The following is a 57671-nucleotide window of genomic DNA, read 5'->3' as shown; positions in this document are numbered from 1 at the left end:
GCGCACCCCAGGTATCCGGGATTGCTTCTTACGAAAGTCCAATGACAAATAAATATTCGTCCGCAATACCCAACGGGACGTATACATATATCCTGCGCCTAACGTCTGACCCGTGGTGTACATCATCCCTACACTATATTTTAAACGCGGACTATGAATATAGCCTATGGAAGGATTAACCCGAAAGTCTTCCAACGGGCTATCAATAACCGGCTTTCCGCTCTGCATAATAATCTCCACATCTGGGGTAAACATAAATGTGCCGGGGATAAGCTTGCGATTATTTAAAGGAATATTCATATAAAACTTATAACGCCAACGATTCCGAAAAATCCAATCTGCTCCAACATCATTGGAACGACTCCACCGATGCTCAATACGGATACGGTGATATGCCATTCCAATATTAAAAGGCATCGCAAACAAATATTCATGCCATACCCGGGGTTCCAGGACCATATCCTCAAAAGCCGGGTTCCCAGGGTCTGGTGTAAAATTCAACCGCAAAACACCACCCAGTGCCACCGCTAATCGATCATTTACCTGATAATTCAGCGCATGCCGATTGTATATCTGCCCCATTCTACCTACAAGTGGCGTGTCATCAGAGCTCACTCTGCGATAATGGAACTGCGCGTCCCAATAAAGGCGATTCCCGAGACGAAACTTCCCATAAAGTCCATTCCAGGTAGCCGTTGTTGTCGGTTGAGTGAGGGATTGGTCAGGTCTTTCAGATTGCCCAATAGCGGGATGAAAAAAGCCGGCGGTCGATACCAAACAAAGAAATAAATAGCTGAAATGTAATTTTTTGATCACTGCAATGCACATACGTTTGACATTCAATTTAATGAGCGTTCTTACCATTTAATCTGCTGACGCAAACCGAGAATTTCCAGACTAGTGGGTATATCCTTACGCGCTCGTCTAAGCTTCCGTTCCATATCCTTGGTGTCTTTCCACCTCAAATCTGTCATCCGGACTAAAAGCGCGTCTAATTGCTGCAGTTTACCAGGGAGCGTGTCGCAAGAAATATTTTCTCGAATGTCTTTCCAAACGAAGGGCAACAGGAGGTTTTCAAATACATCGTACAGTCTACTTTTCACACGTTCCTCCATGTGCGTAAATGTATAAGGGTTCCATACGCTTCGAGTATACTCCTGATCTAACTTATCTAGTTTCTCGTGGTAGTTGGCTATAGTTTCATAGATCGTAAGCAAATATGTATAGCAATCCTGCACAGCATCGATATTTGCTACGCGCTCACTGCTTGAATGTTTAGCATATTCGGCGAAAGAATATTCCATAAAATACTGCAGGCTATCCCGCAAATACCGATGAAATTCATTGTAGTCATCGCTCGAGTCAACATCCATAAAAAGGCGGATAACCGAATCGCGCACCTCAATCAGATTACGTTCTTTACGGGCTAACTCACCTTGTATCTCATAATTCTGCACGGCTTTCTCTAAAATTTTTAAAATTCTATTAACGTCCGTATAAACGATATTGAGATGCTTATGAAGCACTCTCGTGTCCGTTGCCTTCAACTCTGGAGGAAAAGCATAATGCCTAGCTTGAGGTTCATCCTGATATTGGTATTCAACAGCTTCAGGATACCTAATTTGATGTACATTATGGAAAAGGATCGCATCATGGTCTATATATTCAGCTGCTGTGTCAGCCAAAAAACGTACTACAGGGCTTATTTTTTCCAGATTTTGTTGATATATCCCCAACACCCCGTAATAAAAACCCACTTCCGGATTCATAAAGCGGCTTACCTCCATCGCTGGATTATCAATAACCGTATGGATTAAACTTCGGGTTTCTATCAATAATTTCTCGTTTTTCTGATTTAAGGAAAATTCATCCGGCGAAAACGCAAATTCTCTGACTTTCAACTTCACCGGCAACAGTGATTCGCTCCCCCCTATCCCTTTCCATACGTCTTTTCCTAGATGCATCGCGGGCTCAACAAAAACGCGCTCTAAAAAAAGATTTCCTTGTACGACACGTGTCTGAACGGTATCCAGGGGGATCGCCTTTTCGTCCGCGTCATCAAAAGCATGTTCTATCACAAGGGGGGTATAATCCAGGGCTCGAAAATAGGTAGGAGTAGCCCTAAGATGGGTGAGTAACCCTAATCCACTTGTCACAACCGTATCGAAACCAGCATGTTTGATTTCGACTAGTTCCTCATCTGATATGTAGAAATGCTTGCTAAAAAAGCCATGGTCATATCGTCTCATTTCATGCATTTGCTCTTCGCTACCCGAGCCGTGGACAAGCAACCAATCACCGTGGGGAAAACCGTCCTCATCAAATTGCCCATTCACTTTTAAATTAGGCGTAAACCCAAGAAAGGTACCTGTTGACGTTCCGTCAGCATATTGTAATCTGGCATAAAATAGCGTATCTGCCGGATTTGATTGCCTAACCTTCCGTCTCACCAATTCGTATGTCCCATGTATTTTCCCGTCGCGAAAAGACGCTTTGATCAGAAATTCTGTACCATTAGCGTCGTAGTTCACCCCTAAACCTTTGAGCTTAGCAATACCGGTAAGTTTTAGTTTTTGATGGGTATAAGTCCACGCACCGTCTTTCCGATTGTTGCTGTAATTACCAGCGATCGAGATCCCCTCCACAATGTGACTCTCTTCAAAATGTTCTTCAGTGGATTCAAATTTAAATTCGCCATGTTTTACAGTGTCGCCCGCCTCCATCAGGTATTGATAAGTAGCGCTGCCCAAGATAGAGTCAGCATATACGTATTTTCCCTCAAAATGTAATGCGGGAGTCTGCGCTATTGTGAATACGGGGGGGGAAAGTATCGTAAAGGATAAAAGAAAGTAGAATAGATATCTTCTGGCACGGATGTCATAAGAATGCATGAAAAAAAATAGTTTGACGTTAAAAAGGGATACAAACACCCTGTATATATAATCGCTAAGATAGTAATTTTATTGTGACAATTATACGTTTAAGGAAATATTTCGTGCTAATATTTTAACTATCGGACATCCTTATTCAGTTTAGAGTGTTTATACCCATAAATAAAATAAAGTACCAATCCGATCGCCAGCCAGATTAAAAAAATAATCCAGTTACTTGCACCAAGCTGGCTCATTAGATAAAGATTAATCAAAATTCCGGTAACAGGCAATAGTGAAAATCTATATTTAAATCCCATTACTGCCAATATCAACCAGACTAGCCAGAAGACGACGATCAGTGATTTGTGTTCAATTATTTCCAGCCACGGCAATTCTATCCATTCTTTAAGCGTATCCTGGCCATATCGATATAAGATAACCCATGCGGCAATCAAGCCCAATCCAATTAGATATTTTCCGTTGATATACGGTACCCTGAACTTCGATTTTGCAGATAGGCCAGCATAATCCATATACAGCACGCCGGCACATACAAGGATAAACGCAAAGAATGTTCCCACACTAGTCAAATCGACAAAAAAGTCCATTTTAAAGAACAACGAAGGCACCGCCACGACCACACCCGTTACGATGGTAGCAAAAGAAGGAGTCTTATATTTTGGGTGCACACGAGCAAACTTTTTCCAAAGCAAACCATCCCGGCTCATTGTCATCCATATTCTTGGCTGTGCAAGCTGATACACCACCAATGCACTTGTAATGGCGACCACCGACGTAATCGACACAATGCCTGCCATTTGGTCGAAACCGACGTATTTAAATACAAATGCCAACGGGTCTTTCACGTTCAGGTTGGTATAATTCACCATTCCTGTTAGCACCAAGGTGATGGCCACGTACAATATCGTGCATATGACCAAACATAAAATCATTGCCCGCGGCAAGTCACGTTGTGGATTTTTACATTCCTCCGCTGTTGTGGAAATAGAATCGAACCCAATAAAAGCGAAGAACACAGCAGCTACAGAGCCCATGACACCAGAGACACCATTAGGCATAAATGGTGTCCAGTTCTCCGGTTTCACAAAGAACATCCCGCCCGCAATCACTAGTAAAATAATTCCGATTTTAACTGCCACCATAATATTACTTGCCCGCTGCGATTCCTTAATACCTACATATACCAGCCAAGTAACAAGCACCGTAATTAAGCCAGCGGGCAAATCAAAAATAATCGGCACATCACCAACTCTAGGAGCCGAGAGATAAGCATGCAGCCCGACCTTATCTGCAGCGCTAAGGGCATCCATTCCCGTCGAAAGGAACTTTTCATGAGCATCAATGGCATATCCTGGAGCCATAGCCAACCATTTCGGAATATTTATACCAAATCCCTCCAGCATTGAAACAAAATACTGAGACCAGGAAATCGCAACGACCGTATTGGATACGGCGTACTCCAAAACTAACGCCCACCCGATAATCCAGGCAAAGAGTTCCCCAAAAGCAACATAGGCATAGGTATAGGCACTTCCCGACACAGGAACCGTGCTGGCAAATTGTGCATATGCCAGTGCTGTAAACACACAAGCAAACGCCACAAAAACAAAAAGTAAGGAAATCGCCGGTCCTCCCTCGTAACTGGCTAGTCCGATGGTACTAAATATTCCGGCCCCGACGATCGCTGCAATCCCCAGTGAGACCAAATCGCGGACGCCCAACACTTTGGCAAGTCCTGTTCCTTCCTGAGCATCTGCAATTATCTGGTCGACACTCTTCTTGCGGAAAAGTTTATTCATCATATTATTAATCAGGCTATAGGCAACAGGCTTTAAGCAAACGCTACCTTGAAAAATTATCGTTGCAAAAATGACAAAAATAACCCAAACTAAGGTAGTTTACTTTGTATCTCATGGAAAATATACATGTAGTTCACCAGATGTTCTTCTTTATATACTCGTAAACATGCAGTCAGTTTATCCCGATCGTCGCCGGTACTTTCGAATGTCCAAACACGTTTACAAATATTAAAAAGTGCATAAGAAAGATTGCTGATATCGGCATAATCCAAAATATACCGGGAAGTCACAAAGCGTTCAAAAAAAACAGAAAAACGTTCCGTATCAACCTCTCCTATGGCCTGTAAATACTTTTCTATGGTTACTTTCTGAACATGCCCTAAATGCTCGTATAACCTATTAGGGTTGACTAACGTATGATCTATTAACAAATGGTCCAGTAACAGCTCTAGTGCGATATGCGCTAAAAAGGATGCCCGTACAGGAAGATGTGCTACAACAGGATCAAGTCTGCGTCGCAATGCATGCGTGTGGTCGAGGAAGAAATCGGACGTATGAAAGAGCCTATCGACCTCTACATGTCTATACCAGCCTTCCGATATCCACATCGTTTTTGGATGGGCAAAAAGCACCTCTTCAAACCGCTGAGGATGAAAATTATATCGCTTATCCACATTCTTGAGCAAATCCGGAAGCAGCGCACCTAATATCCTTTCAGAATGTAGGCTATAGCGTTCAAAATAATAATGCGACAGAAAATTCACAAGCCCAAACTTCTTATTAATTATCGTAAGATACAGCTTAATCTCGTATCTTTGCAATCTTAATTAAAAAAATTTAACCACAAAAAAATGAGCTTTGTAGAAGAACTACGTTGGAGAGGGATGTTACAAGATATCATGCCCGGAACAGAAGAATTACTTAATAAAGAAAAAGTTTCCGGCTATATTGGCTTCGACCCAACAGGAGATTCACTGCATGTGGGACACCTAACACAGATTATGACCCTCATCCACTTTCAAAATGCAGGACACAAACCCGTTGCATTAGTAGGCGGAGCTACAGGGATGATCGGCGACCCCTCCTTTAAGTCTGCCGAACGAAATCTGTTGGATGAAGCCACATTACAACACAATGTTAGCAGTTTAAAAACACAGCTCGCCAAATTCCTACAATTCGGAGATGGTGACAACGACGCGAAAATGGTTAATAACTATGATTGGTTTAAGGATTTTAAATTTTTGGACTTTATCCGCGACGTTGGCAAGCTGATTACTGTAAATTACATGATGGCGAAAGATTCTGTAAAAAAACGTCTTGAAGGAGACAATGGCCTTTCCTTTACCGAATTCACCTATCAACTGATACAAGGGTACGATTTTTACTATCTATGGAAGCATCACGACTGTAAAGTACAAATGGGAGGTTCAGACCAATGGGGAAATATTGTCACAGGAAGCGAGATGATACGTCGTCAAGACCAAGGAACAGCTTATGCGATTACCACCCAATTGATAAAAAAAGCAGACGGACAAAAGTTTGGTAAAACGGAATCGGGAGCTGTTTGGTTAGATCCAAAGAAAACATCGCCGTACAAATTCTATCAATTTTGGTTAAACACAACAGATGATGACGCCAAAAGTTGGATTAAGATCTTTACACTCAAGACCAAAGAAGAGATTGACGCTATCATTGCGGAACATGATGCTGCACCGCATACCAGAACGGTGCAAAAAGCGTTGGCAAAGGATATCACGATACGTACCCATTCGGAGAAAGATTATGAAACGGCAGTGAAAACTTCGGAATTTCTATTCGGCAATGGTTCCTTGGAATTTTTGGCTGAGTTAGAGCACGATGGTGTATTAGAGGTTTTCGATGGAGTCCCACAGTTTGAAGTTACGGCCGACCAGCTGAGAGAAGGCATCAATGTATTGGATTTTCTCGCGGTTCATACCCAGGTTTTCCCGTCAAAGGGTGAAGCACGAAAAATGCTCCAGGGAGGCGGTGTCGCTATCAACAAAGAGAAAATTAATGACGCTGAATTAACGATTAACACCACGCATCTGATCAGCGGCAGGTACGTCGTGGCGCAGCGTGGCAAAAAAAACTACTTTCTAGTTATTGCAAAATAACTTCATCAGCAATATAATAATGAGAGCGTTCCAATAGAAATGGAACGCTTTTTTATGTCTTTCGTCAACCGTCGTATATCGACGACATGAAAGGAAAATACATTTGAGCGACAACAGCTTTTTACGACTCAACATTTCTTTTATTTTTCCTAAGTTTGTAATTAGGAAAGTTATCTAATTTTCATGTCAAATAAAGGAAATACATTTAAAAATCCCGGCAATGCAGGCAGTACTAAACGTGCTCCGCGTACCGCAGGGAATGTCACATATAGTAAGAAAAGACGATTTGGTTCATTTGAAAATATCAATTTTTCAGAAGGACAGCGTAAAGCCCTCAAGATATTTGGCATTTTCCTGCTGTTTGTTTCTTTCATTATGGCCGTTTCATTTGTTTCGTATCTTTTTACATGGAAACAAGACCAAAGTTATATAACGGAAACAAACGGCGGTTGGTCTAGCTTATTTCGGAGCGCCGATGAAATGGCAGATGACGCTATAGATCTTCCTGTTGTAGAAAATAAGCTAGGAAAGCTGGGAGCCTTACTTGCCAATCAGTTTATTTACGAATGGTTTGGCGTAGCTTCCTTCATTTTTACATTTATACTTTTTATTGTTGGATATAAATTTCTGTATCGAAAATCTCTTCTGCCGGTATGGAAAACGATCATTTATTCAGCTACAACTATCATCTACTTATCAGTAACATTAGGGTTCTTACAGGATTTTATAACAGATTCTCCTCATATACTTGAAGGAAAGTTTGGTTACTGGACAAATCAACTACTCAAAATTCAGATAGGTAGTACCGGCATAGCCGCGCTCCTAGCTTTTGCTTATTTGGCCGTACTCATCCTGGTTTACAATCTAGATTTGAGGTGGACCTGGTCATCAAAAAAGATTGACGAGGACCTAGAAGACGAGGAAGAAGATAACTTTGAACCGTTTGCCGATAAAATAAATGCTTCGGCAAATATATCACAAAACACCCTTCACACCCCTATACCGGAGGAAGAAGTAGTAGATACGGCCGAAGACGACTTTATTGCCTCTACGCAAGCAGCCCTTAATGTGCAAACGGAGAATAAAGAACAAGACAAACATGAAATTACCTTTACGGTGGATGTTCCTGAGATCATTGAAAAGCCTGTACATCATGAACAGAAACCAATGACTGATGGACCCGCGCTTAGTGTAGAGAAAGTGGTAGAAGAAAAAGCCATTACAGCTAACGATCTTGTTGCCGAGTTTGGAGAATACGACCCTAAATTAGACCTTTCGGGCTACCAATACCCCACGCTCGATTTGCTAAAAGAATACGGCAGCGGCAAAATCACCATTAACCAGCAAGAGTTAGAGGCCAATAAAAACCGTATTGTAGAGACATTACGTAACTACAGCATTGAGATTGAACATATCAAGGCGACAATCGGCCCAACGGTAACATTATATGAAATCATTCCAAAGCCAGGCGTGCGCATATCCAAAATAAAGAACTTGGAGGATGACATTGCTTTGAGTCTTGCGGCCTTAGGTATACGTATCATTGCGCCTATGCCTGGCAAAGGAACTATTGGCATTGAGGTGCCCAACAGCGCTCCAGAGATGGTATCGATGCGCTCCGTGCTGGCAACGGAAAAGTTTCAGAAAACGGACATGGATTTACCGATAGCGCTGGGTAAAACGATATCTAATGAGGTATATATAGCGGATTTAGCAAAAATGCCACACTTGTTAGTTGCAGGGGCCACAGGACAAGGAAAATCTGTTGGTATCAACGCGATCCTGACTTCCTTATTATATAAGAAACACCCTGCCGAACTAAAATTTGTCATGGTTGACCCTAAGAAGGTCGAGCTCTCTCTTTTCAAAACGATAGAGCGTCATTTCTTGGCGAAATTACCGAACGAAGACGAAGCTATTATCACAGATACAAAAAAAGTAATCAACACGCTCAACTCCTTATGTATCGAAATGGATCAACGTTACGACTTATTGAAGAATGCGGCGGTACGTAACTTGAAGGAGTATAATGCGAAATTTGTTAACCGGCGATTAAACCCTGAAGAGGGTCATCGATTCTTACCCTATATCGTTCTGGTAGTTGACGAGTTTGCAGATTTGATGATGACAGCGGGAAAAGAAGTAGAAACACCTATCGCACGATTGGCTCAGTTGGCTCGTGCTGTTGGAATACATTTGGTAATTGCTACACAAAGACCATCGGTAAATATCATCACAGGTACTATTAAAGCCAACTTTCCGGCACGCTTGGCGTTTAGGGTTCTGTCTAAAGTAGACTCTCGGACAATCTTGGATGCTGGCGGTGCTGACCAGCTGATTGGTCGCGGGGACATGCTTTTAGCGACTGGAAGTGATTTAACCCGTATCCAGTGTGCCTTTGTAGACACACCAGAAGTAGAGCAGATATCAGATTTTATCGGGAATCAGCGTGGATACCCATCTGCTTTTATGTTGCCGGAATATGTAGACGAGAACGGAGAAGGGAGCGGTGGCATGGAGTTTGATTCGCGTGATCGTGACCAACTTTTTGAAGAAGCTGCCCGGTTGATTGTCATGCACCAACAAGGCTCGACGTCATTGATTCAACGCAAGCTGAAACTTGGATATAACAGAGCAGGGCGAATAATCGATCAACTGGAGGCTGCAGGTATTGTTGGCCCTTTTGAGGGGAGTAAAGCCCGTGAAGTACTTTACCCCGACGAGTATTCCCTGGAACAGTATTTGGAAACGTTAAGAAATAACGAATAAGATGAAGAAAAAAATAGCATTTTTCGTTGCTTTCATTTGTACGTCCGTGGTAGCATACGGACAGGTGGATGCCAAAGTAAAAAATTTGTTAGACGAGGTTTCTGCAAAATACGACGCCTATCATACTATACAGTCTGACTTTAGTTTTTCAGTACAGCAAGCACAGGGAGGGAGCCATGTAGATAAGGGAACTCTCTTCTTGAACAAACCGAAGAACCAGTTCCGTATCGAGTTGAGTGAGCAAGATATTATCAGTGATGGAAGAAGTACTTGGTCCGTTCTCAAAGAAGATCAGGAGGTACAAGTGAGTGAGTCAGATAACAACACCGAAAGCATTGGCCCCAATAATCTTTTTACTTTCTACAAAAAGGGATTTGAATATAAAAGCACGAAGGACGAAGCGCAAAACAAAGGCGTATTGCGCGTCGTAGAATTGACGCCTACAGATACGAGAACAAACTATGCTAAAATCAAACTGCGTATAAATCCAAACAAACATATTCACGATGTTATTGTGTTCGATAAATCGGGAGCTCGATATACCTACACCATTAACACGCTCTATGTGAACCATCAAATTCCGGCAGCAAAGTTTATATTCAAGGCGGCAGATTATCCTAGTTATGAGATAGTTGACCTTAGATAAGATTGTAATGGCGAAGACGACACTTAAAAGTTTAGCCCAGGCATTAAATATGTCTGTTTCGACAGTATCAAAAGCATTAAATGATAGTCACGAAATTAGCGAGGTGACCAAACGAACAGTACAGGCGTTCGCAAAGAAACATAACTATCAACCAAATGTTCTTGCCAAGTTCCTAAAAACGGGGAAGACAAATACTATTGGTGTTGTTCTTCCCAAAATGACCGGACCTTTCGAGGCGCAAATTATCGCGGGAATGCAAAATGCTGCCGCTACGCATCATTACCGGATTATTATTATGAACACCATGGAAAATGAAGAGCTTGAAGAATTAGCCCTTCAATCCATGATAGATAAATCGGTCGATGGAATTCTTTTTTGTCCCATTCATGAAGAATCAAATATATCATTGGCCAAGCAGATTCTCAGAACGACTCCTCTCGTTATATTTGACAGAACGTATTATCCCATCGAAACACACAAGGTAGGGGTGCTAAACTCGGAAGGAACGTATAACGCGTGTAAACATCTCCTGGACATCGGTCGGAAGAAAATAGCCATATTCTGCGGGGCGCATCAAGGTATCACAACTAAACGACTATCTGGGTACATCGAAGCACACGAAGATTTTCATATCCCCGTTACGCAGGAATATATTGTACACTGTAAGGTGAAAAGCTTGGCAGACTTGCAAGATGACATGGAAAAACATGTGAGATATTTACTGCAGTTACCAACTCCACCAAATGCTATTATCGGCGTTGCCGACACCATCACTACCCATCTATTGGGTATTTTAGCTAAACTAGAAATAAAAGTGCCAGAAACCCTAGCGGTTATCGGTTTTGCTAATACCGAGCTAGCTCTCTCTTTGAACCCTTCGTTAAGTACCATTCGCCAACCGACGACGGAAATCGGAGAAATTTCGGTAAACAAGCTTGTCGAAGTTATGCACAAAAAGAATCGAAGCCAAATCGAGTGGGAAAACATTAAGCTTCCTACCTCCATTCAGCTTCGACGTTCTACGATAGGATAATAATTTATCTACTACCAATAATACCCAATTCCAGCCCCCGCAGCTCTGCCAATCCTCGTAACCGACCGATTGCCGAATATCCCGGATTGGTAACTTTATTTAAATCGTCCAACATTTGATGTCCATGGTCCGGTCGAAAAGGAATAGTTTTTTCGCGTTGCTGGTTTTCAGCGACCAGCTCTTTCATAACGGCATACATATCAACGTCGCCGTCTAAATGATCTGCTTCATAGAAACTCCCTATAGCATCTTTCTTCACATTACGTAGATGCACAAAATTAACGCGATGCTGTACCTGCTTAAATATTTGCACCAGATCGTTATCAGGTCCGGCGCCTAATGAGCCCGTACAAAAGCAAACACCATTAAACGACTTATCTACCGTTTGGATGATATACTTAAAATCCGCTAAATTACTTGCAATTCGCGGTAGTCCTAGGATGGCGTATGGGGGATCGTCGGGATGGATTGTCATTTTTATGCCATGCTCCTCACAAACATCGGCAATAGAAGAAAGAAAATAAGTAAGATTCTCCCGCAAACCATCGAAGCCAATCGCGGCATAGATATCAATACTGCGCTGCAAGTCCTCCAGTGACGGATCTTTCTCCCCAGGAATACCCATTAATACATTGGAAAGCAAAAATTTCTTCGCCTCGTCATCGAAAGTAGCGTAACGGCTTTCTGCCTGTTCCACAATTTCCGCTGAATAAGACGCACTAGCATCAGGCCGCTCCAAAATAAATATATCAAAGATGGCCAAATCAATCCAGTCGAAATAAAGTGCTTTTGATCCATCATCCATCACTTTATCCAGTTGCGTTCGTGTCCAGTCCAGCACCGGCATAAAATTATAGCACACCGTTTTGATTCCACATTCCGCTAAATTCCTCAATGTTTGACGATAATTATCTAAATAAAAATCGACCTGCTCCGACCGCGTCTTTATTGCTTCGTGCACCGTGACACTCTCCACTACTGACCATACGAGTCCTGCCTCCTCTATTATTCTCTTCCGCTCCAAAATATCCGCTTTTGGCCATACATCTCCGTGCGGAATATGATGCAATGCCGACACAATTCCCGTTGCTCCGGCCTGCTTTACATCTTGTAGGGATACTGGGTCATTTGGTCCATACCAACGCCACGTCTGTTCTAAAAATTTCTTACTCATATTATAAAACCTAAACTCCACACCAACTATTAAAACCACCGTCAACAAAGATGGTTTCACCTGAAACAAATGCCGAGGCATCGCTTAACAAATACACCAGCGTACCCTCCAATTCTGATGGATCTCCTAAACGGGAGAAGGGCGTTCCTTGTACAAACCTACCCGCTCGTTCCGTATAGCTACCATCCGGATTGGTCAACAACGTACGGTTCTGTTCCGTTAGGAACACACCTGGCGCGATGGCATTCACACGTACCTTATCACCATATCGCAATGCCAGTTCTGTCGCCATCCACTTCGTAAATCCGTCTACGCCGTGCTTAGCCACCGTATAGCCTAAAACGCGCGTAATCGGCAGGCTCGCGGCCAAAGACGATATATTGATAATCGAACCTTTTCCTTGCTTTGCGATAACCTCTCCAAAGACAAGTGTTGGAATGATGGTACCATATAGATTCAGTTCAATAGCCTTAATCGTATCGCCAATTTTGTTATCGAATAAATCGTCATTCGGTCCGATAGTCGCGCCTGGAATATTCCCTCCCGCTGCGTTTACCAGTCCATCTATGGTATTCCATTTGCTCAAAATCTGCTCTTTAGCTTTGCGGACAGAATGCTCATCCATTACGTCAGCGACAACAGCGAGCGCCTCTCCGCCCAATGCTTGCACCATTTCCACCCGCTCATCTGCCTTCTCTTGGCTTCTACCGATAATACAAACTTTTGCTCCTGCTTCCGCCAAGGCTTTGACAAAAGCTTTTCCCAAAATACCCGTACCGCCAGTTACTACGATAACTTTGCTTTTCAACGAGAATTTCTCTAAGATATTCATATGTAAGTAATTATTTTATAAGTGTTAACGGCCATATGGAATAGCACATGTATCTGTGTTCCGAAACATGCATATTTCATGTTAATATAGTCGTAAGTTTATAGCAGTCAATGTTAGCTTTTTTTTTAGTCATTCTCAACGGTTTACGCCATAATATTCACGATAACGATTTCGTATCCGCTAATTCGTATGGCGTCTTAGCTATTTTTTTACCGAGTATTATTCTTAAATTCGTTGACAGAAAGATATCAACTTAACAGTTTTGACGAAAAAGTTTAGTCGTCGAAATAAGAACAGAACATTCAAGAAAACACTACATGATAAGAAGTGAAAATTTTCAATTCGAGAAACAAGAGCAGTGGGAAGATCTTGGGAATGGAATAAAACGTCAGGTGTACGGTTATGACGACACCATTATGCTTGTAAAAGTACAATTTAAAGCTGGCGCGGTAGGCGAATTGCATAGCCACATTCATGCACAGGTGACCTATGTAGAGAGCGGTTCTTTTAAAATGACAATAGATGATGAGGAGAAAATAATAAGTAAAGGAGATGGATATTATGTGCCGCCGCATTCGGTACATGGATGTGTTTGCATTGAACCAGGTATGCTAATCGATGTATTTTCTCCCTTACGGGAGGACTTTTTACCAAAGACATAACGAGACGGAAGAACATACAATAACAAGAGGCTGCCCGGAAATGGGCAGCCTCTTGTTATTGTACTCTTTGATTAACCGGGTATTTGGTGAAAAAACTTTTATTGGGGCATAGTAGCTCCCATAGCTGCACTACTACGCGGCTTGCCGTTTTGATCATAGGTAATAACTTCAGCCGATAGGGCAGGATTATACGTATTACCCAAATTTTCAAGCTGGTCTGCGGACATTCCGGATGTCGCGGCGGACGAACCAGCGGATAATATTACTGTCTCGGCATACCCTCCGTTCTTGGCAAAATTGCCCAACATTGTTCCAAAATCAAATGTCTGTGCATCGATGACAGCACCATTGTTATCCAACAGCTGGTTACCGCGAACACTCGAAGAAAATGATGGATTAGCACCAGAACCTACAAATATATCACCTCCATTGCTAGCAGTATTACCCGAAACGATGGAATTAAATATGTTAAGTGTCGTATTGGCCGTCAACTCTACACCTCCTCCATTATTAAAGGCTTGGTTGCCTGTAACCGTACTACTGATTATATCCATTCGCGATGGCGCTGCGGCTGTTCCGTATAAGCTGATGCCCGCTCCATGACCACCGGTATTCCCGTAAAAGGTAGAGTTGACGATTATCGTCACCGAACGTTCTCGACCATAAATCCCCCCTCCTCTTCGGGTTTGACTAACATTGCCAACATCATTATTATTATGGGCAACGGTGGTATTGTAGATGTAAGTGTATGTAGGTTCTGACGACGAAAATGCATAAATTCCCGCACCTACGCCACTAATAGTATTGCTCGATATCTCACAATCGTAAAAATAAACCGTTGCCGCGTCATTAAATACCCCACCGCCATTCCCACCGTTATGGATGCCATTATTCTCTTTAATGGTGCTGCGTTCAAACCGGACTGTGGCACCTGAAAAGACAAACACACCAGCCGCATGAAATCCCGTTGTATTTTCCGAAATTTCGCAATCAATAATATCTACGACCGATCGAGCTACGATTACCCCCCCGCCATAGAAACGGTAGTACTGGGCACCATTAAGGGTAATATGTCCAGTACCGCTATTGGCTGCCTGTCCAAACTTAATGGAAAGACCTTGCAGGACGACTTTTTGTCCCGCTTGAACCGGAGCTGTTATGGCTACGGTGTGATACACCTTCCCGGAAGAAGTATTGCCACTCAAAACGGTCTCGTGCAAGGTCGGATCAGGCACAGCTCCTTCCGTCGCATCGGCCGGATATCCACCAATCAAGCCGATATTACTGTGGATCTCAAATGTTCTATCTTCCTCGTTACTCGAGTTGCCTCCCGTAATCGTCTTTGTAGGCGTATAGGTACCTGCTGCGATGTGGATAACATCGCCCGGAATCACTTCGTCTAGTGCTTTTTCCAACGTGGTTGCCTCATCCCAAGATAATCCTGAATTTTCGTCCGTCCCCGAAACCTTTACATAGTAATGCGTAATCAGGTCGCTAAGCTCCGCAGGTGCCTGAATAACACGAATTTTCTTTTCATGATCCTTAGTAATCCACACAGTTATCTCTGCGGTCCTTTGATCTGTGCTCCTATTCCGTCCAGCGTTGAATGTGATTTCACCGGTAGCTAACGCATTCTCCGACGATAAACTGATCCAGTCCGCACTACTTTTCGCACGCCAAGGTAAATTCGATTCTACATTGATTATAAATTCTCCACCCTCTTTACTCACTTCGATAGCATCGGTCTCCAATGAAAACGCTGGCTCTTGCGGCGTAAAACTACCTAAATCATCAATTTTCGAACAGGAAAAGCAAACACCAAGTAGTAACACGAAGAATATGCCAGTCCACTGATTCAAATATCTGTTCATATTATTTTCTTTAAAATGTTCTTATTCAGAAGTGATTAATAAACCGTTGGCCACAGAACGCTCCTGACCGCCATTATCTGTCGGCCAGTTGCGTATTTCAAAACGATCCGCAGAAAAATCGGGCGTATTTCGGATGAAGAATGTGGTAGAACCTCCCCCATCGAGATTAATCCCATTTTCCGCTCCCAACGCCTTCAAACAATGTCCCAACTCTTCGAACAACATGCCATTAGAATACCAGAAATTTCTGCCGTCAACGGCCAATATGAGTACCTTCTGACCGTCGGCAGAAACGCCGATACAGGTACGAGGCTCCACCGTAGTATCCATATGTGTGAGCACAGCTCCATCGCGCACCAGCGTTACGCTACCGCCGACAGCTTCTTTGATCACACCGGTCGCAGCGATACTAGGATACTCATCTCGGGTAGCCACGAACGCGTTTCCGTCGTGACCAATAGCAAAAAAGCTTCTTTCCCCACTATCGAACGTTGTCCGTAGAGCAACGCCCTGCTTATAAAACACACCCCGGGGAGTACCGTTATCCATATTATAAAAATCCCCATTTATACCAGCCCACACCCGTGCAACTTCATTATCTGCATGGATAGCTTGTTCTGTCATACGTTGCATGGCAAAGGCATTTGCATTGTTCGGAGACGAAGCGACGATATCCACGTTTGGATGGCTAAGGTCTACATCAACGACGAAAATCTTCATCGCCAAGCCCTTTTGTGATAGGTACTCTATTTCGCTGGCGACGACACCATCCGTTACCGTATACATCGTATCGGTGAATATTTGCGCAAAGAGATCCGTTCCGTCCACGAGCTTTTTGCCGGTTTCAGTTTTAGGTTCTGCCTTATATTCGAAATGATACTCTTTCTTGTCACAACTGTATTGAAGGAAGACGAGCGATATCACTAACGTCATCCACCATATATTTTTTGTCTTGTTCATCTGTTTATATTTTAATTCGCTCTCCAGTTAAACTTGTACACGATTAATACCCTGGGTTAGGTACCAGATTAGGATTCAACTGCAGTTCTCTGCCCGGAATAGGCAATACGTGCTGATGGTCGAGCAAAAGTAATTCCTCCTGTGCTCGTCCTGTCCTTACCAAGTCGTGGTACATAAAGTTTTCTCCTAATAGTTCGCGCTTCCTCTCCGTTAATATCGCCGTCAAGTAGTCCTCATCGCTAGCCGGAAAGATATCCGCTAAGCCTCTGAACCTTCGCAGCTCATTCAGTCGCTCCACACCTAATGATCTTCCCTTTGCTTCGGCACTAATGAGGTACATCTCGGCAATTCTGGAAATGATGAAAGGGTCGCGGCCGGTCTGTCCGCTTGGATATTTGTTGATACATTCCGTACCCGCGATATTAATTAACGAAATCGCCTTTCTATTATCCTCGTCGGCAAACAGTGCGATGGTTTCAGGAGTAGGTTTATATGCCCCCTGTCCTCTGTTGGGATGACCATAGGTATAAAACAAATCACTGATATTGATCCTCGATTCCTCCGTACGGTTCTCAAATGCGAAAATAATCTCCGTATTCGCCCCACCTCGGAATATACGCTCGAAAGCATCTAGCCGATACGCCCCACTAGTAATTAACCTTTCGGCCAGGTCAGCCGCTTGCTGATTTTTTCCCTGACTAAGCAATACCCTCGCTTTGAGGGCAATCGCTGCGTCGCTGGACACATAGTAATAGCTTGAAGCCGTTCCCAGTAATGTAGCAGCAGCATCAAGTTCCTCTTCAATAAATGCCCAGACCGCATCTATCGGATCCCGAGACACGCGCTCCAGCGTATTATTGCGTAATATGGGAACATCGCCCCATCGAGTTGCTAAGCAAAAATAAATGTACGCCCGAAAATAATGAGCCTCTCCTTTAGATAAGGATGCCAATTCCGCTTCCGGGAAACGCTCCGCCACCGCAAGCATATTATTCACTTGATACAGCGCGCTAAAGTAACCGTTCCAGCTTGCCCCGACAGTAGCGTTCAACGGACTCAATGTAGCGTTAATCAAATCTCTAGAGGTGCCCGAATTAGTCTGTATCGTTCCACCGAGCATATCAAACAGGATAAATGAGCGAACAGTCGGGTCATTTTGCACGCTATTGTACATACCATTTCGTACCGCAGGGACATCGCGTATATCTACCGCATCCGGCGAAATGGCCGCGAACGAAAACTGATCTAACTGGTCAGCACAAGATCCAAATAGTGCTATTGCCATCATGGCTATTATATATTTCTTCATCACTTTCATCTTTAAAAGTTTGCATTAAGTCCTACCGTAAAGGTTCGAGGTTGGGGTACGTTAAACGTATCCACACTAAAGAAACGTGGGTCCATATTGTTACTAACCTGTGGATCCCATCCCGGATAATTGGTAATCAGGAACAGATTGTCTGCTTGAAGGAAAGCCCGCAAGCCTTTGATGTGGTATTTATGCAATGTAGGCGTTGGGAAATTATAGCCTAACATGAGTGTTCTCAGCCGTATAAAAGATCCGTCTTCCAACCAACGGTCGGAATTACGTGTATTATTAATGTCGCCATTCAACGCACGTGGATATTTGTTCGTGGAACCCGGGCCAGTCCATCGGTTTTCCGCGTGTTCCGCCATGATTGCGCTATTATGGCCTAATCGAGCTACCTCACCCTGCCATTGTGCGAAGACATCATTCCCATAGACATACGACAAGAAGACATCTAAGGAAAATCCTTTATACCGGAAGGTATTATTCCATCCCCCGGAGAAATCCGGGTTAGATGATCCCATAACCACGCGATCGTTGTCATTGATAATGCCATTGCCATCCAAATCCCGCCACTTGACATCGCCGGCCCGTATGCCAATATCGTATTGCGATTTTGGAACCTCTCCATCATATTGATAGATTCCTTCCATTTTGAACAGGTAGTACGCACCAATCTCTTTGCCGACCTGCAATGCCCTATTACCCCCGATACTAATCGGCTCGTCATCCCCAATAAGCGAGGTGATCTTATTTTTGTTCGTTGCAATATTAAATTGGGACAGCCATTGGAACTGACCGAAGTTAAAATGCGTGTTGAGCGTGAATTCAGCACCGCGATTTCGCATTGAACCAATATTGGAGGTAATGGAAGTGACACCTGTCGTCGCATGTACCGGCATAGAATAGATCAGATCGGTTGTATTCTTCTGATACCAATCGACCATGACGTTTACTTTACCGTTCAACAGTCCGAGATCAAACCCGACATCATACTGTCCAGCCTTCTCCCATGTCAATGTTTCGTTTCCAAAAGTATTGACGGCTATACCGCTGTTACCAAGATAATTATATCCTCCCTCCATTAAGGCTTGGTAAACGTAGCTGCCTAAGCCGTCTTGATTACCGGTACGACCGTAGCTCATTCTGAACTTGAGATCTGTACCACTTCCTTGCATAAATTCCTCTTCCGAAATATTCCATCCCGCAGATATCGACGGAAACCAGCCCCAGCGATTGTCCCGATGAAAACGAGAAGACCCGTCGGTTCGCAGCGTACCTGTCAATATATAACGATCCAAGTACGAAAGCGTCGCGCGACCAAAATATGATTCCAGGGTATAAATACCACGTCCGGAAGAAGATATCGTCTCTGCAGCGGCACTCGCTACGACGAAAGACGGAGAAGGAAATCCTCTAGCATCAATATAGGTGGTACGGGTATCAATCTTTTGGAAAGAATGCCCGGCAATAGCATTCAGCGAAAAATCGCCAAACTTATCATTGTAAGTCAAAACATTCTCAAACAAATAGTTTCGAATCAGCCTATTACGATCCAACAATCTTCCCACCCCCATCCCATAAGGATGGTTTTCGTTGTAATAGGTATGGTCGTAGGTCTGTGTCACATCCGCATTAAACGACGATTTCCAAGATAGCTTATCTTTCCATTTCAATGTGGTATAGAAGTTCCCCAAATAGCGTAAATCTTCGATATATACTGTTTGCTCGTTAAGGATCTGCATCGGATTGTGATATACCAGCTCGTTAGTACCGCCAACGTAATAATCGCCATTTGGTTTGTAAGGTCTGTCAAACGGGCGCTGTTGTATAGATCGACCTATAATAGTCGTTCCAAGAGAAGCTCCGGGAATTTGATTATTCCGCACATAATTCGCTGAATTATTCGTTCCAATTTCCAACCAAGGTGCTACTTCATAACTCATCTTCCCTCGCAAGTTGATTTTGTCCATGGAGTTGGTCTTGATGACGCCCTCCTGTGTGGTATACGCTGCGGCGAAGTAGTTTTTCATCTTCTGTGTTCCGCCCGAAACAGCTGCATCTACTGTAAAAAAAGAACCTGTTTGCGTAATAACATCCATCCAATCCGTGTCAGGCAGGTTGCCAAATGGATTAGAAATAGGTAATTTGTATCCGGAGTTACCGATCTGTAGCCCGTACTGTTCATTGTAATTGGCGATCCCTTCATTCATACTTTTCACATACAGTTCGGAATCCGCCATTTTAATTTTATTCAAATAAGGGAATTGTGTCATACCGCCATTCACATTGAGACGTATATCCGCACGCCCCTCCTTTCCCGAACGGGTCGTAATCACCACAACCCCATTGGTTCCCCTGGAGCCGTAGATGGCGGCCGAAGCAGCATCCTTCAATATCTCGATCGACTCGATATCGGCTATGTTCAACGTAGCCAAAGAACTCATAGATTCACCAAAATCATACAGGTTACTATTCGTATTGGTAATCGGCACGCCATCAATGACATACAGCGGCTCATTACTTGCACTCAGCGAGGATATCCCGCGTATACTGACCCGCTCTCCGCTTCCTAAATTTCCTGATCCTGTTGCCGTAGAAACCCCAGCGATTCGACCGTCCAACAATTGAGCAGGGCTATTTACAGGACGCATAGTAGATTCATCTACATTCATTTTACTAATAGCACTCGTAACCAATGCTCTTCGCTGTGTACCATACCCAACGACCACGACCTCCTCTACTTTTTCACTAACTTCTGACATCCGGACAAGCAAAGAATTATTATCGCCAGCCCGCACCAAAAAGTTGCGCTCGAGGTATCGTTCATATCCTATTCTATTGAACGCTATATGGTAAGAATTTCCAGCCGTTAACCCCGCCAGAGAAAAGATACCTTTGTCGTTTGTAGAGGCTTGAAAACGCCGGCTTTGTAAACTATCCACGACTTCCACCGTAACGCCCGTCAACGGCTGTCCACTGTTATCCATAACGGTTCCCCGGATGATAGTAGACTGTTGTGCGAAAGACATCAGGGGTACCATTAACCATAGCATCACCGCATATTTCCCCATCATAAACAATACTTTGTTCTTCTGCTTCATAACATCTAGTTCATTTTTAAACATTAAAAATTGGACAAAACGGTTCTTTCCGACCTACCCCGGTCGACTCATACTTTTTATTCATATCATCATTTTTTAATTGTTTTTCTCTATTCGGATTGTACGTTCTTCTTTATGATAAATCAAATCGTTCATATTACATATAATGTTCAGTACCACTTCCAAAGAATCCGTAGGCTGAAATTCGCCTGTAAACGACAATTGGTGTACCTCCTGCGCTAAGACATCGATGTTTACATCAAATTCTCTTGCAATGCAACTAAATACTTCATCTAGCGGGGTTTTATCAAAACGCAGTAAATCACTTCTCACCTCTTCGGATATCTTTTCTATCTTCTTGCTTCGTACCTTCTTTTTAGGAACAGAAATAGATTGGTCTAGTCGATTCGAAACTGCCCAGAGACCGCTGAGTGAATTGACACGAAGTTCTTCGCCCGGTTCCAAATAAACATCAGACAATGCTACCGAGCTTTGAGGCGAAGAGCGTACAACGACTTTGCCCGAAATCAGATTCACCTTAAACACTTTTGTATGATAAGCACTAATAGAAAAGGTGGTTCCCAAAGCCGTCGTTGAGTACCCGTCTGCCCAAACTGTAAATGGCCTCAACGTATCTTTCGCCACGTCAAATGTAGCCTTCCCATCTAAAAAGACTTCACGTTTGTTTACGTCAAAATGAGACAGATAAGTAATCGAACTTCCTGATGTCAAGGACACCTTAGAGCCGTCTTCCAACCGCAGGATAAGATCTTCTTGGTTCAGGTTTCTATGTACGATGGTATCTAACTTTGAAATAGACGTCGATACCATCGCCTCCTTCGATCTGCTATCCATTAAATATAGGGACATTCCCCATCCGAATAGCATCAATACGGCTACAGCGACCGCAATCCGTATATAGGGACGAATACGGTGTATACGCGTGATTGGCGTCTTCTCTTTAATGTCAGTGATCGATTCTATTTGTGCAAAGATGTGTTCGGCACGTTCAACTCCCAAATCATCCTCAGATGGTTCATCTGCAAAAAACGCTTGCTCCATACGGCTTCTCCATTCAGGCTTATGCTGTTCAAGATAGCGGAGTATCTCTTTCTTCTCTTTTTCGGTCGCTTCTCCCCGCCAAAATTTCTCAACCAAATAGGTTATTCTATCCATGGACATCTACGCTTAGACACAACATTTTGTCAGGGTTATACATTTATAATGACGTATTGCAGGAGCTAGGTTTATCCAAGCCTCTATAATTAAATACTCCTATTGGTAAAAAAGGGGATAGTTTTTCGATAAAAAAATTAAAAATTATCCGAAAAAGCCTTTGTAATTACAATAACCGTGTAAAGATGGGGGTACTTGAGTGTGATATAGTCTCTGATGGCTCGATTGGATTGCTTGAGGTAATCCCCTACAGAGACCGTAGATATTCCCATTATGGACGCTACTTCCTCTTTTGCCTTTCCTTCAAAACGACAAAGTTTGAACACCTCCTTTTTACGGGCTGGAAGTGCATTGACCGCTTCTTCAACAATCGTCCATTGGGAGAGGTATTCCTCTTCGTTGACAGTCTCGTCGGGAAGCATATGTTCATAATCGGTGTATTCTTCTACATAATCAAGGGATTCTTTCAGTCTCTTTTTCAAGAAAGTCGTAGCTTTGTTAAAACTTACGACAAACAGCCATCCCCCTACCGATCGGTCGGACTTGATCCTAGACCGATGTTCCCACAAAGCAACAAATACCTCTTGGAGAATATCCTCAGCATGCTCCGGCTGTTTTACTATTTTCAGAATGTTGGCGTAGACCGGTCTGCGGTATCGGTCATATAGCGAACGAAACGCCTTTACGGATCCTTCGGTAAGGGCACTGGCCAGCTCTTCATCAAACAGATTTGAACGCATCATAAAGTTAATAGGTGTACTAAACAAATGTACAAAATCCAACATTAGCCACAAAAGTATTTAAAAGCCTTTGGGTCTCAGACAAAAATGATGTTACGAAATTATGAATTTTGACAGGCATCCGGTGATTGGATATGAGATAGAATGGCAACGATTTCGTAGACAACACTATAAAGTTTAAAAAAATAGCGCTATTTTCACTTCCAAAATAAATTTTATTCATGAATCTTATATTATCTTTTGGCGAGATATTAGTCAGACAACAGAGTCTTGGAAACACATTCTTTGACAAAACGGATAACCGTTTAGAGATTTTTCCTGGCGGATCGGAGGCGAATGTAGCAGCCTCCCTAGCACAAATGGGGGATAACGTAGCTTATTGTAGTGCGTTACCACAAAATGCTTTATCCGATGAAATCTTAACTATACTTGGTAGTCTCGGCGTACATACTAGCAAAGCACTGCGTATCGGCGATCGGCTAGGCACCTATATTTTGATGTCTGCGAATGGTTTATCCAAAGGCGAGGTCATTTATGACCGTAAATATTCCAGCTTTAGCCAGTTAACTAAACAGGATATCGACATAGATAAGTTCTTCGAAGGCGTTTCCTGGTTCCATTGGACGGCACTTACACCGGCCCTTAACCAGAATATGGCAGATCTCATGGCTGTCTTGCTTCAAGAGGCATCTAACCGTAACATTACGATCTCTGTCGACTTAAATTACCGGAACCGTTTATGGCAGTATGGCAAAGAGCCTATCGATATCATGCCGCAACTCGTTGCTCATTGCGATGTCATTATGGGAAATATTTGGGCGGCAAACAAAATGCTTGGGACAGCTGTTGACGAGTCGTTTAACAGACAGACGCCTCGTGAAATATATCTCCATGCAGCTGAAGAGTCTGCTAAAGAAATTTTTCAAAAATATTCAAAATGTAAACATGTTGCATACACGTTTCGCTTTATGGATACCCCAAATCATAATCTATTTTATGGAACGTACCATACGCCCGCAGAGCATGTCAGCTCTGACGTTATGGAAACTTTCGAAGTTATTGACCGGATAGGCAGTGGGGACGCGTTTATGGCGGGATATATCCACGCCCTGATCAACAAAATGGCACCGCAGGAAGTTATCGATACTGCAACAGGAGCGGGTTATCATAAGTTGTTTGTGAAGGGTGATTTTGGTGACGGGAAGATAAAGCAATAAAAAAAGGCAGCGATTTTGCTGCCTTTTTTATTAAATTATGAACTCTCGCTAATCTTCTTCTTTCGAAGCCAATAACTGATCGTACTCTTCACGCGAACCAACGATGATATTGCTATACTCACGTAAACCAGTTCCTGATGGAATCAAGTGACCTACGATTACGTTTTCTTTCAATCCTAACAAATCGTCACGTTTACCTGCGATAGCAGCTTCGTTTAAGACTTTCGTTGTCTCTTGGAAAGACGCAGCCGAAATAAACGACTTCGTACCCAATGACGCACGCGTGATACCCTGTAATAATGGGCTTGAAGTCGCTGAAATAGCATCACGAACCTCTACGGTTTTCAAGTCCTGACGACGTAAGCTGGAGTTTTCCTCACGAAGTTTACGCATGGTTACAATTTGACCAGCTTTCAACTCTTTCGAGTCTCCCGCGTCAACGACAACTTTTTTATCAAACAACGCGTCGTTTTCTTCCATGAAGTCCCATTTGTTCACGGCTTCCTTCTCTAAGAAACGTGTATCTCCCGGATCCTCAATATTCACTTTTTGCATCATCTGGTGAACGATAGTTTCAAAGTGCTTATCGTTGATTTTTACCCCTTGTAAGCGATAAACTTCTTGGATACCATTTACGATATATTCTTGAACTGCCGCTGGACCTTTAATGGAGAGAATATCGACTGGCGAAATAGAACCATCTGACAATGGCATACCTGCTTTTACAAAATCATTATCCTGTACCAAAATATGCTTAGAAAGTGGCACCAAGTATTTCTTGATCTGTCCATCTCTGGATTCTATCGAAATCTCACGATTCCCACGTTTAACACCACCTAGTGTAACGACACCATCAATTTCTGTAACAACTGCAGGATTAGACGGATTCCGTGCTTCAAACAACTCGGTTACACGAGGAAGACCCCCGGTGATATCACGTGTTTTACCGGTAGCTCGAGGAATCTTCGCTAAGATAGTTCCTTCTTTGATTTTTTTCCCATCCTGAACCGAGACGTGGGCTCCCACTGGAATGTTGTATGAGCGTAAGGTATCACCTGCCAAATCTACAATCTTAATCGTAGGGTTCTTGGTTTTGTCACGTGTCTCAATGATAACTTTCTCTTTGTGTCCAGTTTGTTCATCAGATTCGTCACGGAAGGTTACACCTTCAATAATTGCTTCAAATTCAATCTTACCCGGGAACTCAGAGATGATTACCGCATTATACGGATCCCAATCTGCTAATACTTTACCCTTTTCTACCTTATCGCCCTCGTTCACATATATGCTTGCGCCGTAAGGGATAATCTGGTTGTATAGTACTTTTTTGTCGTCGCTTACGATACGAAGTTCTCCAGAACGTCCTATTGCAATTTGGAAAGGTCCTTCTTCGCCTTCTTTGGCAACAGAACGTACATTTTCGAATTCAACCTTACCATCGTATTTCGCCACAATAGTGGAGTCTGCCGCGATATTCGACGCCGTACCTCCCACGTGGAATGTACGTAACGTCAACTGTGTACCTGGTTCACCTACCGACTGTGCAGCGATAACACCGACCGCTTCACCCATTTGTACCCGCTTACCAGAGGCAAGATTTCGTCCATAGCACGCGGCACAAACGCCCCGCTTAGCCTCACAAGTCAATACAGAACGGATTTCGACGCCTTCAATACCCGCTTCATCAATCGCCGTCGCTATTTCTTCGGTGATATCTTCGTTTGCGGCAACAATCAGATCGCCCGTTGTTGGATGGTAGACATCATTTAATGGTGTGCGCCCTAAGATACGATCGTACAAAGGTTCGACAATGTCATCATTTTCTTTAAGCGCCGTTTTATATAAACCACGTAATGTATTACAATCTTCTTCCACAACGATCATGTCTTGCGCAACGTCGTGTAAACGACGAGTCAAATAACCCGCATCAGCCGTTTTCAACGCCGTATCGGCAAGACCTTTACGCGCACCGTGGGTAGAAATAAAGTACTCCAATACCGACAAACCTTCCTTGAAGTTTGACAAGATCGGGTTCTCGATAATCTCACCACCTGAAGTGCCCGACTTCTGCGGTTTTGCCATCAAACCACGCATACCACACAACTGACGAATCTGTTCTTTAGAACCACGAGCGCCTGAATCCAACATCATATAAACAGAGTTAAATCCTTGGTTATCGTTGGAAAGAATATCCATCACGTATGCCGTCAATCGGTTGTTGATACGTGTCCAAATATCGATAATCTGATTATAACGTTCGTTGTTCGTAATGAAACCCATGTTATAGTTGTTCATTACCTCTTCAACTTCGCCAGTCGCTTGCTCAATCAAATCTGCTTTTGCAGCAGGGATATTCAGATCTTGTAAGTTGAATGACAAACCACCTTTAAAGGCTGTTTGGAATCCTAGCTCTTTCATATCATCCAAGAACTGTGCTGCACGAGCCATACCCGTATTCTTCACAATATCTCCGATGATATTACGCAATGATTTTTTAGTTAAGAGTTCGTTGACATAACCGGTCTCATCAGGTACGATCTGGTTAAAGATAACCCGACCAACCGTAGTTTCGATAATACTTTCAACGATTTCACCGTCTTTATTTCTAGTTTTCGTTTTTACTTTGATAAAAGCGTGCAGATCAATTTTATTCTCGTTCAAGGCAATGATCACCTCTTCCGGAGAATAAAACGTCATTCCTTCACCCCTTACTTTCTGGTCTTCGGTAGATTTACGGCCTTTCGTAATATAGTAAAGACCCAATACCATGTCCTGCGAAGGAACCGTTACCGGAGAACCGTTTGCTGGATTAAGAATATTATGCGAAGCCAACATCAATATCTGAGCCTCCAAAATCGCGGCATTACCCAACGGTAAGTGAACCGCCATCTGGTCACCGTCAAAGTCGGCATTGAACGCAGTACACACCAACGGGTGTAACTGAATTGCTTTACCCTCTACTAACGTAGGTTGGAAAGCTTGGATACCCAAACGGTGAAGCGTCGGCGCACGGTTAAGCAATACAGGGTGTCCTTTCAATACATTTTCTAGGATATCCCATACCACCGGATCCTTGCGGTCAACGATTTTCTTTGCAGACTTGACGGTCTTTACGATACCTCTTTCAATCATCTTGCGGATGATGAACGGTTTGTAAAGCTCCGCAGCCATGTCTTTAGGAAGACCACACTCGTGCAATTTCAAATGTGGACCAACTACAATAACCGAACGAGCCGAGTAATCCACACGCTTACCCAATAAGTTTTGACGGAAACGTCCTTGCTTACCCTTCAAGATATCGGACAACGATTTCAACGCGCGGTTACCTTCTGTTTTCACAGCGTTCACTTTACGCGAGTTGTCGAACAAAGAGTCAACTGCTTCCTGAAGCATACGTTTTTCATTCCGTAAGATTACTTCGGGCGCTTTGATTTCGATCAAACGTTTTAGACGGTTGTTACGAATAATCACACGACGATAAAGGTCATTCAAATCCGACGTCGCAAAACGACCACCGTCCAACGGCACTAATGGACGCAATTCGGGTGGAATAATTGGAACGATTTTTACAATCATCCATTCCGGACGGTTTTCAATACGCGTGTTGGCTCCGCGGAAAGCTTCTACAACGTGAAGACGTTTCAATGCCTCATTTTTACGCTGTTGCGAAGTCTCATTCGCGGCTTGATGGCGTAAATCGTACGACAATTGATCTAAATCAATACGTTTCAAAAGTTCCTCCATTGCCTCAGCTCCCATCTTGGCGATGAATTTCTGAGGATCGGTATCATCCAAATACTGGTTTTCTTTGGGTAGCGTATCTAAAATATCTAGATACTCTTCCTCCGTCAAGAAATCCATGTAAGAAATGCCATCATCTTCTTTGATACCCGGTTGAATAACCACATATCTTTCGTAGTAGATAATCATATCCAACTTCTTGGTCGGAAGTCCTAGTAAATAACCAATTTTATTAGGAAGGGAGCGAAAATACCAGATATGTGCGACAGGAACCACCAAATTAATGTGTCCCATGCGCTCACGACGTACTTTTTTCTCAGTTACCTCGACACCACAACGGTCACATACGATACCTTTATAACGAATACGTTTGTATTTACCACAGTGACATTCATAGTCCTTTACCGGACCAAAGATACGCTCACAGAATAAACCATCACGCTCAGGTTTGTAGGTACGATAGTTGATCGTCTCTGGCTTTGTAACCTCACCGCTAGAGCGTTCCAAAATTGTTTCCGGAGAAGCCAAGCTGATGGTAATCGACGTGAAGTTACTTTTAATTTTATTATCTTTTTTGTAAGACATACTTTATAAAAAGTTAAAGCTGTATGCTTGATTAATCTAATGTGATATCTAATCCTAAACCGCGTAACTCATGTACCAATACGTTGAACGACTCTGGTACGGATGGTGTCGGAAGATTGTTACCCTTAACGATAGCCTCATAAGTTTTCGCACGTCCAACCACATCATCTGATTTCACTGTTAAGATTTCTTGCAGGATATTTGATGCACCAAATGCTTCCAATGCCCATACCTCCATCTCACCGAAACGCTGACCACCGAACTGTGCTTTACCACCTAACGGTTGTTGTGTAATCAACGAGTACGGTCCTATAGAACGTGCGTGCATCTTATCATCAACCATGTGTCCTAATTTCAACATATAGATCACACCTACCGTAGTGGGTTGGTCAAAACGCTCGCCTGTTAAGCCATTGTATAAGTAAGTTCTACCTGACATTGGCAATTTAGCTTTAGCGATCCACTCTTCCACCTCGTCCATTTCAGCACCGTCAAAGATTGGTGTAGCGAATTTCATTCCCAATTTCTGACCTGCCCATCCCAAAACAGTTTCGTAAATCTGTCCTAAGTTCATCCGAGAAGGCACCCCTAATGGATTCAATACAATGTCTACAGGCGTTCCATCTTCCAAAAACGGCATATCCTCATCGCGAACGATACGAGCAACGATACCTTTGTTACCGTGACGTCCAGCCATCTTATCACCAACTTTCAACTTACGTTTTTTAGCCACATAAACTTTCGCCATCTGAACGATACCCGATGGAAGCTCATCACCGACTGAGATTGCAAATTTTTCTCTTTTAAACGCACCGAGCTCTTCGTTGATTTTAATATTATAAAAGTGAAGTGCTAACTTGATCAGCTCGTTTTTATCTTCATCGGTAGTCCATCCCGTTGGGTTGATATGTGCATAATCCAAATCCATCAAGATCTTCTGCGTGAATTTAGCTCCTTTTGGTACGAGTAATTCTTTATACACATTATACACCCCTTGGCTGGTTTTGCCATTCACAACAGTGAACAATTTCTCGACCAAACGGTCTTTCAGTATTTTTACGGCTTTATCGTGTGCGACCTCTAATTTGTCTAATGCTTTTCTTTCCGCTTCTTTAGACATTTTTTTCGCACGAGAGAATAACTTCGTATCAATAACAACACCTTTCAACGATGGTGATGCTTTCAACGACGCATCTTTCACATCGCCAGCTTTGTCACCAAATATAGCCCGTAGTAACTTTTCTTCCGGTGAAGGATCGGATTCCCCTTTCGGCGTAATCTTACCAATTAAAATATCACCACCATTTACTTCGGCACCGACTCGGATAATGCCATTCTCATCCAAATCTTTCGTTGCTTCTTCTGAAACGTTAGGGATATCGGATGTTAATTCCTCCTCACCACGTTTCGTATCACGAACCTCCAATTCAAACTCCTCAATATGCAAGGAAGTGAACAAGTCTTGTGATACAACACGTTCAGAAATCACGATCGCATCCTCAAAGTTATATCCTTGCCAAGGCATGAACGCCACTTTCAAGTTACGACCAAGTGCTAACTCACCGTCTTCAGTTGCATAGCCTTCACACAATACCTGACCTTTCGTTACTTTTTGACCTTTCGTCACGATTGGCTTCAAGTTGATACAGGTATTCTGGTTGGTTTTCTTAAACTTCGTAAGTGTATATGTTTTTACGTCGTTGTCAAATGACACCAAACGATCGTTATCTGTCCGTTCGTAGCGGATTTTAATCTCATTAGCGTCCACATATTCAACTACACCTTCCCCTTCGGCATTGATTAACGTACGGGAATCGGATGCTACACGAGCTTCCAAACCAGTACCAACAATAGGTGCCTGCGGCTTCAATAGAGGGACAGCCTGACGCTGCATGTTCGATCCCATCAACGCCCGGTTGGCATCATCGTGTTCCAGGAAAGGAATCAAGGACGCCGCAATGGACGTAATCTGATTCGGCGCAACGTCCATATAATCCAAACGTTCCGGCTCAATAATTGGGAAGTCACCCTCATATCTCGCTTTAACTTTTGGATCGATAAAGTTACCCTTATCGTCATATTCTGCATTCGCCTGTGCAATCGTCTTGTTATCCTCGTCTTCGGCTGATAAATATACGACAGGTTCATCAACGACAACTTTACCATCTCTTACTTGGCGGTAAGGAGTTTCGATAAAACCTAAATTGTTGATTTTCGCGTGTACAGCCAAAGAAGAAATCAAACCGATGTTCGGACCTTCCGGTGTTTCAATAGTACACAAACGACCATAGTGCGTATAGTGGACGTCACGTACCTCGAAACCTGCCCGCTCCCGAGAAAGACCCCCAGGACCTAAGGCTGACAGACGGCGCTTGTGCGTAATCTCAGCCAACGGGTTGGTTTGATCCATAAACTGAGAAAGCTGGTTCGTTCCAAAAAACGAATTGATAACGGACGACAGTGTACGGGCGTTAATCAAATCCGTTGGCGTAAAAACTTCGTTGTCACGAATATTCATCCGTTCACGGATAGTACGCGCCATACGAGATAGGCCAACTCCAAACTGCGCATACAACTGTTCGCCTACCGTACGTACACGTCGGTTAGACAAGTGGTCAATATCATCCACTTCCGCTTTAGAGTTAATCAAATTGATTAGATACTTCACGATGGCAATAATGTCCTCGCGCGTCAACACTTTCGTATCGTCTGCTGTATCCAATTTCAACTTGCGGTTGATACGGTAACGGCCCACATCCCCCAAATCATAACGTTTATCCGAAAAGAACAAACGGTCGATGATACCACGTGCTGTTTCCTCATCTGGCGGTTCCGCATTGCGCAACTGACGATAGATGTGTTCTACAGCCTCTTTTTCAGAGTTTGAAGTATCTTTCTGTAAAGTATTATATATAATCGAGTAATCCGCATTGTTAGCGCCATCTTCTTTCGCTAGGATAATAGATTTTACCCCTGCATCGATGATCATTTCAATGTGGTCTTCCTCTAAAACAGTTTCACGTTCTAAGATGATCTCATTACGATCGATGGACACTACCTCACCTGTATCCTCGTCTACGAAGTCCTCGATCCATTTTTTCAATACCCTAGCTGCCAAACGACGACCAACGTATTTCTTAAGACCAGATTTACTTACTTTAACCTCATCTGCAAGATCGAACAGCTCAAGGATGTCCTTATCGGAATCATAGCCGATCGCCCGCAACAAAGTAGTAACTGGGAATTTCTTTTTACGGTCGATATAAGCATACATCACGTTGTTAACGTCCGTCGCAAATTCGATCCAAGATCCTTTAAAAGGAATTACCCTTGCAGAATAAAGTTTTGTACCATTTGTGTGTCTACTCTGACCAAAGAACACGCCAGGGGAACGGTGCAACTGGGAAACAATAACACGTTCAGCACCGTTGATCACAAAGGTACCTTTTGGCGTCATGTAAGGAATTGTTCCCAAATATACGTCTTGCACAATCGTTTCGAAATCCTCGTGTTCTTCATCATTACAAGATAACTTCAATTTTGCCTTGAGTGGGACACTATACGTCAATCCACGCTCAATACATTCTTGTATATCGTAGCGAGGCGGATCGATGAAATAATCCAAAAACTCGAGCACAAAGATGTTTCTTGAATCAGAAATAGGGAAGTTTTCCGAGAAAACCTTGAACAGCCCTTCCTGATGGCGGTTGTCAGAAGTAGTTTCTAGTTGAAAAAACTCCTTGAAAGATTGCAATTGCACATCCAAGAAATCCGGATAATCGATAACCTTCTTACTTGTAGCAAAATTTACTCTTTCGTTTTGAATATTATTGTTTGCCAAGGGAATAAGTATTTTAGTTTAAAAAAACTGAGCCAACTATGCTGTAATCATGTTCTTATCAGATGTCAGCATCCATCTGATACATGTAATAATATTATAAACAGGAATAGACTCTGACAACGTATTGACAGAGTCTAAACCCTTAAGGTGCTTTTTTATGCTGAGATTATTTGATCTCAACAACAGCTCCAGCTTCTTCTAATTGTTTTTTCAAAGCTTCAGCTTCGTCTTTTGAAACACCTGTTTTCAATTCCTTAGGAGCACCGTCCACTAAATCTTTAGCTTCTTTCAATCCTAAACCAGCTAAGTCTTTAACCAATTTAACTACTGCTAATTTCTGACCACCAGCTTCTTTCAAGATAACGTCAAATGAAGTTTTCTCTTCAGCAGCAGCAGCTTCGCCACCAGCAGCAGGACCAGCAACTGCAACAGCTGCAGCAGCAGGCTCGATACCATACTCGTCTTTTAGGATATCAGCTAATTCTTTAACTTCTTTTACTGTTAAGTTAACCAACTGTTCAGCAAGTTGTTTTAAATCTGCCATTTTATTTTGAATTTTTGAATGTACTTAATAAAAATTGTTAATTAAAAATACACGAACATTTTATACGAGGTGCCCGTTAGCCTCTTTCTTCTAAAGCTTTTACCAAACCTGAAATTGTATTTCCACCTGATTGAAGTGCGGAAATAACATTCTTCGCAGGAGATTGAAGCAAAGCAATAACGTCTGCGATAAGTTCGTCCTTGGATTTAAGGTTAACTAGTGCTTCTAGTTGGTTATCTCCTACGAACGCAGTTTCTTGGATGTAAGCCGCTTTTAGAACGGGCTTGTCACCTTCCTTACGTAATTGTTTGATCAATTTCGCCGGGCCGTTTCCGGTTTCAGAGAACATCATTGTAGAAGCACCTTTAAGCACGCTACGCAATTCTTCTGAATCGATTCCTGCTTCGATAAGGGCTTTTTCAATCAAGGAGTTCTTTGCTACTTGAATCGTAATACCCTGCTCAAAACATTTACGGCGGATGTTATTTACTTTTTCAACAGTTAAATCAGCAGTATCAGTAATGTAGAAATTACCGTAAGATTTAATCTGTTCGGCCAAAGCTTGAACAATTGCTTGTTTTTCTTCTTTTCTCATGATTAAATTCCTGCTACTGATTTAGTCTCCACATGAATACCAGGACTCATGGTTGAAGAGATGTGAATACTTTTGAAGTATGTTCCCTTAGCAGCGGAAGGTTTAAGACGTGCGAGTGTTTGTAACACCTCTAACGCATTGTCATAAATCTTATCTGCTTCGAACGACACTTTACCCACTGAAGTATGGATGATACCTGTCTTGTCGACTTTGAAATCAATTTTACCACCTTTCACTTCCGTTACAGCTTTACCTACGTCCGTAGTCACTGTTCCAGTTTTAGGGTTAGGCATCAAGTTTCTTGGACCCAAAATACGTCCCAATTTACCCACTTTAGCCATAACACTAGGCATAGTAATAATGATATCAACGTCAGTCCAACCACCTTCAATTTTGCTGATGTACTCATCGAGACCTACGTAATCCGCGCCTGCAGCCTTAGCTTCTTCCTCCTTGTCAGGAGTACACAATACTAAAACACGCACAGTCTTACCTGTCCCGTGAGGTAACGTAGCGATACCACGAACCATTTGGTTTGCTTTACGAGGATCCACGCCTAAACGAACGTCGATATCCACAGAAGCATCAAATTTCGTCGCTGTAATCTCTTTAACCAAAGCGGCTGCTTCTTTTAAAGAGTACGCCTTACCAGCTTCAATTTTGGATAGTGCCGCTTTTTGATTTTTTGTTAATCTAGCCACTTTCTTAAACTGATTTCGTTAAATTAATTGTTCCAAGGAGCGCTACCAGAAACGGTAATGCCCATACTACGTGCTGTCCCAGCCACCATTTTCATAGCAGACTCTACAGTAAATGCATTCAAATCAGGCATTTTATCTTTAGCGATAACCTCAACCTGCTCCCAAGTAATAGAAGCAACTTTTTTACGGTTAGGCTCGCCCGACCCACTTTTCAGTTTAGCTGCATCTTTTAACTGAACAGCTACCGGTGGTGTCTTGATGATAAAATCAAATGATTTGTCGCTGTAAACTGTAATGACAACAGGAAGTACTTGCCCTGGTTTGTCTTGCGTACGAGCGTTAAATTGCTTACAGAAGTCCATGATGTTCACCCCTTTAGCACCCAATGCAGGTCCTACAGGAGGAGATGGATTTGCAGCACCGCCCTTTACTTGTAATTTTACTAACGCACTGACCTCTTTTGCCATTTTGTTTTGAATTTAATTGTTAAATGTTTGTTAGTAAGGTGGAAGCATTATAACGTAACATTTATTATCTTTCGTAGACTATATAATAAAAGCAGTATATAATCAAACGAGGTGCAAAGATAATAAACATTTTGGAAATAAAAAACATAGAAGAAAATTTAATAAACAAAACCGATATACCATCGAGATTATCGATACGAACTAATCTCTATGTTAACGTATCTTTGGTTACGAAGACCCCTTATTAAAATAGCAATGACAAATAAACTAAATCAATAAATACAAAATGGAAAACAACAGCAATGACATTAGTAAATGTCCTTTCCATAATGGAGGGCAACATCACGAAAAAAAAGCAGTCCCTACAGGAGGCGATGGCACCAAAAACAGTGACTGGTGGCCAAGCAGGCTAAAAACCAATCTTTTACGTCAGCACTCGCGCTTAACAAACCCGATGGACAGCGATTTTAATTACGCCGAGGCATTCAAAAGTTTGGACTACGAGGGATTAAAAAAAGATCTCCATACCCTTATGACAGACTCTCAGGAGTGGTGGCCGGCGGACTTTGGACATTATGGTCCGCTTTTCGTCCGTATGGCCTGGCACAGCGCCGGCACGTACCGTATCCAGGACGGCCGTGGTGGTGGCGGTAGAGGACAGCAGCGTTTTGCACCGTTAAACAGCTGGCCTGACAATGTAAGCTTGGATAAAGCACGCAGGCTACTTTGGCCAATTAAACAAAAATACGGCAATAAGATTTCGTGGGCAGATCTGCTAATTCTCACAGGAAACGTTGCTTTAGAGTCAATGGGCTTCAAAACATTTGGATTTGCAGGTGGACGTGAGGATGTATGGGAAGCGGACGAGGACGTTTATTGGGGCAAGGAGACGACCTGGTTAGGTGGCGACGATCGTTATGCACGTGGCTCTGAAGGTGTAGAGAAAGACCACGGCGTACTCGTATCTGACGATGACGCGGACGGGAAAATCCACAGTCGCAATCTCGAAAATCCACTTGCAGCCGTACAGATGGGACTCATTTACGTAAATCCTGAAGGGCCCGATGGCAATCCAGACCCGGTCGCTGCTGCTTACGACATTCGCGACACCTTCAAACGGATGGCGATGAATGATGAAGAAACCGTCGCACTGATTGCCGGTGGACATACCTTCGGAAAAACCCATGGGGCTGCATCGGCGGATCACGTCGGTACGGAACCCGAAGCAGCCGATTTGGAATCCCAAGGACTAGGCTGGAACAACAGTTACGGCACAGGTAAAGGCAGAGATACAATTACCAGCGGACTCGAAGTAACTTGGACGTCGTCGCCAACAAAATGGACAAATAACTTTTTATGGAACCTATTTGGTTATGAATGGGAGTTGACGAAAAGTCCCGCAGGAGCACACCAATGGACACCGAAGCACGGCATGGGGTCAAATACAGTACCGGATGCGCATGACCCAAATAAGAAGCATGCCCCTGCTATGCTAACAACAGACCTTGCCTTACGTTTTGACCCCGAATACGAAAAGATAGCTCGACGATTTTTAGAAAATCCAGACCATTTCGCGGACGCATTTGCACGTGCGTGGTTTAAGCTGACGCACCGAGACATGGGACCACGATCCCGTTATCTAGGCCCCGAAGTACCAGCGGAAATCCTGATCTGGCAAGACCCCGTTCCCGAAGTTGATCATGAGCTCATTAATGAAGAAGATGCATCGGCATTGAAATCCCAAATCCTAGACTCTGGTCTTAGTACTTCTGAATTGGTCTCAACCGCATGGGCTTCTGCCTCTACCTTTCGGGGTGGTGATAAACGAGGCGGAGCCAATGGCGCCCGCATTCGGCTGGCTCCACAAAAAAACTGGGAAGTAAATAATCCGACACAATTAGCTAAAGTGCTGGAGGTATTGGAACGCATCCAGGTGGCGTTTAATAACAGACAAAACGGCAGCAAAAAGGTATCAATTGCGGACTTAATCGTACTAGCGGGAAACGCCGCCATCGAAAAATCCGCACAAGAAGCAGGAGTTCCTATTACCGTCCCCTTTTCGCCGGGCCGAACAGATGCAACACAGGAACAAACAGATGTAGAGTCGTTCGAGTATCTTGAGCCCAAGGCTGACGGATTCCGCAACTATCTAAAAACGAAATATGCTACACCTACAGAAGCTTTCTTGATTGACAAGGCGCAATTGCTAACATTAACCGCCCCTGAACTGACCGTCCTAATTGGTGGGTTACGTGTGCTAGGAACGAATTACGAAAACACCAAACATGGTGTATTCACAACCCGGCCAGGCGTACTAACCAACGACTTCTTTATTAATCTCTTAGACATGAGCATCCAATGGAAAGCACAGTCCGAGGAAAAAGAAGTTTATGAGGGCTACGATCGTAAAAGCAAAGATCTCAAGTGGACGGCTACACGGGCGGATCTGGTATTTGGATCGAATTCAGAACTAAGAGCAATCGCTGAGGTATATGCAGCTGCTGACGCACAAACCAAGTTTATTCATGATTTTGTTGCTGCATGGAATAAAGTAATGAATTTAGACCGGTTTGATCTCAAATAAATAAAAACGAGGGGCTCGATTAGCGGCCCCTCGTTTTTACTTATTATAGTAGTTTCCTCTATTCTTTCTCTACCTGCATATAATTTAACTCCAGTGGAGTCTTCCGTCCGAAAACCTTCACCATCACAGTCAATTTCTTCTTATCTTCGTGCACCTCTTCTATTTCTCCGGTAAAGCCATTAAACGGTCCGTCATTCACCTTCACCGTTTCGCCTACGTAATACGGAACATTCATGCTTTCGCCCTGCTCCGCCATTTCGTCTACTTTTCCTAAAATCCGGTTAACTTCAGCAGGACGTAAAGGGATAGCGTTACCTTCTTTATCCCCTAGAAATCCGATCACACTATTTAAATTCTTAATTGCGTGCTCAATCTCTCCATCCAATGCAGCTTCGATCAAAACATATCCGGGATAGTAGTTACGTTCTTTTGCAACTTTCTTCCCATCACGCATCTGGTAATATTTTTCCATAGGAATCAATACCTGGGGTACCAGATGTTGGATACCCAAACGACCAACTTCTGCCTCCACATATTGCTTCACTTTCTTCTCTTTTCCACTAACGGCACGAACTACATACCATTTTAACGATTGATCTGCCATAAAATTTTTAATGATAAATTTAGGAAGTAATTCCGTACAACAACTCCAATAGATTACTTGAAGCTTTATCCATCACAAATATCAACAAAGCAATAATGACAGACGCTACAAGTACCACTACCGCCGAGTTTTGTAATTGCGCCCAAGTAGGCCAAGTTACCTTCTCTGTAACCTCGACATAGGAGCTTTTTAAAAAATCAAGTACTTTAGCCATTTTTAGTTTACCTAAATTATTTTAGCAGGGATACCAGGATTCGAACCCAGACCAACGGTTTTGGAGACCGCTATACTAACCATTATACTATATCCCTTGGTTTTTTTGATGACGCAAATATAGTGTTTCAACGCTATTAGCGCAAATATTATTTACTTTTTTTCTACTTATGTGCCGCAGTGGATAACCAGAAAAAAAACAAGCTAACCAGCATCAGCCAATTAGCTTGTTTTGTTATACTAGGATAATCTTAAAGATTATGCTAAGATTTCAGTTACCTGACCAGCACCTACCGTACGACCACCTTCACGGATTGCGAAACGTAGACCTTTTTCCATAGCGATTGCGTTAATCAACTTTACTGTGATTGTTACGTTATCACCAGGCATAACCATTTCAGTACCTTCTGGTAACGCGATCTCTCCCGTTACGTCCGTTGTACGGAAATAGAATTGAGGACGGTATTTGTTGAAGAATGGCGTATGACGACCACCTTCAGCTTTTGACAATACATATACCTCAGCTTTAAAGTCTGTATGAGGAGTTACTGTACCTGGCTTACAGATTACCATACCACGACGGATATCAGTTTTCTCAATACCACGTAACAATAAACCTACGTTGTCTCCAGCTTCACCATAATCCAAAATCTTACGGAACATTTCTACCCCAGTTACAGTAGATTTCAAGTTCTCAGCACCCATTCCTAAAATATCAACAGGATCACCAGAGTTGATTACACCTCTTTCGATACGACCTGTAGCAACTGTACCACGACCAGTGATAGAGAATACGTCTTCGATTGGCATCAAGAAAGGAAGCTCAGTCAAACGTGGAGGAATTGGAATGTAGTTATCTACAGCGTCCATTAGTTCCATGATTTTTTCAACCCATTGCTCTTCGCCATTCAATGCACCTAGAGCCGAGCCTTTGACTACAGGGATATCATCACCTGGGAATTCGTAGAACGACAATAGTTCACGAACTTCCATTTCTACAAGTTCTAATAACTCTTCGTCGTCAACCAAGTCAACTTTGTTCAAGAACACTACTAACGCAGGAACACCTACCTGACGAGCCAACAAGATGTGCTCACGAGTTTGAGGCATAGGACCATCAGTCGCAGCAACTACGATGATAGCACCATCCATCTGTGCAGCACCAGTAACCATGTTTTTTACATAGTCAGCGTGACCTGGACAGTCAACGTGCGCATAATGACGGTTCGCTGTTTGGTATTCTACGTGCGCTGTATTAATTGTAATACCACGCTCTTTTTCTTCAGGAGCAGAGTCAATTGAATCAAATGAACGAGCTTCTGAAAAACCTTTGTCAGCCAATACTTTAGTGATAGCAGCTGTAGTAGTTGTTTTACCGTGGTCAACGTGACCGATTGTACCGATATTTAAGTGCGGCTTACTCCGGTCAAATTTCTCTTTTGCCATGTTTATGCGAATTAGTAATTATAAAATGTTTCTTTATTAAATCCTTTACAAAAGTAATAAACTTCCATATTTTTTGAGCCAAAGATGGGATTTGAACCCACGACCTCTTCCTTACCAAGGAAGTGCTCTACCCCTGAGCTACTTCGGCTTACCAAAAGCCTATCTACAGATGATAGCCTCTACCTTATCAGAAAAATTCATCAATAAAGACAGAGACTTAAATCAAATGTTAAAAAAAGAGCGGAAGACGGGCCTCGAACCCGCAACCTATAGCTTGGAAGGCTATCGCTCTACCAATTGAGCTACTTCCGCTGATTGATTCTAGATCAATCGATTTGGATTAAAATTTCAAATCGACATGCTGCACATCTAAAATCGGGTGGTGGAGGGAGAAGGATTCGAACCTTCGAAGCCGAAGCAACGGATTTACAGTCCGTCCCATTTGACCGCTCTGGAACCCCTCCAAACCTGCAAGTTAATTGCATTTAGAGCCTCTTATCGGGATCGAACCAATGACCTACTGATTACAAGTCAGTTGCTCTACCAGCTGAGCTAAAGAGGCAATATCTATTTTTTTAAAAACTCTCCAAAGAACACCTACCTTTTCAGATAGCGAGTGCAAAAATCCAACTTAATTTTGATATTTGCAAGTTTTTTAAAAACTTTTTTATCGTGTTAAAGAACGCTAATCATCAGCCTCAAACAACGTTACCTCATTTGATTTTGATGAGGCAAAGATAGCGACTACATCCAAACTACAAAAATATTTCACAAAAAAAAATGGGCGGTTACATCATATACTTGATACGCAAGGAAATAATTTACATCTTGCACCGCATTTTTCAAGAAGATACTTATGTTCATCAAACAAAATCGGCGTTTCGGAAATCTATTGCTACTGAGCTCGTTGTTAACGATATCCTTTTTTTCACCAACTTACGCACAAGAACAGACACTTATCAAAAAACTGGTAAAAAAGTTTCTCGCTGCAGAACGTGACTCTACACGTAGTGCTAGCTTGATTGTTTTGCCCGCTCTGGGCTACGCCCAGGAAACCGGAGTGGAGTACGGTATCGCCGGAACGTATAATTTTTACCTAGATAAAACTGACCCAGCCAGCCGCACATCCAATATAACGCTTATGGGGACACTTACCACTGAAAAACAGAAAAACATCAAACTGCTAGCCGATATATGGACAAAAGACAACGATTATCATATTTTAACCGAACTGCGCTATAGAGACTGGCCCTTTAACTTTTACGGTTTGGGCTCGGACACCTGGTTGGCAGATGAAGATTTTTTGGAGCATCAACTCGCCCGCGCAAAAATAGATATAGAGAAGAAAATTGTTCCCAGATGGTACGCCGGTGTAAATGTTGAATATGAAAATTTCAAGTTCAACGATCGTGAGCCCGGTGGCATTTTTGCACAGCCCGATGTATTAGGAAAGACAGGAGGCCAATACCTAGCTCTCGGCGTATCTTCCCTATATGACACGCGAGATAACACCACTTATACGACCAAGGGCATTTATTCTCGGCTAAAATATGCCTATGCCCCTCGTTTTTGGGGTGGAGATAATTTCAGGGGTAGCCAGTTGGAAGTTGATATCAGAGGGTTCCATGCAATTTCGCCAAAGATAACGCTCGCTGCGCAAACCCTTTACCGAGGTACTTTCGGAGAAAATGTCCCCTTTTACGCTTATCGTGACTTAGGAGGCGACATGACCATGCGTGGTTATTACTTAGGACGATACAAAGACAAGAATTATGCTACCGCACAATTTGAATTCCGATACCGGTTTATGCCACGTCTGGGCATCGTTGGATTTGGCGGGACGGGCAGCACATTTTCCCAAAAACACAATTTGCGGCTGGTGCCGAGCTTTGGCGGGGGCATCAGATACTTCTTTAGCTTAGAACATAACAGTAGCGTCCGTTTGGACTATGCCATAGGCGAAAAACGCCCAGGCGAAAAAAGACAGACGGGATTCTATTTAAGTCTTAGTGAGGCTTTCTAGTTTAGGGTTTCCTCCAACATTTTTAATGCCATATTCGGAGATGCTTCGGAACTTCTTCGCTCATTAACCAAGGATTTACCGAGTAGACCTCGGTAAATGCACGGTAAAACATCATTAAAACACGGTAATTGTCCGAAGCAGGTGCGACCACTGTCTAACCAAAAAGCGAAGAGGTCTTGAAATAACCTTACAACGAAAGTGATTGTCGTTCCAGCGTTTCAAGGGCCGAGTACACCTTTAATAAAGCTCTTGGAACATGGAAGCATCCTTTCCATTTCCCCCCTTTCAAGCTAAGCAATGGCTGCCCCTGTCTATTTAAATAGCCATACCACTCACCATACTCCGGATCTGAAAAATGGCGGAAAGCATATGTATCCAACCTTTGAAACCACTCTTTACAACGCGTATCACCAGTGTATGCATAACCTTTCGCCATGCACACCAATGCCTCGAGATGTACCCACCAAAGTTTTTGATCCCATTCCAATTGTTGCAGAGGCTTATTCAGAATATCTTTAAAATACACTATGCCATCAAATTCATCATCCCAACCAAACGCTAATGCCCCGAGTGCTATCTCAACACACTTCACCATAAGCGCACTGTCCCCACGTCTTTCTGCCAAATCCATCATAAACCACATCGCCTCTATAATATGACCAGGGTTCACCAATCGCCCTTCAAACGAATCGGAAAACGACCCATCTACGTTCACATTTTCCATAATCAGCCCCGTATCTGGTTGATAAAAAACTTCCATGATGTCGTGAATGATCTCATCTATCAGCGATTCCACCGTATTCGTCCCTACTATATGTTCAAGCTCTAAGGAAAGATTGCTTAAGATCATCGGTAATGCAAATCCTTTTAGAGCCCGGGTACCGGGATATATTTTATTATATTGATCTTTCGGGTTCTCCCGACGATCCAGTATTCGGTCAAATGTTTCGTATGCCACTTGTGCATGTTCGTCTTTTCCCGTTATCTTGTAAAGCGCCCCCAGCCCCATACTGGCAAAACAGTCTGAAAAGATATTGTAGGGTTGTACCAGCGGACGACCTGCCCTATCGAGCGAAAAATACCAATCACCCTGTTGGTTCCGTCCATTCTTTAAGATAAACGCAGATCCTTGTTCTGCCATTTCTCGCCAGGTTTCATTTGGTTCGACGGTAAGATAGAGCATCGACAGTGTCCAAATCTGTCTACCTTGTAACCACATGAATTTATCCGTATCAAATACTGTCCCATCCCTATCTAAGCAAGTTAAAAAACCACCATATTCCCTATCATTGGAATATTTTACCCAAAACGGCATAACGTTCTCCAAAAGCTCCTTTTTATACCGTTCAACAAATCCTTTCATTTCTACTCTAATTATTTCAATGTTTCTAAATATTCCTTATACCTATTGTATAAATGTCCTGCTTGTAAATAGGCGGACTGAGGACTCATAAAATGAGAAAACTCAAATGTGATCGCCTTATCATATCCGGCTTTTCTAGCGGCTTCCAGTTTCAAACGAAGTTTCTCGAATTTAATCGGCAAAAACTTAATTGGCATATCCCGATCAAAAGATTCAGCATTAGTCCAACACTGCATATTATATTTGTCGGCGAGTTTCTTGTTGACCAGAAAAAAGTCATCCAGTTCGTGATAATCGATATGCCCATCCTGAAACGCAACCGCGTCGACAACATTATGTATCTCATGAAATATTTCATTCCATTCGCTCTCATGCTCCTGTATAGATACGAAATCTGCTTTGACAAGACCAGAAGAAGCTGCCATTACCGCTTTTTTACCATCGATCCAAGGGGAAATAAATGTAGGCAAGTTGTTGCTCACTGCTTTGCATTGTTCACCTAGAATACGAAAGGCACTGGACGCCCCCTTGGTTTGACGACTGATCTCCATGCTCAGATACCAACCTCCGAAACTCGCGTAATGACCATACCGCTGCCACACTTCGTCGATTACAAAGCGGTTAGCATCTATTTCATACTGCATATTTCCCGTATCCCAATATTTACCACTATCGTAAAGGCCAAAAAAGAATTTTATACCATGTCTTTCAGCCAGTTGTAGAAACATCTCTACTAGATCTACTGGCGGATGATAACAACCTATATTATCGCGTAGCCACGAAGATGGATAGGTAATAAATCTTCGGTATCCACTACGGATCATAATAACCGTATCAATTCCTATAGCCTTCATGTATCTAAAATCACGATCCCATTCCTTTTTACCCCAATTTTGATGAGGTATATCATGACTAATCTCATCTAAAAAAGTACCCGTAATCTTCATCTATAAATATTTTTTTCCTTTTAAATATTCAACCCAACGGATATAGGCATCCGTATTGACGTGAATGCCGTCCATTGTATATTCCGCTTTCAACACATAGCCATCAGCTAAAGTCTCTTTAACATCGACATAGATTAAACTATATTTTTGAGCTAAAGCCACTATCCCCTCGTTTAAATTTCTTACTAGATTTTCTTTCCCTAACAAATAATCATATTTCAAAACCGATTCATTTAGTGGTAAAGTGCTTTGGACGTATATTTTTGTCTTAGGACTTATCTTTTGGATTATCTTAATGATAGCTTCATAATTTCTCAAACTCCATTCGACAGGCAATCCGCGCCCCACATCATTGATCCCCATCATCAAAAAGATTTTCTTTGGTTTTGACTTCACGACATCAGCAATACGAGCTTTCATACCAAATGTGTTATCTCCTCCTATCCCCCGGTTTCCAACCTTATATTGACGGCCGATCAGTTCTTGCCAGGGCCCCCTCTCGGTTATGCTGTTTCCGAAGAAAATGACATCATACTTTTTCTGTTCCAATGCCTGATACAGCTTTTCTCGCCCTTCATAATACCAATTGTTATAGGTACTATCCTGAGCATATAGCTGTATAATTCCCAGCATTCCTAAGACGATTATTGCGATTTTCTTCATGATTACAATGCTTTTATTTTTTTCAAATAATCAACCAGTTCCACATACGCGACTACTTCCAAGTGTATACCATCGGGTGTTATTTCAGCACGAAGGTTGCCCAGCCCATCGGCCAATATAGTATGTAGATCAATAAAGCATACACCGTCTTGAGTTTGAGAAAGACGTTTCAAACCCTCATTCAATAGCTGGATATCACCGTTTTTCACTGCCTTGAACGACGCTACCAATTTATCCGGATTAACAGGTAATACACTATGCAGATAGATCTTCGTTATGGGTGTTTGCTGTTTAATCTTACGTATAATTCTGGCATAATTTTCTATAATATTCATTGTTGGCACACCACGCTTGAGATCATTTACGCCAATCATCAGAAATACTTTCTCGGGTTGATGTCTGGTTATTTCGTCCAATCTGGCCAATACACCGTAAGAAATATCCCCGCTAATACCTCGGTTCAGTACGGGTAACTCCGGCAAAATATCGTTCCACCGACCAGCGTCGGTAAGACTATTCCCAATAAATATTATTGCATTTGGAAGAACCGGCATCTTCCGGAATTCTGCCAGTTTTTCGGTATAACCCGAAAAGATGTAATTACTATCAATTGCAGAGGTTACTTGCGCTTTTAATGTTTGTAAACTTCCCGATATAATAAGCAGGACTATAAGTCTAATTTTTATCATCACTATTATCTAAAAATTTATGATCGCCAAAACCACTTCTTATTTGTGGCATAATTCGTTAGCAAAACCATCAACAGCATATATACACCGGTCTTCACTAACGCTAAATAGGGGCTACTTACAGACAATGAATCAACAACAGGCAATACATGCAATAGCCCTAAAACGGGTGTAATGCAAAATGCGGAAACGCAGTAAGCAATCATTGGGTTTTGTCCATTTTTGACGATCGAAGACACCACAAAATTTTCAGGAAAACTCTTTGTCAAATAGTCACAGACAATATAAAAAAAGAAAGCCAACCCACTTGTTAAAAGCCAATAGCTAAAAGACGAGGGGTCTTTCTTAATCCCGCCATCCAACGGTTCAAAGAATAAGGCTATGGACGCCAAAACAAATCCCCAACTAACCAACGCTTTGTAGAATGCAAATTGCCCTTGATGGTTTTTAGTAAAAAAGAGAAAAAAAGCTATTCCAAAAATGACATGCCCACATAGATTTAGCTGTAGCAGACGCATATACAGGGTAGCTACGTGGAAAGCCACAAAAGTTAGACCGAGCACGGCTAACCATCTCGCATTTCTTCGTTCAGAATCCGTATACCGAAAATTGGTCACGTCTTTGTTCTGTACCAACAGATCACCCAATATCGAACCCGGTAATACAATGCAGAGGTATTTCATAAATGAAAAACTGTAGAACCACCGCAAATCAGGGTGGAAGTTCCAAAGACATTGTGTCCAGCTTCCCACAATGTCTTTGGTAAACCATACTCCCATAAAAGCAATGAGTACAGCTATGCGTAACAAAAAGCTTTCGGAAGTCAGTAACCAAAATACAGACCCAAATACTGCCATATTAGCCAACACCAGAATAATGATATTACTTTTGAATCTGTCAAATGTGTTTCCGAGTATTTCGCTATGATACCATACCAGTAATCCTATTACCAGAAAACCCAACAGCTGCAAGCCATATCTTCTTAGCTTCCCTCCTTCAAAACGCATGAATACAAGGAAAAAAGCAACAAAGGTGAGCAAGGAGGTCGTGTAGTTCAACCATTTGGGTCCTGTTAGATTATCGGGAGCAAGATAAGCCAACGTAATAGCAAAAAAAACAAGCAAAAGTCCCCGTCTTAACAACCCAAAAGTAATCACGCCGTATTGCTTTTGGACCAGTTTATTTCGCAATGCCAACGGAAAAGCAGCTCCCATAGCAAATAGAAAGAAAGGAAAGACAAGGTCCACCCACGTGATACCGGGGTTATCTGGGTTGAACTTGAAATCCGGTGGTCCAACCTGGGCGTGATACATCCACGCAGGAAACGCTGAGGTCCATGGAATCACCGCAGCCAAAACCATTCCCATGATTGCCAACCCGCGCAATAAGTCTATACTATGGTTTCTTTTGATCATCGAACTTTCTATTCGGTCCTATAAATCTATCGGAACCAATACCAAGGGAGTTGGCAAGCAGGATGCCCCCGGAGGTGAATACGTAAAATTTATCTCTTGAATACCTTTCGAAAGATCCGGCTTATAAATCCCAATCAAGATAGCTTCTGGCGCCGCTTTTGTTACCAATTGATTGGAGGGATATTGAACAACGCTCTTCTTCATATACTCATCAAACATCTCCATTGTTAATCCCATTCCGCCACACCATTGGCTATCTTCCGACCTACAGTTCCAAGTAATCAAAGCCAGACCTTTTCCTCCAGTGCTTTTCCATTTGATATTTGTATGGTATAACACGCCATAATTTCCCACGTTCCGTGCAAGTTCCGCTTTCTCTCCGATTGTTCCCGTAATCCACGGATCGTCGTTCCCATCAGCTACAATAAGCTGTGACACGCCATCGTTGGTGTCGATGGTATCTTTGCTCGTAACCTTATAGTTAGCTATCGGAAATACTCCCCTACCGGCATTAACATGGCTAAATGGTATAATGGTATCTATCTCATGAAATGCCTTAGGACCTTCTTTATCAGGTGACGTTTGAAGCACGCTGATCAATGCTGGCTGATCAATTACAAACTCATATAAACCGTGCACCAACTCGTCGTACATTACGACCTGATTTTCCAATCGCTCGTCTATAGCGATCACCTCTCCCGGCTTGATCGTCCGAACATTATTCGTTTCACGCGACGAAAAATAGTCGTACAACCCTTGTTTTCCAATCTGAAAGTAATTCATACTAGGCTTTTGTGAAGAATACCGGAGCATTCTCAAATGCATATCCTCCTCACCGATATTTTTTATTACTGCCGATATTTTTCTCGGCATTTTCACAGGCTCCTTTACACCATTGACGTTATATACGTATAACCGCACCGCGCCTGCATCTGCCCGTTCCTGCATAACAATAGCTTCGGGAATACGAATGTACTCCGGATCATCGGATATCATAAACTGCGGACCCGGCATAACCGCTTTATCATAAGCAATCTTTGGAAAGTCCGTCGTTAAAAAATCTTCTAAAATCACAACATCCCCCTGCTTAGCCGAGCTTAAGGTTGCTGAAATAACTTCGGATTTACTTTGCGCCGGGCAATTCCATATAAAAACAGATAACAGAAATAATAATACACTTGCTTTCATTTGTTGTAATTTAATTGTTCAAACCCTCTTTAACCTGATCCCACCATCCATAATTAATAATATGGACAATATCGAATATCATGGACCCTTGTGATTTCTGACGACACATTTTCAATGCTTTTATAAATTGATCCGGGTGTCCCTTGTATTGCTCCACATATAAGCCGGCATATACTGGTGTTTTTCCCATAGTGACTTTATTGACCAGTTCTGCTGACCCTTCTACCGTATACCAATCTTCTTTCTTCACCACCAATCCCGATTCCAATGTCTTTTCCGTCGTATCAGTCTGCGCATGTAGTTCGGATTTCTCTACTTCAAAATAATAATTGCCTGTAGTAAACAAATCCAAAGCTTCTGCATAGCCATATTCTTTATACTTGGTAGTAGCCCAATTAAACTCTTCGCTCGGATCATATTCTTTGCTTGCGAAATTTACGCCGACATCAAAATAAAGTGGATACCATGACCCTGTATAATCCCCGAAGATAATATCCGGATGAATGGCTTTTAATTCCCCCCTGGCTTTATAGATAAAATCATGAATCACTTTAGCCCTCCATTCCAGCCAGCTCTTAAAGAGCGGGCCATCTTGTCGTTCCGCGCCCCCAAACGTATAAATATCGGCAGGGAAATTTTCTACGCTTCCCCCTCTATATTGTTCGAACAGTCGTTTACTTTGTTCTGAAAAATCAGCGTTCAAGTTGTCAAAACGGACACGGTCCAGAATTACACCGTCCAATCGAGGATACATACCAACAAGTTCTTTTAAAATGGACAATTCGTATTCCTGTACTTCTGGTAATGCAGGGTTCAGCATCGTTGAATATTTGCTTTTTTGCTCCGAAATTAACGTCATGCCTTCCGGCAGGTGGGATAATGTCTGCCATTTAGCCTTTGATGGATCATCATATACAACACCCCTGTCAAAATAATTGTGTCCCGCGACAAATACATTTGTCGAAGCGTGTACCTTCAGACCAAGTTTATGCCCCTCCTCTATAAAATAGCTCAGCATATCCCATGTGGTATCTTTAACCGTTTCACTTCCTCCCCACGAACTCATCACCGGAGCTATTTTACTTGGATATAGGACCTCACCGGTAATAGGTTTTACGTCAACTACGATGTCTGTTACACCTACCTCTTTAGATTTTTGAAGATAAAATAAAATGGAGTCCTTCTCACAAAAACGATCAAAATTCGCCGTTGCATCAAACCATAGGATATTTCGATGAACAAAATAATCTGTATTCCCATCTGATGCACTATCGACACTATTACAGGAAAAAAAGAACGACGTAACAGCAAGAAAAAAATTAAATAAACGCTTCATGTTTTATAAAAAATAAGTTAATCTTCAATACCTGTTTTTATTGCTTCAAAAAGAGGCTCTTTCAATTGATTGTATTGAGGTGCATACATGTGCACGACATCGAACAACATGATTTTGCCTTTGGTTTTAGTTAAAATATAGCGAACCGCTTTTGTTATTTCACCTTTATTTGCATACGCGACATTCCCTACATCAATACTCCCATACAGCGGCACCCTGTCCTTCGTAATATAACTGGCCCCGTTTAGAGATCCTTCTATACTCCACCAATGATACTTCATGCCCGCTGTTGCTGGATTATCAGCCAACATAATTTGGGTAAAATAATTACCTGTCATAAGTATATCCAATTCTTCCGCATAACCCGTTGCCCCATAACCAGGTGACGCCCAATCAAAACGAACTTCAAAATCCTGAAAAGGATCATACTCTTCACTCGCCCAGTTCACACCAACCTGATAATATGTTGTATACCACGCACCAACATATACGCCAAATTCCACGTTAGGTTTTATTGATTTTACAGCAGCGCGAGCTTTTGTTATAAAATCTTTTATTACCTGTGTACGATAGATAAGCCATTGCTTGTAGTACTTACCTGTGACAGAAGGTAATATTTGGCTTGAGCTCTCTCTCCACGACGCAACAATGTCCGTTGGGAAATTCATATTTTTTGCCTGGGTGTCGTTATACTTTGTTTCTAAAAAAGAGATAAATTGTTGCTTACTCAATTCAGAAAAATCAGCCGTAATATCCGTGTACCGACCATAGTCGAGAATCATCCCGTCCAGATCAAACTTGCCTACGATCTCTTTGATAATATTGAGTGCCTTTTCCTGTACCTCAGGTGCTGCAGGGTTAACAAAAACGTTTTTGCCCGTTTCAGAAATGGGTCCCAAGGTGCCGGAAGTATTCTTTACAACAATAGATTCATATTTGCTACGGTAAGTCGGGTTATCGAAAACATACCCAAATCCTCTTCGGTCGCCATCTACGAAAGTTACCATAGACAAATACACTTTGAAATTTCTTTTTTTCGCTTCAGCGATCATAAAGGGGATATAGTCGCTCAATCGCGTCTTACCATCTCTTTCCGTCATTTCCCCTGTATAATTACTCGGATACATCGTATAACCCGAGCTTCCTTTAACATCGACAACGAGACCGTTCACACCCACATCTTCCAATATATCCAGAACCTCGATGATTCCCTCTTTTTGACTAAATTTCCCATAAGTTCCAAACACATTTGAGTTTGCATCGACCCAAACCAATACTTCCTTCTTATTTTCTTCTTCGTCGGGGTTTTCGATATCAGGATCTTTTGGATCTGGGGTAGATCCACTGTCTTTCTTACATGCGTGCAAGGCAAAGAATACTATCGCCAAGACAATTATTTTATAATTCATACGCTATTTTATAAAGGCAATACGAGAAATCCCGTATTGCCCGATTCAATATTAATGTTCGCTTTTGTTACTCTACATCCACACAATCAAACTGCACGCCTACCACATACCCATTGGTAAACATAAAATATAGATATAGGTAGTAGCCATTCTCCGATAAGGTCATGGCGACATCCCCCGTACCGTTTCCATTGGCCTTTGCACCAAGCGTATTCGCTCCGTATTTTCCCTTATCCGGTGCCCAAATAAGCCCCGGAGTGGTATTTGCCGATGGATTCCCGGAGAAACCTCCTTCCGTATCAATTAAGAATACCTGGTCAGCTGAACCCCAATTAAAACTGTTTACATGATTATAAGCGACAAACTTAGCGTTGTTAAACTCGATATAGTCTACCGAATTTGCGATAAAATTAGCCTCTAGCTGATCCAACTGCGCCATAATGGTATTCGTAGATCCATTGACCCGGGCAAGTCGATTATTGGAATATCCAATAGCATAGTAGTCACTACTTGCATCTGTTGGCGAAGTATAAATAACGTCGATATTATTGTTACTCCAGGAGTATCCTGAAATTGTCACCATTTCTGGGGTTTGAGACACGAGGTTTCCATTTACCACCTGCCATCGTGCAAAACTGCTTGACAAAACACCGACAACAGGAACCGTAACGATAGCATTCCTATTGACATCCCCGATAATGGAGAATTTACGACCAAACGATGTGCTTCCCGAACTCCATTGGATAAACGGCTGAGGCGTGCCTGTCACCGAAGATATTTTCCATATATTAAACGTATCTCCGTCATTCGGAACGAGATTACACACGAAGATATTTCCTGCATCATCCGCGGTTGTATAGAAATTTCGAAGACCACCTCGAATAGATCCCAAATCAATTTCCCCCACTTTCGCGCCTGTAAATGCATCGATATATATACTATTTTGATCTCTTGTATTCAATACAACATAAGGCCCTGTAGCAGCTATACCGCCCGTTACATCATCAACAGCTATCCCTAAATCATTTTTCAATCTTTTAGCAAACATGATTTTAGCACTTCCCGGACGGATGCCTTTGGCTAATTTTACCGCCTCAATAACTTGAATTGTATAATCGCGTTGTGCATTTCCCGGAGCTGTTACTACAAATGGTTGTGGAGTTGCCAAATTTATATCGGTTTCGTTAGGAAGAGATCCAGAAGCATGTCTATTGATTACATAAGAGAGTTTCGCATTATTCAAAACCGTCCCCGGAACCAAAGAGAAATTGATTCTGTTGCCAATGATAATCGCCTGAACCTCTTGCGGGTCGCCTCCTTCATCATTATAGCGTAGGATAGCATTTGAAACGTCGGTACTACCTTGTTTGTTTGCAATAACAGTATATGTCTTTTTTTCACCAGATCCCGATGTTACTGTCAGTTCCTTTGGAGAGGTCAAATCCCAAAAGTCACTTAGCGATGGTGAAACAAGTGCATCCGACGGCACAGTCGCCCGGATCAATATCTTCGACAGATCTACTTCATTGTCTGAATCTATTGGATGATAGTAGTCTATGTCCAGATAAATTTTGTCGTCCACAATCCTCGCTTCAAATAGTCGTGTCCTACCCTTTCCTTCATATGTCGCATATATGTCGCTGATTTCATTCAATTCATATCTTTCTCTATATTCAACTTTCTGACAAGAGATTGTACATAGCGTGCCTAAAAAAACCAAGAACGCTATATAGGTTTTATAAAATCTTTTCATTGTATTCCGTTAATAATATTACCATCCCTTTATTTGATCCAATGCATTGTTTCGTTGTACCTCCGCTTCGGGAATAGGCAGATAATACAATGCGCCGGTAAAGCTACGGTCCGTATTGTCGGCAGGTACTACTTCGTAATTAAATCCGGTGTATTTATGCCCTGTAAATTGGACACCATTCAGTATTGTATGGGCTTTCCGCCATCTTCTGAGATCCCAGAAACGGTGTCCTTCAAAAGCCAGTTCAACCATACGCTCGTGCTCTACCAATGCCATCACAGCGGATTTGGTATTGGCATAAGCGTCAGGCAACCCGCGCACACCACGCAGTTTATTGATGTTCGAAACGGCATCTGTTAACTGGTTAGCTCCCGCTTGTGCTTCCGCTAAAATCAACAACACTTCCGCATACCGTAATTCAATCCAACTCTGTGTACTTCCATTGACAACAAAGTCGGTATTTTGTGGATCAAGCATCTTTTTAGCGTAATATCCGGTAACCGTACGTTTCGGATCACCCATAGAGCCATATTTTATGAACCCTTCGGAGTTGGATTCAGCAAGGTTTAATGTTCTTCCTTTCCAGTTTGCTCCATGATATAGTACCGTCGCGTAAAATCTAGGCTCTCTGTTTTCATACGGGTCAGCATTATGCGTAGGATTAGACCAAGAAAATTTTGTTCCATCAGCCATTTCAAATTCATCAACCAGCTCCGCAGTAGGAACACCATATACCAATGTATTCCCAGGTGCGTCTCCCGGAGGCGCAAACCCTAAATCATATTGATGTCGAATCAGCGGAGCTGAAAAATCAACCTTGAAAATAGCCTCTTTCGTATTTTTATTTGTAAAAATTGAAGCAAAATTCGCATCTAGGTCATACAATCCCTCATTGGCTAGCGCTACTACTGTATTAGCCGCATCCATTGCATTGCGGTAATAAGCAGTAGCTTTTTCTTGTGGGATCCCTGTCAGTGGATCGTCATTAAACCGCTTGCGATCATTTTCAGCTATAGATGCAGCATAAAGCCAGGTACGAGCAAGCATGCCGTACGCAGCCCCCTTTGTCGCCTTCCCTGGGAGGTTTGCCTTGTCCAAGTGTTCAGCGGCGAAAGCAAAATCCTGTGCAATATAATTCCAACAATCATCTTCACTCGAGCGAGGGCGATCTTTCGTTGCATATTGTTCTAGATTTTCATAAATGATAACACTACCATGGATTCGCGTTAACCAAAAGTAAACATAACCTCTAATGAAACGAGCTTCAGCCTCATACGTCAATTTTTGTTCGTCACTCAGCGTCGACTTCGTTTCCAGCCCATGTAAAAATTCATTCACTCGTCGGATACGCTCATACCCTGCCCCCCAATAGTTAAGCCCTACACTTCCTGCGTTAAATTGGTTAGCATTTGACACCAAGATATTCACCGTACCGTTTCCCGCTGTCGTAGCTGTATATTTCATAATATCTGACAATGCGTCCGTTGCGTTATCGTAACCCAAATTCGGAAACAAGCCGAACTGAAATTTCTTAAACTCCGCATATAATCCGCTGACATACAGTTCTGCTGACTTAGGATCATTCCACACAGCTTCTTCTGTATATCGATCTTGCAGAGGTATATCGATTTTACACCCCTGGAATACGACGACTGTCGACATCACCATAGCTCCAGCGATCCATCTTTTTATTTCTTTTATCTTTTTCATTGTTCTCATGGTTTTAAATAGTCCTTAAAAGGTAACATTCACACCAAAAGCATAAATTCGCTGCTGAGGATAGAACCCATTATTTACGTTAGGCATTTCAGGATCTAGGTATTTCAGGTAATCAAACGTCATTAAGTTTGATCCGGTTGCATAGAAACGTACCTGCTGTAATTTGGCGTCCGCAATCCATCTTTGGGGCAAGGTATACCCTATCTGCACAGACTTCAACCTTAAATAATCCCCTTTACGCTCCCACCCGGAGTTTTTATGAGCGTTGTGAGCAGACAATTGTGCTTTATAGGCGGTCAGCCTTGGAAATTCAGCATCTGGATTATCCGGTCTCCACGCATTTTCGACTAAGAAGTAGGGTGAGTTTCCGTAACCATAGAATGTGCGTGTAAATGGCGTATTGTCGTCAACTCCACTGGTACCACTTGATCCTTCATAAGTTCCAGCTAAATTAACGCTAGATAATCCAGCTCCCTGTAATAGGGCGGAAAGATCAAATCCTTTATATGCCAAATCGATGTTCAATCCATACATTAATTCTGGCATATTTGGCCGTCCTATATAAGTCATATCATCATTTCTCGTGATACGGCCGTCACCGTTTAAATCACGATATTTAAAGAAACCAGGAGCTACAACTCCGCCCGACGGCGACGGCGTATCTGCCGCCTCCTCCCAGCTCTGTACCATGCCATCCACTACGAAACCGATCTTCGTACCGATCGGTTTTCCAATCAAACTCTGCCAAGACGGAATATTATCGCCTTCATTTAACTTTAGGTAACGGTTGCGCGCCCAATTGATATTTCCCGTCAACCGTAATTGAAAATCGCCAAAACGTTCGTTATAGCGTAATTGCGCATCGAAACCACGGTTATCCGCTTCTCCAATATTTGCTATAGCGGGGAAATACCCTCCTACAGACGGCGGGTATAAATTACCCACCTGTCCTAGTATATCCTTTGTGAGCTTGTAATACCATTCAAAATCCAACCCAAGTTTTCCGTTCATGAATATGGACTCAAATCCCACACTCCGGGTGTACGTCGTTTCCCATCTGACGTCAGGATTTGCGATCGCATTGGTATAAAGTGCCTTGACGGGTTGTCCATCCATCACGACGACGGGACGATCATTTAACGACAACGTAGCTAGATATGCGAACCGCGCATTACCGACCTGATCGTTACCTGTTTTACCGTAAGACCCTTTGATCTTTAAGAAATCAACAAACGAGATATTATCCTTAAAAAACTGTTCATCACTGGCAATCCACCCCAGTCCGATGCTTGGGAAAATATCCCAGCGGTTATGTGGAGCAAACCAGACGGAGGCATCCCAGCGAGAAGCAACTTCCAATAAATAGCGGTCTTTGTACGCATACGTGCCACGGAAAACATAACCTGCTTTGGACTCCGGTGTGTTTGTACCCCCGGTAGGAGCGATACGGTCGTCATCTTCCGCACTTCCAAAATCAATATCCTGGATGATGTCTATGGGTAGGTTACTCGCCCCTGCCGAAAATATAAATCCTTCTAACCGAGAATAATCGTATACAGCTAAAAGTCCTACAGCATGATCCTCTCCGAACACCCTGTTATATTGTATCGCTGGTTGGAACGTTTTGCGCTGGGTATTCTGGTAACTTTGCCTAACGGAATTCTTAGTGATGCCAGGCAACGTGGTTAGATGAGTAAAATCTCCCGTTACCTGTTCGCGTGCACGGCCCATCGTTTCATAGGGCGTCAACCATCCCTTTGTAGACCGACCTGTCCAATCGAAGGACGTAATAACGCGTGCCTCCAGACCAGGTACGCCAGGCACCTTAACATTGATATTTGCTGTCCCTTCTAGTATGTTCCTAGTCCATTTTTGGTATCCTGAGTTTTGGACAGCCGCTATAGGGTTTACCCATCCTGCATTGGAATTATAACTAACGGGCAATCCGTTTTCGGCATACATCGGCATATTGGGCAACATACGGACCGCTTGGTAAAACGGATTCATATAAGCGGTATTATCTGGTGCAATACCCGGTGTATTAGTCAGTTCCTGGCGGAGTCCGATATTAATTCCAGCCGTTATATATTCATTAATTTTAGCGTCTACATTGGAACGCACGTTATAACGTTTAAAGTTGGTGTTTTCTACAACTCCATCTTGATGCATGTGCGATACGGCACCGAAATAACTTAAGCGCTCCGTTCCGCCGTTCATGGTCAAACTATGGTTTTGGGACACGCTGTTTCTGCCAACCAACATCCCGATCCAATCTGTATCACCAAATAAAGGATTCGTATTGGTACCGTTGCGTACCGCTTCGATCAGGGCCGGGTCATACAATATCGGCTGTGCACTCGCCCCGGTGTGTGTAAGATAGTCATTATCTACCTCGACTCCTTTGTTATACCATTCCATATAATCCGGACCATTTAAGAACTCAGGAAAACGTGTATTCTGTCCGATATTCACCGCCGCATTATAAGAGAATTTGGGCTTGCCTTGCTGTCCTTTTTTTGTGGTAATCATAATGATTCCGTTGGAACCACGCACGCCATAAGGAGCCGTCGATATAGCGTCTTTCAAGAAACTTAAGCTCTCTATTTCTGTCGGATCCAAATAACTGAACGACGCCCGTTCCACGCCATCAATAATAATTAGGGGTGCGGCATTGCCGTAAGTCGAAACACCTCTAATCCGTAGTGTCGCGTCATCCGCCCCGGGGCGGCCGGACTGCTGTAATGTGGTTAACCCAGGTATTCGTCCTGCCAAGGAGTTCGTTATGTTCATCGTAGGTGCTTTGCTGAGTTCTTCTCCTCCTATCTGCGCGACAGAACCTACGATGTTTCGTCTTTTTTGCGTGCCATAAGCTACAACCACTACCTCATCCAATTTTGATCCACCGGAAGTCATCGTTACCGTAATAGGTTGATCGGATGATACGGATACCGAGGTCGTTTCGTACCCGATGTAGCTAAGCTCCAGCACAACAGGATACTTTTCCCCGCTTAGCTCGAATGCGCCTTTCTCATCGGTCGAGACAACCTGCGCCCCTCCTCTCGTCTTTACCGTGACGCCCGTGAGGGGGGTCTTTTGATCGTCTAGCACAATTCCACTTACGGGCGACTGCCCCTGGACGGCTATCACCTGTACAAGCATGAAAAGCAAACAACTTATCCTAAATACATAGGGTTTTATGAAGTTTAAATGTTTCATAATTTGGGGTTAAAAAAAATTATTAATATAGTATTAAATGATGTTTCCTTCAAAATCAATATCCCTTTCAAACAATTGCAGATGAGCATCCAACAAAACCGATATCCACCGACGGCTGAGTTTCGTATCGGAATGCACCTCTCTCGAATATCCGACACCGGAAAGCATCTCCTTCACGTCAGTAACGGAAATCTCTTTGTCTATGGATTTAACAATCCCCAGATAGCTTTTCACCGTCAAGGGTTCGCCCGAAGCATTCCAGTTATCATTCAATAGCGGAAAATAGCTTCTCAGGCCTGACAATAATT

41 protein-coding genes and 5 tRNA genes (2 of these 46 running past the window's edge) are annotated in these 57671 nt (G+C 42.7%); 8 read left to right on the top strand and 38 right to left on the bottom strand.

Annotated features, from left to right (window positions below):
* The 4 genes from C5745_RS11285 to C5745_RS11270 all read right to left on the bottom strand — a co-directional run.
* On the bottom strand, positions 1-864 hold the 5' portion of the coding sequence (locus C5745_RS11285) for a DUF2490 domain-containing protein (protein WP_105717101.1). The gene continues 12 nt to the left of window position 1, outside the view; only the first 864 of its 876 coding nucleotides appear in the window; it begins with the start codon at positions 862-864; the stop codon falls past the left edge of the window.
* On the bottom strand, positions 858-2891 hold the full coding sequence (locus C5745_RS11280) for a hypothetical protein (RefSeq protein ID WP_105717100.1): 2034 nt from the start codon (positions 2889-2891) through the stop codon (positions 858-860). Before C5745_RS11280 ends, C5745_RS11285 begins: the two co-directional genes overlap by 7 nt.
* Positions 2892-3010: 119 nt before the next feature.
* Positions 3011-4696: an amino acid permease gene (locus C5745_RS11275; protein WP_105717099.1), complete on the bottom strand. Its 1686-nt coding sequence runs from the start codon at positions 4694-4696 to the stop codon at positions 3011-3013.
* Between the two features lie 86 nt (positions 4697-4782).
* Positions 4783-5457 (bottom strand): hypothetical protein, encoded by a 675-nt coding sequence (locus C5745_RS11270; RefSeq protein WP_133166340.1) that lies wholly within the window; start codon positions 5455-5457, stop codon positions 4783-4785.
* A gap of 87 nt (positions 5458-5544) precedes the next feature.
* Here C5745_RS11270 and tyrS point away from each other — a divergent pair, with 87 nt between their 5' ends.
* The 4 genes from tyrS to C5745_RS11250 all read left to right on the top strand — a co-directional run bounded on the left by tyrS (position 5545) and on the right by C5745_RS11250 (position 11276).
* Complete coding sequence (tyrS, locus tag C5745_RS11265; protein WP_105717097.1) at positions 5545-6828, top strand: tyrosine--tRNA ligase; 1284 nt, start codon at positions 5545-5547, stop codon at positions 6826-6828.
* Positions 6829-7011: 183 nt separating this feature from the next.
* Positions 7012-9597, top strand: coding sequence for an FtsK/SpoIIIE family DNA translocase (locus C5745_RS11260; RefSeq protein WP_105717096.1), 2586 nt, complete (start codon positions 7012-7014; stop codon positions 9595-9597).
* A gap of 1 nt (position 9598) precedes the next feature.
* Complete coding sequence (locus C5745_RS11255) at positions 9599-10243, top strand: LolA family protein (RefSeq protein ID WP_105717095.1); 645 nt, start codon at positions 9599-9601, stop codon at positions 10241-10243.
* Positions 10244-10250: 7 nt separating this feature from the next.
* A complete protein-coding gene (locus tag C5745_RS11250; protein ID WP_105717094.1) occupies positions 10251-11276 on the top strand; it encodes a LacI family DNA-binding transcriptional regulator in 1026 nt (341 codons plus the stop codon).
* Positions 11277-11280: 4 nt separating this feature from the next.
* On the opposite strand, the gene uxuA is transcribed toward C5745_RS11250, so the two are convergent.
* Both uxuA and C5745_RS11240 read right to left on the bottom strand, forming a co-directional pair.
* Positions 11281-12450: a mannonate dehydratase gene (gene uxuA, locus C5745_RS11245; protein ID WP_105717093.1), complete on the bottom strand. Its 1170-nt coding sequence runs from the start codon at positions 12448-12450 to the stop codon at positions 11281-11283.
* Positions 12451-12460: 10 nt separating this feature from the next.
* Positions 12461-13282, bottom strand: a complete 822-nt coding sequence (locus tag C5745_RS11240; protein WP_105717092.1) for an SDR family oxidoreductase — start codon at positions 13280-13282, stop codon at positions 12461-12463.
* A gap of 317 nt (positions 13283-13599) precedes the next feature.
* Here C5745_RS11240 and C5745_RS11235 point away from each other — a divergent pair, with 317 nt between their 5' ends.
* Positions 13600-13944, top strand: coding sequence for a cupin domain-containing protein (locus C5745_RS11235; protein ID WP_105717091.1), 345 nt, complete (start codon positions 13600-13602; stop codon positions 13942-13944).
* A 98-nt stretch (positions 13945-14042) separates the two neighbouring features.
* Here the strand turns inward: C5745_RS11235 and C5745_RS11230 are convergent, their stop codons facing one another.
* The 6 genes from C5745_RS11230 to C5745_RS11205 form a co-directional block, all read right to left on the bottom strand.
* Positions 14043-15815 carry a BACON domain-containing protein gene (locus C5745_RS11230; RefSeq protein ID WP_105717090.1) on the bottom strand — a complete coding sequence of 591 codons (1773 nt, stop codon included), beginning with the start codon at positions 15813-15815 and terminating at the stop codon, positions 14043-14045.
* Positions 15816-15836: 21 nt separating this feature from the next.
* A complete protein-coding gene (locus C5745_RS11225; RefSeq protein ID WP_105717089.1) occupies positions 15837-16775 on the bottom strand; it encodes a phosphodiester glycosidase family protein in 939 nt (312 codons plus the stop codon).
* A gap of 43 nt (positions 16776-16818) precedes the next feature.
* Positions 16819-18084: a RagB/SusD family nutrient uptake outer membrane protein gene (locus C5745_RS11220; protein WP_105717133.1), complete on the bottom strand. Its 1266-nt coding sequence runs from the start codon at positions 18082-18084 to the stop codon at positions 16819-16821.
* An 11-nt stretch (positions 18085-18095) separates the two neighbouring features.
* Positions 18096-21188, bottom strand: a complete 3093-nt coding sequence (locus C5745_RS11215) for a SusC/RagA family TonB-linked outer membrane protein (protein WP_207795782.1) — start codon at positions 21186-21188, stop codon at positions 18096-18098.
* Positions 21189-21284: 96 nt separating this feature from the next.
* A complete protein-coding gene (locus C5745_RS11210; RefSeq protein ID WP_165793076.1) occupies positions 21285-22364 on the bottom strand; it encodes a FecR family protein in 1080 nt (359 codons plus the stop codon).
* A gap of 137 nt (positions 22365-22501) precedes the next feature.
* Positions 22502-23107, bottom strand: coding sequence for an RNA polymerase sigma factor (locus C5745_RS11205; protein ID WP_165793075.1), 606 nt, complete (start codon positions 23105-23107; stop codon positions 22502-22504).
* Between the two features lie 218 nt (positions 23108-23325).
* On the opposite strand from C5745_RS11205, the gene C5745_RS11200 reads away from it, so the two are divergent.
* The gene (locus tag C5745_RS11200; protein ID WP_105717085.1) at positions 23326-24321 is read left to right on the top strand and encodes a sugar kinase; all 996 of its coding nucleotides are present in this window, start codon (positions 23326-23328) and stop codon (positions 24319-24321) included.
* 48 nt (positions 24322-24369) lie between these two features.
* Here C5745_RS11200 and rpoC read toward each other — a convergent pair whose 3' ends face one another.
* The 6 genes from rpoC to rplK form a co-directional block, all read right to left on the bottom strand.
* A complete protein-coding gene (gene rpoC / locus C5745_RS11195; protein ID WP_105717084.1) occupies positions 24370-28647 on the bottom strand; it encodes a DNA-directed RNA polymerase subunit beta' in 4278 nt (1425 codons plus the stop codon).
* A gap of 31 nt (positions 28648-28678) precedes the next feature.
* Positions 28679-32488 carry a DNA-directed RNA polymerase subunit beta gene (gene rpoB / locus C5745_RS11190; RefSeq protein WP_105717083.1) on the bottom strand — a complete coding sequence of 1270 codons (3810 nt, stop codon included), beginning with the start codon at positions 32486-32488 and terminating at the stop codon, positions 28679-28681.
* A gap of 166 nt (positions 32489-32654) precedes the next feature.
* A complete protein-coding gene (rplL, locus tag C5745_RS11185; protein WP_105717082.1) occupies positions 32655-33032 on the bottom strand; it encodes a 50S ribosomal protein L7/L12 in 378 nt (125 codons plus the stop codon).
* Positions 33033-33108: 76 nt separating this feature from the next.
* Entirely contained in the window at positions 33109-33627 is a 519-nt protein-coding gene (rplJ, locus tag C5745_RS11180; RefSeq protein ID WP_105717081.1) for a 50S ribosomal protein L10, read from the bottom strand.
* Positions 33628-33629: 2 nt separating this feature from the next.
* Entirely contained in the window at positions 33630-34328 is a 699-nt protein-coding gene (gene rplA / locus C5745_RS11175) for a 50S ribosomal protein L1 (protein WP_105717080.1), read from the bottom strand.
* Positions 34329-34351: 23 nt separating this feature from the next.
* Complete coding sequence (rplK, locus tag C5745_RS11170) at positions 34352-34795, bottom strand: 50S ribosomal protein L11 (protein WP_105717079.1); 444 nt, start codon at positions 34793-34795, stop codon at positions 34352-34354.
* A gap of 286 nt (positions 34796-35081) precedes the next feature.
* Here rplK and katG point away from each other — a divergent pair, with 286 nt between their 5' ends.
* Entirely contained in the window at positions 35082-37379 is a 2298-nt protein-coding gene (katG, locus tag C5745_RS11165) for a catalase/peroxidase HPI (RefSeq protein WP_105717078.1), read from the top strand.
* A 58-nt stretch (positions 37380-37437) separates the two neighbouring features.
* Here katG and nusG read toward each other — a convergent pair whose 3' ends face one another.
* From nusG to C5745_RS11125, 8 genes are all read right to left on the bottom strand, one after another.
* Positions 37438-37983, bottom strand: a complete 546-nt coding sequence (nusG, locus tag C5745_RS11160; protein WP_105717077.1) for a transcription termination/antitermination protein NusG — start codon at positions 37981-37983, stop codon at positions 37438-37440.
* A 19-nt stretch (positions 37984-38002) separates the two neighbouring features.
* On the bottom strand, positions 38003-38197 hold the full coding sequence (gene secE, locus C5745_RS11155) for a preprotein translocase subunit SecE (RefSeq protein ID WP_105717076.1): 195 nt from the start codon (positions 38195-38197) through the stop codon (positions 38003-38005).
* Positions 38198-38222: 25 nt separating this feature from the next.
* Positions 38223-38294: transfer RNA gene (locus C5745_RS11150), tRNA-Trp, on the bottom strand.
* Between the two features lie 160 nt (positions 38295-38454).
* Positions 38455-39642 carry an elongation factor Tu gene (gene tuf / locus C5745_RS11145; protein WP_105717075.1) on the bottom strand — a complete coding sequence of 396 codons (1188 nt, stop codon included), beginning with the start codon at positions 39640-39642 and terminating at the stop codon, positions 38455-38457.
* A gap of 76 nt (positions 39643-39718) precedes the next feature.
* A tRNA-Thr gene (locus C5745_RS11140) sits at positions 39719-39790 on the bottom strand.
* A gap of 91 nt (positions 39791-39881) precedes the next feature.
* Positions 39882-39954 (bottom strand) — tRNA-Gly (locus C5745_RS11135).
* A gap of 68 nt (positions 39955-40022) precedes the next feature.
* A tRNA-Tyr gene (locus C5745_RS11130) sits at positions 40023-40106 on the bottom strand.
* A 25-nt stretch (positions 40107-40131) separates the two neighbouring features.
* Positions 40132-40204: transfer RNA gene (locus C5745_RS11125), tRNA-Thr, on the bottom strand.
* A gap of 294 nt (positions 40205-40498) precedes the next feature.
* On the opposite strand from C5745_RS11125, the gene C5745_RS11120 reads away from it, so the two are divergent.
* Positions 40499-41665 carry a BamA/TamA family outer membrane protein gene (locus C5745_RS11120; protein WP_105717074.1) on the top strand — a complete coding sequence of 389 codons (1167 nt, stop codon included), beginning with the start codon at positions 40499-40501 and terminating at the stop codon, positions 41663-41665.
* Positions 41666-41852: 187 nt separating this feature from the next.
* Here the strand turns inward: C5745_RS11120 and C5745_RS11115 are convergent, their stop codons facing one another.
* The 12 genes from C5745_RS11115 to C5745_RS11060 all read right to left on the bottom strand — a co-directional run.
* A complete protein-coding gene (locus tag C5745_RS11115; RefSeq protein ID WP_105717073.1) occupies positions 41853-43028 on the bottom strand; it encodes an AGE family epimerase/isomerase in 1176 nt (391 codons plus the stop codon).
* 11 nt (positions 43029-43039) lie between these two features.
* On the bottom strand, positions 43040-43975 hold the full coding sequence (locus C5745_RS11110) for a DUF4434 domain-containing protein (protein ID WP_105717072.1): 936 nt from the start codon (positions 43973-43975) through the stop codon (positions 43040-43042).
* Positions 43976-44638 carry a GDSL-type esterase/lipase family protein gene (locus tag C5745_RS11105; protein WP_243403320.1) on the bottom strand — a complete coding sequence of 221 codons (663 nt, stop codon included), beginning with the start codon at positions 44636-44638 and terminating at the stop codon, positions 43976-43978.
* Positions 44639-44640: 2 nt separating this feature from the next.
* On the bottom strand, positions 44641-45327 hold the full coding sequence (locus C5745_RS11100) for a GDSL-type esterase/lipase family protein (RefSeq protein ID WP_105717071.1): 687 nt from the start codon (positions 45325-45327) through the stop codon (positions 44641-44643).
* A 17-nt stretch (positions 45328-45344) separates the two neighbouring features.
* Positions 45345-46742, bottom strand: coding sequence for a DUF5009 domain-containing protein (locus C5745_RS11095; RefSeq protein WP_105717070.1), 1398 nt, complete (start codon positions 46740-46742; stop codon positions 45345-45347).
* Between the two features lie 18 nt (positions 46743-46760).
* Positions 46761-47930 carry a copper amine oxidase gene (locus C5745_RS11090; RefSeq protein ID WP_105717069.1) on the bottom strand — a complete coding sequence of 390 codons (1170 nt, stop codon included), beginning with the start codon at positions 47928-47930 and terminating at the stop codon, positions 46761-46763.
* Positions 47931-47940: 10 nt separating this feature from the next.
* Complete coding sequence (locus C5745_RS11085; protein ID WP_105717068.1) at positions 47941-49266, bottom strand: alpha amylase family protein; 1326 nt, start codon at positions 49264-49266, stop codon at positions 47941-47943.
* 17 nt (positions 49267-49283) lie between these two features.
* Positions 49284-50675 carry a family 10 glycosylhydrolase gene (locus C5745_RS11080; RefSeq protein ID WP_105717067.1) on the bottom strand — a complete coding sequence of 464 codons (1392 nt, stop codon included), beginning with the start codon at positions 50673-50675 and terminating at the stop codon, positions 49284-49286.
* 67 nt (positions 50676-50742) lie between these two features.
* A complete protein-coding gene (locus tag C5745_RS11075; RefSeq protein WP_105717066.1) occupies positions 50743-52428 on the bottom strand; it encodes a DUF5018 domain-containing protein in 1686 nt (561 codons plus the stop codon).
* A gap of 18 nt (positions 52429-52446) precedes the next feature.
* Positions 52447-54138 (bottom strand): RagB/SusD family nutrient uptake outer membrane protein, encoded by a 1692-nt coding sequence (locus tag C5745_RS11070; RefSeq protein WP_165793074.1) that lies wholly within the window; start codon positions 54136-54138, stop codon positions 52447-52449.
* A 24-nt stretch (positions 54139-54162) separates the two neighbouring features.
* Positions 54163-57363 carry a SusC/RagA family TonB-linked outer membrane protein gene (locus tag C5745_RS11065; protein WP_105717064.1) on the bottom strand — a complete coding sequence of 1067 codons (3201 nt, stop codon included), beginning with the start codon at positions 57361-57363 and terminating at the stop codon, positions 54163-54165.
* Between the two features lie 33 nt (positions 57364-57396).
* Positions 57397-57671 carry the 3' portion of an FAD-dependent oxidoreductase gene (locus tag C5745_RS11060; RefSeq protein ID WP_243403319.1) on the bottom strand. The gene runs 1588 nt beyond the window's last position, so the window shows 275 of its 1863 coding nt (coding positions 1589-1863); its start codon lies off the right edge, out of view; its stop codon occupies positions 57397-57399.

It is taken from the genome of Sphingobacterium haloxyli, from assembly GCF_002980525.1.
In the GTDB taxonomy this organism is placed as follows: Bacteria; Bacteroidota; Bacteroidia; order Sphingobacteriales; family Sphingobacteriaceae; genus Sphingobacterium; species Sphingobacterium haloxyli.
The sequence above is the reverse complement of the archived record's forward strand: the minus strand, read 5'-3'. Positions and strand labels throughout refer to the sequence as shown.

Coding starts and splice junctions, on each gene's coding strand:
- C5745_RS11280 (WP_105717100.1), bottom strand. CDS start 2,891: ATGCATTCTTATGACATCCGTGCCAGAAGATATCTATTCTACTTTCTT.
- C5745_RS11275 (WP_105717099.1), bottom strand. CDS start 4,696: ATGATGAATAAACTTTTCCGCAAGAAGAGTGTCGACCAGATAATTGCA.
- tyrS (WP_105717097.1), top strand. CDS start 5,545: ATGAGCTTTGTAGAAGAACTACGTTGGAGAGGGATGTTACAAGATATC.
- C5745_RS11260 (WP_105717096.1), top strand. CDS start 7,012: ATGTCAAATAAAGGAAATACATTTAAAAATCCCGGCAATGCAGGCAGT.
- C5745_RS11255 (WP_105717095.1), top strand. CDS start 9,599: ATGAAGAAAAAAATAGCATTTTTCGTTGCTTTCATTTGTACGTCCGTG.
- C5745_RS11250 (WP_105717094.1), top strand. CDS start 10,251: ATGGCGAAGACGACACTTAAAAGTTTAGCCCAGGCATTAAATATGTCT.
- uxuA (WP_105717093.1), bottom strand. CDS start 12,450: ATGAGTAAGAAATTTTTAGAACAGACGTGGCGTTGGTATGGACCAAAT.
- C5745_RS11240 (WP_105717092.1), bottom strand. CDS start 13,282: ATGAATATCTTAGAGAAATTCTCGTTGAAAAGCAAAGTTATCGTAGTA.
- C5745_RS11235 (WP_105717091.1), top strand. CDS start 13,600: ATGATAAGAAGTGAAAATTTTCAATTCGAGAAACAAGAGCAGTGGGAA.
- C5745_RS11230 (WP_105717090.1), bottom strand. CDS start 15,815: ATGAACAGATATTTGAATCAGTGGACTGGCATATTCTTCGTGTTACTA.
- C5745_RS11225 (WP_105717089.1), bottom strand. CDS start 16,775: ATGAACAAGACAAAAAATATATGGTGGATGACGTTAGTGATATCGCTC.
- C5745_RS11220 (WP_105717133.1), bottom strand. CDS start 18,084: ATGAAGAAATATATAATAGCCATGATGGCAATAGCACTATTTGGATCT.
- C5745_RS11215 (WP_207795782.1), bottom strand. CDS start 21,188: ATGAAGCAGAAGAACAAAGTATTGTTTATGATGGGGAAATATGCGGTG.
- C5745_RS11210 (WP_165793076.1), bottom strand. CDS start 22,364: ATGGATAGAATAACCTATTTGGTTGAGAAATTTTGGCGGGGAGAAGCG.
- C5745_RS11205 (WP_165793075.1), bottom strand. CDS start 23,107: ATGATGCGTTCAAATCTGTTTGATGAAGAGCTGGCCAGTGCCCTTACC.
- C5745_RS11200 (WP_105717085.1), top strand. CDS start 23,326: ATGAATCTTATATTATCTTTTGGCGAGATATTAGTCAGACAACAGAGT.
- rpoC (WP_105717084.1), bottom strand. CDS start 28,647: ATGTCTTACAAAAAAGATAATAAAATTAAAAGTAACTTCACGTCGATT.
- rplL (WP_105717082.1), bottom strand. CDS start 33,032: ATGGCAGATTTAAAACAACTTGCTGAACAGTTGGTTAACTTAACAGTA.
- rplJ (WP_105717081.1), bottom strand. CDS start 33,627: ATGAGAAAAGAAGAAAAACAAGCAATTGTTCAAGCTTTGGCCGAACAG.
- rplK (WP_105717079.1), bottom strand. CDS start 34,795: ATGGCAAAAGAGGTCAGTGCGTTAGTAAAATTACAAGTAAAGGGCGGT.
- katG (WP_105717078.1), top strand. CDS start 35,082: ATGGAAAACAACAGCAATGACATTAGTAAATGTCCTTTCCATAATGGA.
- nusG (WP_105717077.1), bottom strand. CDS start 37,983: ATGGCAGATCAATCGTTAAAATGGTATGTAGTTCGTGCCGTTAGTGGA.
- secE (WP_105717076.1), bottom strand. CDS start 38,197: ATGGCTAAAGTACTTGATTTTTTAAAAAGCTCCTATGTCGAGGTTACA.
- tuf (WP_105717075.1), bottom strand. CDS start 39,642: ATGGCAAAAGAGAAATTTGACCGGAGTAAGCCGCACTTAAATATCGGT.
- C5745_RS11120 (WP_105717074.1), top strand. CDS start 40,499: ATGTTCATCAAACAAAATCGGCGTTTCGGAAATCTATTGCTACTGAGC.
- C5745_RS11115 (WP_105717073.1), bottom strand. CDS start 43,028: ATGAAAGGATTTGTTGAACGGTATAAAAAGGAGCTTTTGGAGAACGTT.
- C5745_RS11110 (WP_105717072.1), bottom strand. CDS start 43,975: ATGAAGATTACGGGTACTTTTTTAGATGAGATTAGTCATGATATACCT.
- C5745_RS11105 (WP_243403320.1), bottom strand. CDS start 44,638: ATGAAGAAAATCGCAATAATCGTCTTAGGAATGCTGGGAATTATACAG.
- C5745_RS11100 (WP_105717071.1), bottom strand. CDS start 45,327: ATGATAAAAATTAGACTTATAGTCCTGCTTATTATATCGGGAAGTTTA.
- C5745_RS11095 (WP_105717070.1), bottom strand. CDS start 46,742: ATGATCAAAAGAAACCATAGTATAGACTTATTGCGCGGGTTGGCAATC.
- C5745_RS11090 (WP_105717069.1), bottom strand. CDS start 47,930: ATGAAAGCAAGTGTATTATTATTTCTGTTATCTGTTTTTATATGGAAT.
- C5745_RS11085 (WP_105717068.1), bottom strand. CDS start 49,266: ATGAAGCGTTTATTTAATTTTTTTCTTGCTGTTACGTCGTTCTTTTTT.
- C5745_RS11080 (WP_105717067.1), bottom strand. CDS start 50,675: ATGAATTATAAAATAATTGTCTTGGCGATAGTATTCTTTGCCTTGCAC.
- C5745_RS11075 (WP_105717066.1), bottom strand. CDS start 52,428: ATGAAAAGATTTTATAAAACCTATATAGCGTTCTTGGTTTTTTTAGGC.
- C5745_RS11070 (WP_165793074.1), bottom strand. CDS start 54,138: ATGAAAAAGATAAAAGAAATAAAAAGATGGATCGCTGGAGCTATGGTG.
- C5745_RS11065 (WP_105717064.1), bottom strand. CDS start 57,363: ATGAAACATTTAAACTTCATAAAACCCTATGTATTTAGGATAAGTTGT.